Origin of the sequence: Gemmobacter caeruleus (assembly GCF_008271655.1) — a bacterium.
Taxonomy (GTDB): Bacteria; Pseudomonadota; Alphaproteobacteria; order Rhodobacterales; family Rhodobacteraceae; genus Gemmobacter; species Gemmobacter caeruleus.
Map to the genome: position 1 here is coordinate 1 of NZ_VKKX01000006.1, position 48818 is coordinate 48818.

At 66.7% G+C, this 48818-nt stretch carries 57 protein-coding genes and 3 pseudogenes; 13 read left to right on the forward strand and 47 right to left on the reverse strand.

Translation table 11 applies throughout. From position 1 onward, the window contains the following. Positions 1–759, forward strand: a pseudogene (locus FOA17_RS01525) (hypothetical protein); the annotation flags it as partial. A gap of 502 nt (positions 760–1261) precedes the next feature. Here FOA17_RS01525 and FOA17_RS01530 read toward each other — a convergent pair. The 8 genes from FOA17_RS01530 to FOA17_RS01565 all read right to left on the reverse strand — a co-directional run bounded on the left by FOA17_RS01530 (position 1262) and on the right by FOA17_RS01565 (position 6346). After that, the gene (locus FOA17_RS01530) at positions 1262–2272 is read right to left on the reverse strand and encodes a transglutaminase family protein (protein ID WP_238991686.1); all 1011 of its coding nucleotides are present in this window, start codon (positions 2270–2272) and stop codon (positions 1262–1264) included. 76 nt (positions 2273–2348) lie between these two features. Further along, complete coding sequence (locus FOA17_RS01535) at positions 2349–2657, reverse strand: hypothetical protein (protein ID WP_149139747.1); 309 nt, start codon at positions 2655–2657, stop codon at positions 2349–2351. Positions 2658–2712: 55 nt separating this feature from the next. Then, entirely contained in the window at positions 2713–3204 is a 492-nt protein-coding gene (locus tag FOA17_RS01540; protein ID WP_203232248.1) for a hypothetical protein, read from the reverse strand. Positions 3205–3318: 114 nt separating this feature from the next. After that, positions 3319–4155 carry a transglutaminase-like domain-containing protein gene (locus FOA17_RS01545; protein ID WP_203232251.1) on the reverse strand — a complete coding sequence of 279 codons (837 nt, stop codon included), beginning with the start codon at positions 4153–4155 and terminating at the stop codon, positions 3319–3321. A gap of 40 nt (positions 4156–4195) precedes the next feature. Then, a complete protein-coding gene (locus FOA17_RS01550; protein WP_149139748.1) occupies positions 4196–5182 on the reverse strand; it encodes a hypothetical protein in 987 nt (328 codons plus the stop codon). Beyond that, complete coding sequence (locus tag FOA17_RS01555; RefSeq protein WP_238991688.1) at positions 5179–5652, reverse strand: hypothetical protein; 474 nt, start codon at positions 5650–5652, stop codon at positions 5179–5181. Before FOA17_RS01555 ends, FOA17_RS01550 begins: the two co-directional genes overlap by 4 nt. After that, on the reverse strand, positions 5649–6035 hold the full coding sequence (locus tag FOA17_RS01560) for a hypothetical protein (RefSeq protein ID WP_149139749.1): 387 nt from the start codon (positions 6033–6035) through the stop codon (positions 5649–5651). Before FOA17_RS01560 ends, FOA17_RS01555 begins: the two co-directional genes overlap by 4 nt. Continuing rightward, positions 6032–6346 carry a hypothetical protein gene (locus FOA17_RS01565; RefSeq protein ID WP_238991689.1) on the reverse strand — a complete coding sequence of 105 codons (315 nt, stop codon included), beginning with the start codon at positions 6344–6346 and terminating at the stop codon, positions 6032–6034. The genes FOA17_RS01560 and FOA17_RS01565 overlap by 4 nt, the downstream gene beginning before the upstream one ends. Positions 6347–6620: 274 nt before the next feature. On the opposite strand from FOA17_RS01565, the gene FOA17_RS01570 reads away from it, so the two are divergent. The 3 genes from FOA17_RS01570 (at position 6621) to FOA17_RS01580 (ending at position 7862) form a co-directional block, all read left to right on the forward strand. After that, positions 6621–7046, forward strand: a complete 426-nt coding sequence (locus FOA17_RS01570; RefSeq protein ID WP_149139750.1) for a hypothetical protein — start codon at positions 6621–6623, stop codon at positions 7044–7046. Next, the gene (locus FOA17_RS01575; protein ID WP_238991690.1) at positions 7043–7456 is read left to right on the forward strand and encodes a hypothetical protein; all 414 of its coding nucleotides are present in this window, start codon (positions 7043–7045) and stop codon (positions 7454–7456) included. Before FOA17_RS01570 ends, FOA17_RS01575 begins: the two co-directional genes overlap by 4 nt. A gap of 217 nt (positions 7457–7673) precedes the next feature. Continuing rightward, entirely contained in the window at positions 7674–7862 is a 189-nt protein-coding gene (locus FOA17_RS01580; protein WP_149139751.1) for a hypothetical protein, read from the forward strand. 58 nt (positions 7863–7920) lie between these two features. On the opposite strand, the gene FOA17_RS01585 is transcribed toward FOA17_RS01580, so the two are convergent. Continuing rightward, complete coding sequence (locus FOA17_RS01585) at positions 7921–8655, reverse strand: Crp/Fnr family transcriptional regulator (protein ID WP_149139752.1); 735 nt, start codon at positions 8653–8655, stop codon at positions 7921–7923. 149 nt (positions 8656–8804) lie between these two features. On the opposite strand from FOA17_RS01585, the gene FOA17_RS01590 reads away from it, so the two are divergent. The 4 genes from FOA17_RS01590 to FOA17_RS20265 all read left to right on the forward strand — a co-directional run bounded on the left by FOA17_RS01590 (position 8805) and on the right by FOA17_RS20265 (position 11439). Beyond that, positions 8805–9041 carry a hypothetical protein gene (locus FOA17_RS01590; protein WP_149139753.1) on the forward strand — a complete coding sequence of 79 codons (237 nt, stop codon included), beginning with the start codon at positions 8805–8807 and terminating at the stop codon, positions 9039–9041. Positions 9042–9236: 195 nt separating this feature from the next. Beyond that, on the forward strand, positions 9237–9524 hold the full coding sequence (locus tag FOA17_RS01595; RefSeq protein WP_149139754.1) for a co-chaperone GroES: 288 nt from the start codon (positions 9237–9239) through the stop codon (positions 9522–9524). Positions 9525–9568: 44 nt separating this feature from the next. After that, positions 9569–11197, forward strand: a complete 1629-nt coding sequence (gene groL / locus FOA17_RS01600; RefSeq protein WP_149139755.1) for a chaperonin GroEL — start codon at positions 9569–9571, stop codon at positions 11195–11197. 107 nt (positions 11198–11304) lie between these two features. Next, positions 11305–11439 carry a hypothetical protein gene (locus tag FOA17_RS20265; RefSeq protein ID WP_275259719.1) on the forward strand — a complete coding sequence of 45 codons (135 nt, stop codon included), beginning with the start codon at positions 11305–11307 and terminating at the stop codon, positions 11437–11439. Positions 11440–11817: 378 nt separating this feature from the next. On the opposite strand, the pseudogene FOA17_RS01610 reads toward FOA17_RS20265, so the two are convergent. From FOA17_RS01610 to FOA17_RS01675, 16 genes and pseudogenes are all read right to left on the reverse strand, one after another. Next, positions 11818–12006 (reverse strand): annotated as a pseudogene (locus FOA17_RS01610) (D-Ala-D-Ala carboxypeptidase family metallohydrolase); the annotation flags it as partial. A 46-nt stretch (positions 12007–12052) separates the two neighbouring features. Then, positions 12053–13975, reverse strand: coding sequence for a DUF2793 domain-containing protein (locus tag FOA17_RS01615; protein WP_149139756.1), 1923 nt, complete (start codon positions 13973–13975; stop codon positions 12053–12055). A gap of 21 nt (positions 13976–13996) precedes the next feature. Further along, entirely contained in the window at positions 13997–17995 is a 3999-nt protein-coding gene (locus FOA17_RS01620) for a baseplate multidomain protein megatron (protein WP_149139757.1), read from the reverse strand. A gap of 34 nt (positions 17996–18029) precedes the next feature. After that, positions 18030–18464, reverse strand: a complete 435-nt coding sequence (locus FOA17_RS01625; protein WP_149139758.1) for an NlpC/P60 family protein — start codon at positions 18462–18464, stop codon at positions 18030–18032. A gap of 112 nt (positions 18465–18576) precedes the next feature. Continuing rightward, complete coding sequence (locus tag FOA17_RS01630; RefSeq protein ID WP_149139759.1) at positions 18577–19461, reverse strand: DUF2163 domain-containing protein; 885 nt, start codon at positions 19459–19461, stop codon at positions 18577–18579. After that, positions 19458–19553, reverse strand: a complete 96-nt coding sequence (locus tag FOA17_RS20390; protein ID WP_149139760.1) for a DUF3789 domain-containing protein — start codon at positions 19551–19553, stop codon at positions 19458–19460. The genes FOA17_RS01630 and FOA17_RS20390 overlap by 4 nt, the downstream gene beginning before the upstream one ends. Continuing rightward, positions 19546–19776, reverse strand: coding sequence for a hypothetical protein (locus tag FOA17_RS01640; RefSeq protein WP_149139761.1), 231 nt, complete (start codon positions 19774–19776; stop codon positions 19546–19548). Before FOA17_RS01640 ends, FOA17_RS20390 begins: the two co-directional genes overlap by 8 nt. 4 nt (positions 19777–19780) lie before the next feature. After that, on the reverse strand, positions 19781–20437 hold the full coding sequence (locus FOA17_RS01645; RefSeq protein WP_149139762.1) for a lysozyme: 657 nt from the start codon (positions 20435–20437) through the stop codon (positions 19781–19783). Between the two features lie 4 nt (positions 20438–20441). Then, positions 20442–20573 carry a hypothetical protein gene (locus FOA17_RS20270; RefSeq protein WP_275259720.1) on the reverse strand — a complete coding sequence of 44 codons (132 nt, stop codon included), beginning with the start codon at positions 20571–20573 and terminating at the stop codon, positions 20442–20444. Further along, positions 20566–20916, reverse strand: coding sequence for a hypothetical protein (locus FOA17_RS01650; protein ID WP_149139763.1), 351 nt, complete (start codon positions 20914–20916; stop codon positions 20566–20568). The genes FOA17_RS20270 and FOA17_RS01650 overlap by 8 nt, the downstream gene beginning before the upstream one ends. Then, positions 20913–21539, reverse strand: a complete 627-nt coding sequence (locus FOA17_RS01655) for a DUF2460 domain-containing protein (protein ID WP_149139764.1) — start codon at positions 21537–21539, stop codon at positions 20913–20915. The genes FOA17_RS01650 and FOA17_RS01655 overlap by 4 nt, the downstream gene beginning before the upstream one ends. Before the next feature lie 9 nt (positions 21540–21548). Continuing rightward, on the reverse strand, positions 21549–23990 hold the full coding sequence (locus FOA17_RS01660) for a phage tail tape measure C-terminal domain-containing protein (protein ID WP_149139765.1): 2442 nt from the start codon (positions 23988–23990) through the stop codon (positions 21549–21551). Positions 23991–24017: 27 nt separating this feature from the next. Then, positions 24018–24182, reverse strand: coding sequence for a DUF7697 family protein (locus FOA17_RS19835; RefSeq protein WP_203232249.1), 165 nt, complete (start codon positions 24180–24182; stop codon positions 24018–24020). A gap of 62 nt (positions 24183–24244) precedes the next feature. After that, positions 24245–24682, reverse strand: a complete 438-nt coding sequence (locus FOA17_RS01665; RefSeq protein ID WP_149139766.1) for a hypothetical protein — start codon at positions 24680–24682, stop codon at positions 24245–24247. Positions 24683–24693: 11 nt separating this feature from the next. Then, a complete protein-coding gene (locus FOA17_RS01670) occupies positions 24694–25632 on the reverse strand; it encodes a phage tail tube protein (protein ID WP_149139767.1) in 939 nt (312 codons plus the stop codon). 24 nt (positions 25633–25656) lie between these two features. Continuing rightward, the gene (locus FOA17_RS01675) at positions 25657–26076 is read right to left on the reverse strand and encodes an acyl-CoA transferase (protein WP_149139768.1); all 420 of its coding nucleotides are present in this window, start codon (positions 26074–26076) and stop codon (positions 25657–25659) included. 110 nt (positions 26077–26186) lie between these two features. On the opposite strand from FOA17_RS01675, the gene FOA17_RS01680 reads away from it, so the two are divergent. After that, positions 26187–26930 carry a sulfite exporter TauE/SafE family protein gene (locus tag FOA17_RS01680; RefSeq protein WP_149139769.1) on the forward strand — a complete coding sequence of 248 codons (744 nt, stop codon included), beginning with the start codon at positions 26187–26189 and terminating at the stop codon, positions 26928–26930. Here FOA17_RS01680 and FOA17_RS01685 read toward each other — a convergent pair. Genes FOA17_RS01685 through FOA17_RS01695 form a run of 3 tightly spaced genes read right to left on the reverse strand, consistent with a single transcriptional unit; the run spans position 26914 to position 28234 of the window. Then, positions 26914–27591, reverse strand: a complete 678-nt coding sequence (locus FOA17_RS01685) for a DUF6441 family protein (RefSeq protein ID WP_149139770.1) — start codon at positions 27589–27591, stop codon at positions 26914–26916. The genes FOA17_RS01680 and FOA17_RS01685 overlap by 17 nt on opposite strands. Further along, positions 27588–27899, reverse strand: coding sequence for a head-tail joining protein (locus FOA17_RS01690; RefSeq protein WP_149139771.1), 312 nt, complete (start codon positions 27897–27899; stop codon positions 27588–27590). The genes FOA17_RS01685 and FOA17_RS01690 overlap by 4 nt, the downstream gene beginning before the upstream one ends. Next, a complete protein-coding gene (locus tag FOA17_RS01695) occupies positions 27899–28234 on the reverse strand; it encodes a DUF2190 family protein (protein WP_149139794.1) in 336 nt (111 codons plus the stop codon). The genes FOA17_RS01690 and FOA17_RS01695 overlap by 1 nt, the downstream gene beginning before the upstream one ends. A gap of 70 nt (positions 28235–28304) precedes the next feature. On the opposite strand from FOA17_RS01695, the gene FOA17_RS01700 reads away from it, so the two are divergent. Together FOA17_RS01700 and FOA17_RS01705 are read left to right on the forward strand one after the other, a co-directional pair. Next, positions 28305–28544, forward strand: a complete 240-nt coding sequence (locus tag FOA17_RS01700) for a ribbon-helix-helix domain-containing protein (protein WP_149139772.1) — start codon at positions 28305–28307, stop codon at positions 28542–28544. Between the two features lie 6 nt (positions 28545–28550). Continuing rightward, complete coding sequence (locus FOA17_RS01705) at positions 28551–28838, forward strand: type II toxin-antitoxin system RelE/ParE family toxin (RefSeq protein WP_149139773.1); 288 nt, start codon at positions 28551–28553, stop codon at positions 28836–28838. Between the two features lie 2 nt (positions 28839–28840). Here the strand turns inward: FOA17_RS01705 and FOA17_RS01710 are convergent, their stop codons facing one another. Genes FOA17_RS01710 through FOA17_RS01730 form a run of 5 tightly spaced genes read right to left on the reverse strand, consistent with a single transcriptional unit; the run spans position 28841 to position 35160 of the window. Continuing rightward, entirely contained in the window at positions 28841–30874 is a 2034-nt protein-coding gene (locus tag FOA17_RS01710; RefSeq protein ID WP_238991692.1) for a prohead protease/major capsid protein fusion protein, read from the reverse strand. A 4-nt stretch (positions 30875–30878) separates the two neighbouring features. Then, positions 30879–32390: a phage portal protein gene (locus FOA17_RS01715; protein WP_149139774.1), complete on the reverse strand. Its 1512-nt coding sequence runs from the start codon at positions 32388–32390 to the stop codon at positions 30879–30881. Continuing rightward, on the reverse strand, positions 32390–32599 hold the full coding sequence (locus tag FOA17_RS01720) for a phage head-tail joining protein (RefSeq protein WP_149139775.1): 210 nt from the start codon (positions 32597–32599) through the stop codon (positions 32390–32392). The genes FOA17_RS01715 and FOA17_RS01720 overlap by 1 nt, the downstream gene beginning before the upstream one ends. A gap of 1 nt (position 32600) precedes the next feature. Then, complete coding sequence (locus FOA17_RS01725; RefSeq protein ID WP_203232250.1) at positions 32601–34616, reverse strand: phage terminase large subunit family protein; 2016 nt, start codon at positions 34614–34616, stop codon at positions 32601–32603. Then, positions 34564–35160, reverse strand: a complete 597-nt coding sequence (locus FOA17_RS01730) for a hypothetical protein (RefSeq protein WP_149139776.1) — start codon at positions 35158–35160, stop codon at positions 34564–34566. The genes FOA17_RS01725 and FOA17_RS01730 overlap by 53 nt, the downstream gene beginning before the upstream one ends. A 111-nt stretch (positions 35161–35271) precedes the next feature. Here FOA17_RS01730 and FOA17_RS01735 point away from each other — a divergent pair, with 111 nt between their 5' ends. Both FOA17_RS01735 and FOA17_RS01740 read left to right on the forward strand, forming a co-directional pair. Continuing rightward, positions 35272–35496, forward strand: a complete 225-nt coding sequence (locus FOA17_RS01735; RefSeq protein ID WP_149139777.1) for a hypothetical protein — start codon at positions 35272–35274, stop codon at positions 35494–35496. Positions 35497–35586: 90 nt separating this feature from the next. Then, positions 35587–36158, forward strand: a pseudogene (locus tag FOA17_RS01740) (DUF3489 domain-containing protein). Positions 36159–36211: 53 nt separating this feature from the next. On the opposite strand, the gene FOA17_RS01745 reads toward FOA17_RS01740, so the two are convergent. From FOA17_RS01745 to FOA17_RS01810, 14 genes are all read right to left on the reverse strand, one after another. Continuing rightward, positions 36212–36436 carry a DUF7220 family protein gene (locus FOA17_RS01745; protein WP_149139778.1) on the reverse strand — a complete coding sequence of 75 codons (225 nt, stop codon included), beginning with the start codon at positions 36434–36436 and terminating at the stop codon, positions 36212–36214. 12 nt (positions 36437–36448) lie between these two features. Then, entirely contained in the window at positions 36449–37597 is a 1149-nt protein-coding gene (locus FOA17_RS01750) for a DNA cytosine methyltransferase (protein WP_238991693.1), read from the reverse strand. After that, positions 37548–38888: a site-specific DNA-methyltransferase gene (locus FOA17_RS01755; protein ID WP_149139780.1), complete on the reverse strand. Its 1341-nt coding sequence runs from the start codon at positions 38886–38888 to the stop codon at positions 37548–37550. Before FOA17_RS01755 ends, FOA17_RS01750 begins: the two co-directional genes overlap by 50 nt. Positions 38889–39304: 416 nt before the next feature. Further along, entirely contained in the window at positions 39305–39685 is a 381-nt protein-coding gene (locus tag FOA17_RS01760; RefSeq protein ID WP_018303644.1) for a DUF6362 family protein, read from the reverse strand. Then, entirely contained in the window at positions 39678–39878 is a 201-nt protein-coding gene (locus FOA17_RS01765; protein ID WP_149139781.1) for a hypothetical protein, read from the reverse strand. The genes FOA17_RS01760 and FOA17_RS01765 overlap by 8 nt, the downstream gene beginning before the upstream one ends. Continuing rightward, complete coding sequence (locus FOA17_RS01770) at positions 39875–40414, reverse strand: crossover junction endodeoxyribonuclease RuvC (protein WP_238991694.1); 540 nt, start codon at positions 40412–40414, stop codon at positions 39875–39877. The genes FOA17_RS01765 and FOA17_RS01770 overlap by 4 nt, the downstream gene beginning before the upstream one ends. Positions 40415–40754: 340 nt before the next feature. After that, the gene (locus FOA17_RS01775) at positions 40755–43121 is read right to left on the reverse strand and encodes an AAA family ATPase (RefSeq protein WP_149139782.1); all 2367 of its coding nucleotides are present in this window, start codon (positions 43119–43121) and stop codon (positions 40755–40757) included. Next, positions 43073–43840 (reverse strand): hypothetical protein, encoded by a 768-nt coding sequence (locus FOA17_RS01780; protein WP_149139783.1) that lies wholly within the window; start codon positions 43838–43840, stop codon positions 43073–43075. Before FOA17_RS01780 ends, FOA17_RS01775 begins: the two co-directional genes overlap by 49 nt. Further along, the gene (locus tag FOA17_RS20005; protein ID WP_238991695.1) at positions 43840–44250 is read right to left on the reverse strand and encodes a DUF6511 domain-containing protein; all 411 of its coding nucleotides are present in this window, start codon (positions 44248–44250) and stop codon (positions 43840–43842) included. Before FOA17_RS20005 ends, FOA17_RS01780 begins: the two co-directional genes overlap by 1 nt. Before the next feature lie 3 nt (positions 44251–44253). Continuing rightward, positions 44254–45957, reverse strand: a complete 1704-nt coding sequence (locus FOA17_RS01790) for a DEAD/DEAH box helicase (RefSeq protein ID WP_149139799.1) — start codon at positions 45955–45957, stop codon at positions 44254–44256. 14 nt (positions 45958–45971) lie between these two features. Then, entirely contained in the window at positions 45972–46592 is a 621-nt protein-coding gene (locus tag FOA17_RS01795; RefSeq protein WP_149139784.1) for a hypothetical protein, read from the reverse strand. Between the two features lie 19 nt (positions 46593–46611). Next, positions 46612–47487, reverse strand: coding sequence for an ATP-binding protein (locus FOA17_RS01800; RefSeq protein WP_149139785.1), 876 nt, complete (start codon positions 47485–47487; stop codon positions 46612–46614). After that, positions 47487–47975: a hypothetical protein gene (locus FOA17_RS01805; protein ID WP_149139786.1), complete on the reverse strand. Its 489-nt coding sequence runs from the start codon at positions 47973–47975 to the stop codon at positions 47487–47489. The genes FOA17_RS01800 and FOA17_RS01805 overlap by 1 nt, the downstream gene beginning before the upstream one ends. A gap of 10 nt (positions 47976–47985) precedes the next feature. After that, positions 47986–48195: a helix-turn-helix transcriptional regulator gene (locus FOA17_RS01810; protein ID WP_149139787.1), complete on the reverse strand. Its 210-nt coding sequence runs from the start codon at positions 48193–48195 to the stop codon at positions 47986–47988. Positions 48196–48818: the final 623 nt, after the last annotated feature.

Below are 48818 nucleotides of genomic sequence, written 5' to 3' on the forward strand. Positions count from 1 at the left end.
GCCTGGCGCAGGATAGCAAGGATCTGCGCTTCAGTGTATCTGCTTGTCTTCATTCAGAATCTCCTCGTTCATCTTGCCGAGAAAATTCTACTTATGCAGCCCCTTACTTTCGGGGGGGATTACCCCTTCGACCTAGATGAAGATGAGGCACAGCAGGAAGAGTTCCGCCAACTCCTGAAAAGTTTCCAGCGGTTCTACGCCTTCGTGGCACAGGTCGTATCGCTCAACGATGCGTGGTTGGAAAAACTCTACGCCTACACATCATGGTTGTCGCGCCTGCTGCCGTCGCGGGATGTGCCTGCCGATATCACCATCACCGACGACATGCTGAACCTGTCCGCGTTCAAGTTGCAGAAGGGCGAAGAGGGCAGCGCATCGTTGAACCCAGGCGAGACGCGAACACTCGATCCGATCACCGAGTTCGGTGCGAACCCCTACACCGAGGAAGAAGAGAAATCGCTGTCCGAGATCATCGAGTCGTTCAACGAGCGGCATGGCACCCAGTTCTCACGCGAAGACTTCCTGCGCTTCGAACGGGTTACGCGCGATATCATGGACGAAGACATGACCGAGATGGTGCGGAACAACCCGGCAGACGTGGTGTACAGCGCGTTCTCGCAAGCGTTCTTCCAAGGCATGGTGAAGATGTTCCAGCAAGACAATGAGATGCGGAACATCGTTATGACCGACAAGCAGGCACGGGAGCAGGCGACCCGGCATTTCTTCAAACGCGCCCAGCGCCATGCCAGAGGCGCTTGATCTATTCCGTCCGATGAGTTCTTCACGTGAGAGCAAGTCCCCCATAAACCGCAAGCGCTTTTCTTTTGTGGGGTTCTTTGTGGGGTAAGTGCCAAAGTGGCGAAATTATATCAATAAAATCAATGGTGTATGGCGGAGTGGAAGGGCCTGACGTCGAACCTTCTCCAAGTCAAGCCATTGAAAACACTACACACAGCCCTTTGCCAATCGGCCACAGGCGTGGACCTGGCTCGACCGACGACTTGGATGCAGCCGACGACGATGCGCAAGGCAAACGGCTCAGTGAACCTGCTCGCACCAGGCTGGCTCGAGTTTTCGCCGGCCGCGCGGCGGCGCATCGGCTGCGTTCATTCGGGGCGTGTCGGAGGCCGGTTCACTCCGGCACGCCCAAACTTCATCTCGCGTTCTCGTCGTTCGGACGACAAGCTCCACGACCATGACCTGTGGCAGCAGTTCCAAGGCCGTCCCGCTTCGAGAGAGGAGCGTGCGAGTTCCAGCCTGTTCAGATCTCGCGGACATCCACTGTGACATCCAAAGAAAGCAGATCGGTGGGTCTACCGTGGAAACTGCCGGTCACCGGAGCAACCTGCTGGATCCGCCTCGCGACGGCGACCGGAATGAGATTGCTGGAGCCGACCGATCTGTTGGTGGGGTCGAACGGGATCCAGCCCGCTCCGGGAACGAAAACCTCGACCCAAGCGTGCGTGGAACCGGCCTCCGACGATCCGGCCAGGTTCGCGGCGGGGTTGAACAGGTATCCGGACACGAGCCTGGCCCCGAAGCCAAGCGTCCGAACGGCTTCCGCGAACAGCACGGCGAAGTCCCGGCAGGATCCCCATCCCCTGTCGAGCGTCTCCAGCGGCCCCTGCGTGCCCTCCGTCTCCCGGCTCTGGTAGGAAATCTGGGCCGTGATGCCATTGCCGATATCTTTCAGCAGCGAAAGCGTATCCGTTGGACGTGCCATGACAAAGCTCTCGACCCACCGCGACAGCCGGCCGGTTTCGTCCGCATATTGTGGCATGGCCAGGGCGCCGAGATCGGTCGAATCGTCGGGTAAATAAACGAAAGGGTACGAGGCCGCGGCGGCGGCAATCGGGAAAACAGGCCAGACCGGAGCGCGCAGTTCCACACGTGCGCACGACCGGATCGAAAGCATCGTCGTGTTGGTGACGAACTGTGCCGTCGCGACGGCATTGCCGGCAACGTCGTGTGACCAGTCGATGCGAGCTTCCGGACTGATCTCGAGGTCGAAGGACGTCAGGATGAGATCCCGGGTTTCCCGCGGACGGAGCATCAGCCTGTGCGGTCCGAGAGAAACCTCGGTTCCGTATCGATATCGTGTCGTATGAGTAATCGTGACGGTTGGCATGGTGCGACCTATGACGAGCGACCGCCCGAGCGCCGCCGGCCCTGTCCGCTGCCCTCGTGAGTTGCCGATCGCCAGACGGCCGATCCCTTGCAACGGGAACATATCCGTTCGCCGAACCCCTCGCTCCAGAAGGTCGATCTGCATCTCAGGCAGGCCCGCTCGGCGGCGATGTCGGCCATCGCCTTGATTGAGCCGAAAACGCTCTCCGCAGACTTGATCGTCATTTCCGCTCCTCGCGTTTTCTCAATCGTTCCATGTCGCCAAGCGCGCGCTTAATGAGTTTCTGAATGCGTTCATCGCCAGCCTCGGGCGTCGCCGCGTAACGACCGAGCAGGAACCGCCATTCCTTCAGGACTTCGGCCCACGTCCGCGCCGGCTCCGCCAGCATCTGATCTTCGAGGCTTTCGAGGTGAGGTTGCTGCGGGAGTGCAGGTGGTGGCTGGCCGTTCGCAGGGCGCCGTCGCATTTCCGACGCACGCTGTCCGGCAACGGACCTGCGGCCGTCGAGATCGATCGGGTCATAGGTCATTGCGGAATCCCGCCAATCCCACGGCGGACGGCAAACGATCCGCCCGGCACGGCTGTCATTCTCCGATGCCCGGGCACGCACTTCCGGACCGCGGGCCGGAAACATCCGTACTTATCCCGCAGCGGGGCTCTCCCGTCCTGGACGGGTGGTCTTGCGCTGCCTGCCTTTGGTCGGACTGGGGAGAGTAGAGGGCGCGAAGGTCCTGCTCTGCCACGCCGTCGGCCTGCATGACAAGGCGGGTCATCGGATCGGCCAGCATCTCCTCGAGGAAGAAATCCGTCAGCGCCTTGCCGGTCAGCTTATCCTTGGCGACCGCGTGCTCCAGTTCGGCGAGCGGTACGGTGAGCGTTCGGCTGAGCCCGGGATGCGAGGCGCGCGGATGCAGCCGGACGAGCACGGACGAGGTCCAGGTGCCCGGTTCGATCCAGTCCACAGGGCCCAGCAGCTGGGTCTCGATCTCGTATTCGCCCGGCAGAAGGGTCTCGTTGAAGCTCGGAAGCTGGAACGGTCGCAGGAATACGGCAGTCGTCTTGATCGAATTGGTCATCTCGGTTCTCCAGGATGGTGACTTGGGATGCCATGACGGGAACACCGGCAGAGCGGCCGGCCTCGCGAGCCGACGACGAACGAACACACCCGTCCTGCGATGGGACGCTACCGCTTAATCGCGAGACACAGGCGGCGCCTCGGCTGGGTCGTGTCTTGCATCCCAGGTCCACACCTCGAACTGCGTCAGGGTGTTAGGCCCGAATGTCTGGGTCAGAGGCACATCGGCCGCGTCCCGGCCACGGCCAATCAGGATGCGCCCTTTGCGCCGCGTGTTGTTGCGCGGGTCGAAGACCCACCAGCAGCCGCCCAAATAGACCTCCATCCATGCCGCGAAGTCGCCCGGCGGATAGGGTTCGGGTTCGCCGATGTCGCTCAGATAGCCGGTGCAGTAGCGGGCCGGAATGTTCATGCACCGGCAAAACGCAATCGCCAGATGCGTGAAGTCCCGACAGACACCGTGCCGTCCTGCCAGCGTTTGCGACGCCGTGCGCGTCGCGTCGGCCTTCATGTAATCGAACGAGACAGCATTGTGCACGAAGTCGCAGATCGCCTGCACCCTCGCCCAACCCGGCTGTGTGTTCTCGAACAGGCGCCACGCCTCTTCCGACAGAAGATCCGTGTCGCAGTAGCGACTGCCGAGAAGATAGGCCAGCGTCTCGAAGGGCAGATCCTGCACGGCCGCTTGCGTAGCGTTGGGCGCGACCGGATCGGGCAGTCCGCCATCCCGGAAAATCCCGTCCGTGGACACCGTGAAGTCGCCGGCCGGCGCCACCATCCGCGTACACCAGTTTCCGAAACCGTCGCGATAGCTTTCGAGCGGTACACTGGGCGAGGTCACAAGATAATCGGCGCGCTCCAGGTCGCCGAAGCGCGAATAGTGCACGTTCAACATGGCAATGAGTGGCGTCGGTTGGGTTAGCCGGTACTTCAGCCGGCATCCGATCCGCATCCGGATGCCGGCGGCGTCGCCGTGGTCTGATCGGGGCGATTTATCGTCCAAGTGCGCATTCTCCATCAGCAAGTTGAAAGCCGCGATCGCAGCTCCATGTGTTTCCGGATCGATCGAGATGCGCGTTTGCCGGAAGGTCGATCGCGACACAGGCGGTGTCGACGGTCTTAAATCCCCGCTCACAGCGCCATCCCGGCCCGTAGGACGCCGGGTCCAGAAATGCGTTCGCGGGAAGTGCCACAGGATCGCAACGGCCGTCGATTTCAAAGAAGCCTCTTTCGCAGGCCCATTCGTCACCGTAGTCCGCATTCGTGAGATAGCCGTTCTCGGGAACCGCGATTGGAACGCAGTCGCTGGAACTGGCCGTGAACCCGCGTTCGCAGGTCCATCCGGAGCCTGAGGTGTCGTCGGTGAGATAGGCGTTGTCTGGCAGGACGATTTGAACGCAGGCCTCGCGCTCTTGCCGGAAACCGCGTTCGCATTGCCAATCGTCGCCGTAAGACCGGAGGAAGGCGTTGGCGGGCACCGGGATGGGATTGCAGGACTTTCCGCCCACTTCCTCATACCCACGGTCGCACTCCCACCCCGTCCCATAGGAGCGCCCGGTTGGATAGGCATGCTCGGGGATATCAAGCGCGAGGCATTTGTTGCCTTCCACCCGGTAACCGAGATCGCAGACCCAGCCGCTGCCATAGCTGCGCGGCTGAGCGTTCTCGGGCATCGGGCCCGTGCCATCCTGCGCCAAAACTGGGAAGGCCAAGGACGCGATCACACCAGCTATTGCTGCCGTTCTCGCGATCAGCCTCGCGAGGGGATGTCTCATCGCCGCTTGCTCCTTAACGGACCAGATTCCGCAAGTTGCTGCGGGTGTCTTCGATAGCTCAAGCGTGAGCGTTCCGGTCAGCCGTCGGGTGCGTGCAACCGGTGTTAGGGAGGCCTTTGAGTTCGGTCCCGGCGGCATGCCTTCGTTCTCGGCCACCTGGATCGAGAAGTCCTGCGGAACTGTCGGATGAGTGCTACCGGTCATCGGGGCGACAGTTTGTGCAAGGCCGCAGCGGCAAGAGCATGTTCCTTCTGGTGGTAATCGCCGCGGAACTTGCCATCCACCTGCACCTCCCAGATGCCGTTTCTTTCGCGCACCTGAACCCCACCTCGCTGCGCGGGCCGGTCCATAGAAGAACTCTGTCCGCCTTCGCTTCTCGGCGGCACGGGCTGCTTGTCGCTCACTTCTGGCTCCTTCTGATTGGGCGCGCGCGCTTCTCCGAGGAGCATCACGGCGCGAATGAATTCTTCCGCGTAGTCGTCGGTTTCGCGGTAGTCATGTTCGCGCCGGGCCATACTCATCGGCTCGACGAACCGTGCTCTCAAATGATCGATGAACCGCGGCTCCGTGCGGGCCATGTAGGCGATCAGAGCTTGCAGGATTCTTTCGTGCGCGAGCACACGCCGTTCGATGTCGGTGGTCTCGGGGGACGCCATTCGCATGGTGTGGTTCATCCTCCATCAACCGCGGTTCCAGCAGGCACCGGCGACCCATCGACATTGAGGGCTGCCAGGCAAGCTTGCGCGATATCCCGGTTCGGAGCATCGGTTCCGGGAACCGTCGCCCAGCCTGCCGACATGACAGCATCGCGCCGCTGATAGGTCGAGGCGGCCCGGATCGTCTCCATCTTGCCCGCCCGCGCCGGGTCGGAGCGCGCCATGTCGAGGCACACCGGGACCATGGAGGCGACGACATCGTTTCGGGACATCGCCATCGCCCTATCATTCGCGGTGCCGCCGGTCACCCAGCCGCCCCACGTGAAGCCGACCACGCCGACGAAAACCGCACCAACTACGGCGCCGTAGATACCGGGCTTGAGCCATTCGGGAGTGTTCATGTTCTATCCTCCTGCGGGGAAAGCGCCGCATCGCTGTGATCGTTCCTCTTCGTTGCGCCCTGGTCCCGGCTCAGCGCCTCTTTCAGATCACTGTCAGAAATCGCCCGTAACTCTGTCCGTCCCGCATGACCGCCCCTTCCGCGCACCGTCAGGTAGGTCGCCGTCCGGCGATACGCCTCGAAGCTCAGCCCCTGAAGAAGCTCCTCTTCGACGAGAACCTCGTAGTCGCCCGCGGGCAGATCGCCCGGGTATCCCAGCAAGGTGAACGGGTTCGAAAACGTCACCGTCGATCTGGTCGATCGCATGTTCATCTCTGGTCTCCGCGATGCTGGAAGATCCGTCGCTCACCACTGTTGACGGCCCCTTTGAGTGGGGGACGGACCAGTCGAACGATTTAGTGTCTTGTACCTCGGGATCGTCTTACTGGTGCTGACGCATGTTAGTCTTGGGCACCGAACCGGCTGCGACCTTCCCGGGTGGGCAGTCGTCCGCACTGACCTGTGTAAGGGCGGGGAGACCGACCTGCGCGCATCCTTTGGGAAACGGGGGCGATCTGCGTTCCTGCAAACCTTGAAAGGATTGGCAATGGCCGACCCCAGTGTTCTCAACCCGCACCCGCCCGAGTTCGATCGGTTTCTCCAAGCGTCCGTCGGCGAGGACCGGAACGGCTATGCCGTGACCGTGCTCTCCACGCTTGCGCGGCTTGGCCTCGATCCATGGAAGGAAACCGCTGAACTGGTCACCTTAGGGCGCGACGCCGCGCAGCCACGACTGGGAACGCTGCTTGCCCGATTTCGGGACGTTCCTGCGCTCGCAAGCGATCACGGCAGGGTCGCACGAGACCTGAGCCAGCTGCTCCCCGAAGGCACGATTTCAGGCAACCTGAAGCGGTCTGCCGCGACGGTTGCGGGAGGCCGCCCCGGCACAGGCGGAGCGATTTGGGCGGTGCTCGCGATCATCTTTCTGCTGTTTCAGATGTTTACGGTTGGCGGGTCGGGATCAGGCGAATGAACGTTTCCACTCAGACCACCGAGACGATAGGTCATGCGGCGCACAAATCCGGGACGCTATCGCCGCGCGAACAGGGCGTTCTCTGGGACATCGAGGAACACTTCTGGACCAGTGGCGCCGACAACGCGCGGGCAACGACTGCGACCAACGCCGTCATGGTCTTCCCCTATCCGCCCGGCATCCTCCAGGGCGACCAGATCTGGACGCACCTTCGTGAAAGGACCGGCTGGCGCACCGTCGTCATGGCCGAACGGCGCGTGATGCGGTGTCGTGACATCGCCATTCTCACCTATCGCGTCTCGGCAGAGAAACCCGATGTGCCGATCTACAAGGCCCTCTGTGCCTCGACCTACCTCAACGATGACGACAGATGGCTGAGGATTTCCCACCAGCACACTGCGGTGAATTGAGATGCGCATGGGCAACCGACCTGCCACAGGCGCCGGGACTAACCTGCGTCAGTGCAGCGTGGCTCCGATGCTGGTTAGGTGAGACGTGCCCGCCGAATATTTGGTAGGGCATTTTTTTTCCGAGTACCTGAGAAGCGTGTGGGCGTGCCGAACGCCAAAAGGTCGGCATGTCGGCGCGCTTCTTATTTCTCGGAACGTCCATGAAAGGACAATCCCAATGACTCCCGAACAGACCAAGACCGCCGAGAAGATGACCTCCGTGAAGGCCGCATGGGACAAGGCGCCCGCTGGTCCGAAGAAGGATGCGGCGCTGAAGCACTACCAAGCAGCCGAGAAGGCCAACACCGCGAAGAACGACGCCGAGACCAACAAGGAACTCGATGCGGCGACCCACGCCCTCGCGTGACTTTCGTCGTCTGACGTGAACACCGGGGCCGCCTGCCGAGCACGAGAGGGCGGCCCTCTTATTTCAGGAGCGGCCCGGTCTGGTCCAGATATGCCGGATCGAACTCGGCGAGATCCACAAGCCCGCCATAGTCGTGGAACGTCACACGGCCGTCCCGAAAGGTCACCAGTCCACTCTCGCGAAGCTGCCGCAGGACGCGGTTCACGTGGACCGCGCTCAAACCCAGGGTATCGGCGAGGTGATACTGCGTCAGCGGGCATTCGAACCCTTCCTTGCTGCCCATGCCGACCAGCCCAAGTCTCGACCCCAGCTCCAGCAGGAAATGCGCCATTCGGGCGTCCGCATCACGCCGACCGATCCCGACGAGGTGCTCGACCACCATCGCCTCGTCCCGTGACGCCGCCCAGAGGATGGCGGTCGCCAGGCGAGGGGTCTGGGCGAACGCATCGAGAAGATCGCTTGTCAGCACTTCGGCGGCCTCGATGTCCACGATGGGTTCGAAGCTGTGGTCCGAGGTGCGCAAGAGAACGCTCCGCAACCCCAGAAAATCCCCCGGCACCTGGAAATCCACGATCTGCCGCGTTCCGTCGGCCTGCAGCTTGTAGGAACAGACCCAACCCGCGGACAGAATGTAGGCTGCCCGAGCCGTCTGGCCCTGATGCACCATATCGCGCCCCGCGACAAAGGACCGGCGACGCTGGTGCAGTCGTTCAAGCACGGCCAGTTCGACATCAGACAGGGCGACGAAGGCCGAGAGCTTGCGGGTCAGGGGGCTGCGTTCTGTTGATTTCATGGGGCCTCCGGGCGTGTCGTGATCCAAGAGCGGAAATCGGCCGGGACACTGCTCTGGATCAGTCCAGCATAAGGTACTTCCTGCGAAAAGTACGGATGCACCTGAGCCTCACCTTCCTCCGGTTCACGATGCCAAGGAAGGAAACCCGGATGTCGACCGCAAGCGAACATGCAGGCCAAGCCGCCCTTTCGATCTGTGAGGCGCTGCTGCTTGCCATGAACGATCGCGGACTGTTGCCGGAGCACGAGATCGTGGGGGTTCTTCGTGACGCCGCAGCGACCCATGAGAACGCGGTCGGCACCGACCAGGAGACGGAAAACCACCGAGCTGTCGCGAACCTGATCAACGCGATCATCTCCGGCGGTAATTCAGTTCGACGCTTGTGAAGTCTAGCTTCGTCGAACTGCGGGAGAAGTTATGGATATCAATTGATTGGAAGCCAAAAGATATCCTTTGAGACGCTATTGCAGAACCCCTGCTGAGCCATCATCTCAATGGCATTGGCACTCCGGTATGGCGAGTGCCAAAGCACATCCGAACATCGCCATGCTCCCTTGGACATCCGAAGAAGGAGCACTTACGTGTCGTTCACTCCACTCCACGACCGGGTTCTCGTCCGCCGCATCGAAGGTGACGCGAAGACCTCAGGTGGGCTCATCATCCCTGACACCGCAAAAGAGAAGCCGCAGGAGGGTGAGATCGTCGCGGTCGGCGCTGGCGCCAAGGACGAGGATGGCAAGCGCATCGCCATGGACGTCAAGGCTGGCGACCGGATCCTGTTCGGGAAATGGTCGGGCACCGAAATCAAGCTCGACGGCGAAGACCTCATGATCATGAAGGAGAGCGACATTCTCGGCGTCATGGCCTGACCCCGACAGCGACGCCGAAATTTCACTCTCAGGAGCACCCAATCATGTCCGCCAAAGACGTCAGATTCAGTGCCGATGCCCGCGACCGCATGCTGAAAGGCATCAACACGCTGGCCAACGCCGTGAAGATCACCCTTGGTCCCAAGGGTCGAAACGTCATCATCGACAAATCCTGGGGGTCACCGCGCATCACCAAGGACGGCGTGACCGTCGCCAGGGAAATCGAGCTTTCGGACCATTTCGAGAACATGGGCGCGCAGATGGTCAAGGAAGTCGCGCAGCGCACCAATGACGAGGCGGGCGACGGCACCACGACCGCGACGGTTCTCGCCCATGCGATTGTCCGGGAGGGCATGAAGTCGGTCGCGGCCGGCATGAACCCGATGGATCTCAAGCGCGGGATCGACAAGGCCGTCGCCGCGGTCGTGGCCGAGATCAAGACCATGTCCCGACCGGTTGGCGACAGCGACGAGATCGCGAAGGTCGGCGCCATTTCGGCGAACGGAGAGGTCGCCATCGGCCGCCAGATCGCAGATGCGATGGCCAAGGTCGGCAACGAAGGCGTGATCACCGTCGAGGAAAACAAGGGGCTGGAGACCGAAACCGAAGTGGTCGAGGGCATGCAGTTCGATCGCGGTTATCTGAGCCCCTATTTCATCACGAACGCTCAGAAGATGGTCGTCGAGCTGGATGACTGCGTCATCCTGCTGCACGAGAAGAAACTGACCTCGTTGGCATCCATGGTACCGCTGCTGGAGGCTGTGATTCAGGCCGAAAAGCAACTGCTGATCGTGGCCGAGGATATCGAGGGCGAGGCGCTGGCGACACTGGTCGTCAACAAGCTGCGCGGCGGGCTGAAGGTCGCGGCCGTCAAGGCGCCCGGCTTCGGAGACCGCCGCAAGGCGATGATGGAAGACATTGCCGTGCTCACGGGCGGTCAGGTGATTTCCGCAGAAATGGGCACTAAGCTGGAGAACGTCACCATGGACATGCTCGGGTCCGCCAGAAAGGTCACGATCACCAAGGATGACACGATGATTATCGACGGTGCCGGCGACAAAGGTGCTATCGCGGCGCGCGTGACGCAGATCCGGGCGCAGGTCGAGGACACCACCTCGGACTACGACAAGGAGAAGCTGCAGGAACGGCTCGCCAAGCTTGCCGGTGGCATTGCCGTGATCCGGGTCGGCGGGGCAACCGAGATCGAGGTGAAGGAGCGCAAGGACCGCGTCGACGACGCGCTGAACGCCACCCGCGCTGCGGTTCAGGAAGGTGTCGTGCCCGGCGGCGGCGTGGCCCTGGTTCACGCTGGCAAGGTGCTGGCGACGCTGGAGGGTGAGAACAATGATCAGGATGCCGGCATCAAGATCGTCCGCCGCGCGATCCAGGCACCGCTGCGCCAGATCGCCGAAAATGCCGGGGTCGACGGATCGGTTGTGGTTGGAAAGGTGATCGAGAACGACAGCCCAAACTTCGGTTTCGACGCTCAGGCCGAAAAATACGGCGACATGCTGAAGGCCGGTGTCATCGATCCGACGAAAGTCGTTCGGATCGCACTGGAAAACGCCGCGTCCATTGCCGGGCTATTGATCACGACCGAAGCGATGGTCGCGCAAAAGCCCGAGAAGGCCGGTGCCGGCAGCGAAATGCCCGACATGGGCGGAATGATGTGAACGGCGGCGTCCCGCGGGCAGGAGCCCCCGGACACCAATCCACGGTGTTAATGAAAACAAACACCGAGCACTGCTTCAGAAAAAACTCAGAACCAGGAGGAACCGAAATGTCCAAAGGTGACAAGCAACGCGGGAACCGTGAGGCGAAGAAGCCCAAGAGGGTGAAGGAAAAGGTTGTTGCAACAGCCGACTTCACGAAGGGTAAAGCCTTGACCAATCTTGGCGAGCACAAGAAGAAATAGTTAGCGGTCCGAGTGATTGCATATCACTGGAGACGGAGCCAGATGGCAGAGGGATACACGGCGACTTGCTTCGTCGGAAAGCCTCTGGCTCGCCAGAAAACGACGATGAAGAGTTACCGGAGAGAGTGCGCGACATGCGTATTTGATTGAGAAGCCGCAAGTTAGCGAAAGCAACCTCGCGCCCGGTCTCGCATCACAGCATAGTCGCTCAACATCTCCGCGATCGCAGAGCCCTCCGGCAGCAGGGCCTGTTCCTTTGCCGCCCGCGCCAGGAACTCCCGGCCGTACTCGACCACAGGCGGGCACGTCGCGAGCCTGCCGTCCTCAGAACGAACCGTCGCGCAGCCGCTGAGCAAGCTCGTTGCGATCACGAGGGCGACGCGCCGCAGCCTCAAACGCCGTCGGGTCGTGGTTCGTCATCGCAGTGTCGAAAGCGGCGCCCTCCATGTGATTCGAGCGGATCGCGCCGGCGACGGCGCGATTGTGCTTAGGGCTGCGATAGGCCGAACGAACGATAAGCGGCTTGACCAGCCGGTTGCGCAGCGCCTGCGCTTTGTCGAGCGCCGGTCCTTTCACCGCAAGCTTGCTGGCGCCTGTTTTGAAAGATTCGGGATCAGTAGTCCGTCTCCACATACACCCCCGAGCAATCGTAAGCGACCGCCGCCGCCGTCGCGCCGTTGCTCAGGAACAGCCGCGGCGACAGGAATTGCGTCGCGGCGGGCAGGTCCGCGGTGACCTCTTGCTCGAAGACTGCACCGGACACCTCATCAACCACGCGCACCCAGACGGATGACCCGTTCGGCGGCGCGGCGATGAACAGGGTCAGCACCCCGCCCGTGGCGATGGCGAAGCTCGCGCCCATGTCGGTCAGCGTCGGCGCGCCGGTGCCGTCGTTCGTGACGAGCTGCCAGCGGGTGTGGGTTCCGCGCTGGAAGCCGATGCCGATGCAGTTGATGGCTGCGGCGAGCGCCAGCGTCGTCGCCAGCGCGGCCGTGGACCCGTAAAGCCCGAAGAAGCCCATCCCGGTTGCCTGCAGCGTCGTCAGCGAAATCCGCGTCACGAAGGTCCAGCCGCCGAGCCCCGCTGCGTTCCCGCGCCAGCAGGCCCAGCCTGCGGATCGCTGGTCGGCCACCGAGTCTACGACCGCTGCCGAGGTCAGACGCCAGCGGCGCATCGAGGCGGCCAGGTTCGTGGCGGCCAGCGTGGGGTGCGACACGGTGCCGACCGAGGTGACGGGCAGGCCTTCGCTGGTGATCGTCGTGCCGGTCGAAGGCGCCCAGTTGGCGATCCGGTTCACACCGAAATGCGGCTGCAGCGGAAAGTCCCGACCCGAGGGGCGCATGACGTCGATCCACGGCGCCCCGGCCCGGTTGCGGGCATAGACCGAGGCCTTGCCAGCGGGCGGCGGGGATGGCGCAGCGGCCAGTCCAGGCAGGACCGTCGGCTGCGGCAGTTCCACCTGGCCGCTGGTACGGTCGATCCGGACCGCATCCAAGAAGGCCGAGCCATCCGGGCTGACCTTGAAGCTGAAATCGTCGTTGCCAAGAAGCCCGATCAACGCCCGCGCCGAAAACCCGGTCTTGAAGGCGAAGGCGGCGTCGTTCGCCGGGGCCGCCTTGTTGACCGTCGCCTCGATGCCCGCGCCTGCGTTGTTCAGGAGAACGGCCGGTGTGTTCACCGAAACCCGGTTGTAGCTGTCGGCCGTGGCCCCGCCGAGGCCCAGGATCTGCGCGGTCAGGTTCGCCTGGGGCATGCCGACCTGCGTGACGGCATTGGCGAAGGTTACCGTCGGCGTGTTGATGACGGTCGTGCCGCCCGCCCCAGCCGTGGTCGAGCCGATGTTGACAACCGTGGTCGATCCGGCGGCACCACCCGTTCCGAGGTTCACGGTCTTGGTCACGCCCGTGGTCGTGGCGCCGGTGCCCATGCCGTAAGTGGCGGTCGTCGTCGCCGTGCCGATGGTGGCGCTGGCCGCCGAGACGGTGACGGTTCCGGATGCCGTCAGCGTGCCGGAGAAGGTCTTGTTGCCGCTAAAGGTCTGCGTTCCTGCGAGAATCGCCAGTTCGCTGGATGTGTTGGGCAGCGAGAAGCTGCGGGTCGTCCCGGCGCTGATCCCCGCCAGCGAGAAGGTTGCCTTCTTCGTCGGATCGGTGTCGTTCACCAGGCTGAACACGGCGTCCGACACGTCGCGCGGCTCGCCCACCACCTCCCAGGCGCTGCCGGTCCAGACGAGGAACAGCCCCTCGGCCGCGACCCAAGTGAGCCAGCCGGTGCGCGGCACCAGCCGGACCCACGCACCGTCCACCCAGAAAGCAATGTTCAGATCCCATCCAGCCCAGAGGCCGGTCGCGCCCGAGGCCACGAGGTGCCGGTTGCCGTCGGCCGGGCTGGCCGGGGGCGCGGTGCAGGTACGATCGAGGACCGAGAGCTGCACCATGGCATCGAGCAAACGAAGCGCCTCGTTGTGGGTGACATGTTTCTGCGCCTGCGCCGCCAGGAGGTAGGGCAGGCCCAGATGGGTCGTGGTGTCGGACATGGGGGCTCCCGTGTGTTGGGATCAGAATTGCAGCGTGACCGCTGCGGGCGTGCCGCGGCCGAGGCGGTTCGAAAGCTGGAAGATGCAGAGCGCCAGCGTCTGGCCGGGCCCGAGCGGCGCGCCCCAATCGGCGCTCTGCTGGGCGGCCGTATAGAGGACGGCGGTCGTGGTGCCGGTCAGCGTGCGCTTGACGGCAGCCCCGTCGAGGATCTGCACATCGTAGCTTTCCAGGTCCTCGGCCAGCGGCACCTCGACCTGCTCCCAGGCATCGGCCACCATCGCGCGGGATCGCCGCGTCCAGCGGATGGTCAGATCGCCCGGGCTGCGGGCCGTCCGCCATGGCTGTTCGACATGGACCGGCGCGAAGGGCACGAGGCCGCGCCCGGTCGGGTTGAAGCTCAGCGCGGCATAGCTCGCGTCGCTGACAGAACGCGCGGCCGGGCCGACCCGCCAGTTCCACGGCAGGCCGAGGTCAGCTTCGGCGATGGGGAGCGCGGCCAAGGTCGCGTCCAGCACCACGACCCGCGCCCCGGCCGGGGCGGGATTGCCCATGGCCTGCTCCGTTCCGCGCTGGCCGCGCAGCAGGCGGGTCAGGCGGTACCGGCCGGGGGCGATCAGTTCGGCCGCGCCCGCCTGCACGATCTCCCACTGGCCAGCGGCACTCTCGACCGCCAGCGCATTCGCCCCGCCAAACAGCGCGACGTCCGTCACGCTTGCCAGGGTTCCGGACAGAAGATCGACCACCAGCGCGTTGCCCAGATCGAAGCGGGAGGTCGGCCCCGGAAAGAAGTCGAAGGCCAGCGTCCCGATCCGCGCCCGACTGCCGAAGGTGGTCAGGAGGTTGAAGCCATCGGTCGAGGCGCTGCGGAAGACGGCGATCTCGCCGGGCCAGGGGCTGGCATGGGCCGCGATCAGGGGGCGATGGGAGGGCTGGTCTTCTCTGATCTGCGGAATGTCCAGCATCATCACTTCCGGCGTGCCAAAGACGACGGGGCTGGCAAGTGAGGCAGGGCGGGGATCGCCGGGCGGCAGATCGTAGGCGGCACGGTCCTGGCGGACCGCCTCGATCCCACGCGCTTCGGCGTCGGCCATCGAAACGAGACGGAATTCCACCTCCCGGCCGTCATGCGCGAGCCGGATGACATCGGCAGGGTCCAGCGCCAACCGCGAGGGCGGCAGGCGGAAGGTGGCGCTTTCCCGGCCGATCCAGGCTTCCATCAGCGCGCGGCGGCACCGGCGTTCCGCCTCCTCGGGCGGGATCGCCATCGGGAAGGACTCCGACGCGATGCGCGTGGTGTCGACCGTGATGCGGCGGGCTTCGACGAGGGCCGCATCATAATCCTCGTCCGCCCGGGCGACCTGCCACTTCAGCGCCTGCGGCAGTTCGGTCTCCTGTCCGCGAGTCAGTTCGAATGCCTCGCCCTCGCGGGTGGCGACGAGATCGTCGATGGCCAGCGTGGCGACCGAGGCGCGGCCGCGTATGATGAAGCGGATCACGCCTTCGGTCTCGATGGCATCGAACCCGAAGTGGCGGGCCAAAGTGGAAATCGATGCGCGGGGGCTTTCCAGCGCGCCGATCACATACCCTTCGACCGCGCCCCATAGGCCGCTTACGTCGATCAACGCCTCATCGAGCCCAGCGCGCAGGCAGAGGTGGCGCACGAGCGCGGCCAGCGACACCGCGCCCAGCCTGCCGGTCAGCCAGTGGCCAAGGCGCCAATTCGGGCCGTCCGTCCAGACCCCGGTAAGTTCCGGAAAGAACGGATAGGGCCGCGCGTCCCAAGTCCAGGCGGCGCATTCGGGGACATGGACCATCCGGCCGCCGTAGATGGCCGAAACCGGATTGTTGGCCGGGGTTTCCCACCAGAGATAGCTGGCTTCCAGATAGGCACGCTGGATCGCATCATCGCGCCAGCCGCGGGAGAACCAGGGCGTGAAGCTCTCCGACGACTTCGGATCGAAGAAGACGTTCGGCTGGTTTGTGCCCCGGTCGATGGCGGGGCAGCCCAGTTCCGTGAACCAGACGGGCTTTGATTGCGGCACCCATGCGGTCGGCGTGCCGCTCTCGACGCCGCCCGGGCGGTTGAAATGCGGGTTCGACCACCATGCGCGCAGATCCTTGTAGCGGAACACCCAAGGCTTGCCCGCAGCGCCGTCGGTGATCGGGGTGCGGATCTGTGCCGACCGGTCGGCGGCGCTGGCATAGAACCAGTCGAAGCCTTCGCCGCCCGCGATGTTGGCTTGGAGGTAGCCGCGATCATGGATGGCGGGCCAGCCTTGAAGGGCATCGGCATGGTCGAAGCCGTCGCGCCAGTCCGACAGCGGCATGTAGTTGTCGATGCCGATGAAATCGATGTTGGCGTCCGACCAGAGCGGGTCGAGGTGGAAGAACACATCCCCGGTCCCGTCCCCGGGTTGGTGGCCGAAATACTCGGACCAGTCGGAAGCATAGCCCACCTTGGTGCCCGCCCCGATGACGGTCTTCACGTCGGCCGCCAGTACCTTGAAGGCATTGACAGCCGGATAGGCGCTGGCGCTCGACCGGATCGTCGTCAGTCCCCGCATCTCGGTGCCGATCAGGAAGGCATCGACCCCGCCCGCCACGACACAGAGATGGGCGTAATGCAGGATCATCCGGCGCAGGCCCCAATCGCCAGCGGGGCCGGTCCAGTTCACGGTGTCGCCCGTAATGGCGAATTGCGCCGGGGTGGCAGCGCCGAAGAAGCTGGAGACCTGCGTGGCAGCGGCGGCGGTCTTGTCGGCCGTCCCGGCATAGCCTGCCGCCGGGGAACAGGTGATCCGGCCCCGCCACGGGAAACTCGGCTGGCCCAGAGTGGCTGCATTCGCACTGTAGGGGTTCGGCAGCGTGTTCGACGCCGGAACGTCCATCAGCAGGAAGGGATAGAACGTCACCCGCAGCCCCCGCGCCTTCATCTCGCGGATCGCCTGCACCACCGCGAAGTCGGCAGGCGTGCCGCCATAGACCGGACGGTCCTCGGCATCGCGGCTGACGAGATGGGCGGCAGCGCGGGAGACGCCGTTGACCGTCCAGACCTTCGGGCTGGTAACCTTGGCCGCCACCTCGACGCCGGGCTTGATGGTGCAGTTGCCCGCGCGCAGGTCATTGCCGAACCAGGCGACGACGAGGCTGGCGCTCTCCACGGCCGGGGCCATGGCCTGCAGCCGATCCAACGCCACGACGATGTCGGCCTCGTCGGGCAGCGCGTTCAGGTTCTCGGCCGAGGTCGTGCCGCCAGTGGTCTGGCCGAAGACAGTGGTCGTGGCGCCGACCGTCTTGCGCACGGCTTCGGTCGCATAGGTGAACTCGCCCGAGGCCGGGATCATGGTCACCGCTTTGACCAGCCCCTCGGCCGAATCCGGGTCGGCCAGCGGCCGGAAGACCTCGAAGCTGAGCTGCGGCAGGCGGTTGCCATAGGTGGAAAGCGGCAGTTCCTCGAAGATGACGTAGGCGGTGCCGCGATAGGCGGGCGTGTTGGCCGACCCCATCTTCGCCGAAATGAACGGATCGGCCCCCTGGGTCTCGTTCCCCGGATACCAGCGCCAAGTGATCCCCGTCATGTCGAGCGGCTTGCCGTCGGCCCAGATGCGGCCGATGCCGGTGATCGGCCCCTCGCAGAGCGCCACAGCGAAGCTGGCGTAGTAGAGGTATTCCGTCGTCTGGACCCGGCCGCCCCCACCGCCCTTGCCGCCACCCTGCGTCGTGGTCTTCGTCTCCTCGCGGAAATCGGTCGCCCAGATGATGTTGCCGCCGATGCGCATGCGCCCGTAGAGACGTGGGATGATCGCGCCCTCGGTCGCGGAGGTGATCCGCAGGCTGTCGAGCCGCTGGCCCTCGATCTTCTGCGCGGGCGCCAGCGAGGACACGATCCAGCTGTCGACCACCGAGCCGATGGTCGAGCCGATGAAGCCGCCGATGGCGGCCCCAGAAAAGCCGAGGATCGCACCGCCGAAGGCCCCGCCAATGGCGGAGCCGACAGCGCCGAGGACGAGCGTGGCCATTGCGGAAACTCAAGGTTCGAAGGGTTGGGGGGAGTCAGCGTGCCGGAAACAGGAAGGCGAAGGCGATCTTGCGCGCCCAAGTCGGTGTCAGCGGTTCCTCGATCACGCCCAGTCGCTCATAGGCGTGGAGGAAGGTGTCGGGGCCGGTGAGGATCCCGACATGCTTGGCGATGGCGCGCGGCACCATCCGGAACAGGATCAGCGCACCGGGTGGCGCATCGGCTGGAGCGATCTCGGGCATCATCGCCCGCGCGCCGTCCGCCAGCACCTCGCGCGGGCCGGTCTCGCCCCAATCCCGGCTGTAGGGCGGGATGGGGAATGGCTCCGGCCCGACTACCTCGCGCCAGACGCCGCGCGCGAGGCCGAGGCAGTCGCAGCCGACCCCGCGCAAGCTCGCCTGGTCGTGGTAGGGCGTGCCGAGCCATGACCGCGCGACAGCGATGACGATGGCAGGATCGGCGGTCTTCACAGCACCGCCCCCTCATGGCCACCGTCCTTGGTCGCATAGCGCAGCCCGTTCGGCGGGCAGACAGTCCCCCGGACTGTCTGCTTGCCCGCCTCACCCTGACCGGGAATGTGCGTCACAACACAGCTCCCACGTGGCCGCCGTCCTTGGTGGCGTAGCGCAGGACCGCGTCCTGGCCCGGGATGTGCGGGAAGCCTCGGAAGTTGGCGACATTGGCGAACTTCGTGCCGCAGGTGGCGAGGCGCTTGTCGCAGCCTGCGCGGACCACGAAGGCATCCGTCGCCGTGATCGGGCGCACTGGCGCTTCCAGCAGGGTCAGGATCGCCACCCCGTCGACGAGGTCATGGGACAGCACCTCGACCCGCCGCCCGGCATTCGCGCCGGTCGACCATTCGACCAGGCCCGAGGCGAACCACCCCGCCGCGAAGCTGGCGAGGCCGGAGGCCGTGAATGCCCGGTCCCGCAGCACGTCGATCACCGCGCCGCTGCCCTTGAAGGCCGGGGCCTCGAGGTTCACGCCGCAGCGCGGATCGCCCAGCGCGGCATCGCAACTCGCCTGGAACGTGCGCCCGACCGTCTGGCCAAGGACATGGGCCAGCGACCGCACTTCCGCCACGAAGGCCAGCCGCCCGCGCCGGATCTGGCCGATGGCGCCTTGGCGCAGGAGCACGCGTTGCGCCGGGCTGGCCCAGTTCACCCGCCAGACCTCGACCGCCGCATTGTCCCAGCGGCCGTCGAGGATGTCGGTCTCGGTGATCCGGTCCGACGACAGCACGCCTTGGGCATCCTGTGCATCGACCGAGAGGTCAGAGGCGGATCGCACCTCGGACGCCGTCAGACCACTTTCCGGTTCGAACTCGGTGCCGTCGAAGGTGAGGGTCCGGTCATGGTCGGTGAAGCCGAAGGTCACGCCATCGGCCCGGGTGATGCGCCAGCACCAGGCGAGCGTCGTCGTCCCCTCGTCGAGATGCGCCTGCAGCGCGGGCGGGAGCGATTTCATGGCCGGTCTCCCCGCGCCGCTGCCGCGCAGAGGGCGGCGACGAAAACCCCGATCGCTCCGCCCACGACGATGCCCGCGAGAAACTCAATCATCGCCGCGGAACCCGCGTTCGAGGCGGTCCCGCAGGCCGATCAGGCCGAGGCCGAGCGCGATCAGCGCGGCCGGGGAGGCATCACCCGAGCCAGACAGAAGCGTGATCAGCCGGGCGAGATCGGCGAGCGGACCGGCGGCGGGCAGCGCGAGGGAGGCGGCGCCGGTCGCGAAGGCGAGCAGCCCCGCCCACCAGGTGAGCGAGGTCGGACGGATGTAGCGCATGGGATCAGGCCCTCCGGATCAGGGTGGTGAAAAGGCCGACCAGCTGTGCGAGCCAGCCGGGCGGGGTGTCGGGCTGCAGCGGCGCTTTGGGCCCCGGAGCGGTTGGCGGCCGGATCAGGTCCAGCGCCTCGGCCTCAGTCAGGCGGTGAACGGGGCGCGAGAAGTCCACACGGCCCCCGCGGTCCACGGCCCAGACCGGGATCGTCCCGCCGGGATAGCGGCCGTGGCGAAAGAGGTCGCGCTCGGCCTCGCGGCGCGGGATGATCGCGGCCGGCCGCCGCCAGTTCAGAAACGCGTCGGCGGCTGCAACGCGATTGCCCGCGTTGAGGGCCTTCGTCAGCGTGGCCCTGGCGATGGCGCCGGTATTGTAGTGGAACGAGACGAGCGCATCGAACTCGTGCGGCTCGAGTGGCACCTTCACGGCGCGGCGCACCTCGGCCTCGTAGGCGGCGAGGTCGGTGCGAAAGACTCGGAACGACTCGCGGATCCCCGTATCGATATCGCCGGGCATCCCGCGGAGCATCTTCGCCGGATCGGGCGGACCGGCGGCGGCCGTGTGGCCGATGCCGAAGGTCCAGACGGTCTTCACGTCGAGATAGGGTCCGGGCACGATTCCCTCGTGCCGGACGAGGGCCAGAAGGCCCCGGTCTGTCATGTGCATGGGATTACCTGAGGAGCGAGAGGACGAGGATCAGGGCGGCGATGGCTATGCCGACCGCCAAGCGGTGGCGGAATGCCAGACCGGGATCGCCCGGGTCGCAGCGGAGGGCGCGCGCGAGGCGGAGAAGGTCATTCATCGTCGGCCCCTCCTTTCGCGCCGCCGAGCCGGGCGAGGACGAGTTCGATGAAGGCCGGGCCGAAGACGCCCACGAGATAGGCGGCCGAGCCTGCCGCGCCGCCCGCGGGGATCGCCTGCGGCGGCAAGGCGAGCCAGGCGGTGACGAGCGCCATCGACAGGCTGCCCATCCCGGCCGCGATCAGCCCGCCGAGCAGGATGTGGCGCAGCGCATCGCGGAGGCGCATCCGCGTCGTCAACGCATTGGTCGCCCCTCCCAGCGCGCCCCAGGCGGCGAGGATCACCGCCGTCGATGCCGCGAGCTCGCGCAACACCGCCGCCAGAAATCCGGTTTCGTCGTTCATGTGCGGATCTCCAGCAGCGGGATCGAGGTGATCGACCCGAGGCGTTCGAGGTCGAGGGTGACGTCGAGGGCGTCGGTGTCGAAGCGGACGGGCACGTCGAATTCAAAGCCTGCGGTGATGGCGACGCCCAAGGCCGGGGCGGTGGTGAAGGTGACGAGGCCGGTCGCGGTGGTGACCGACCAGCCGGAGGCCTGCGGCGTGCCGTTCAGGGCGATGGTCACTGTTCCGGCGACGGGCTTTGTGATGGCGCGCGTCCAGGACTGCGCGCCGGAGGTGTAGCGTTTGACGAGCTGGAACTGCGTAGCCGACCCGTTGCCGGTGCCGATGGGCTGATCCAGCGGCGAGGGCATGCGCGACGGCAGGCAGGACTTGAAGTCGGCCCAGTCCTTGAAGCGGAAGCCATGCAAGCGGCCGTTCCTCGCCTCGAAGAAGGCCACGACCGCTGCCAGATCGTCGGCGCGGCGGATGCCGTAGGCCACGTCGTAGCGGCGGCGCGAGTTGGCCCAGCTGGCGTTGCGTTCCTCGGCTCCGCTCGCCAGTTCGACGATCTGCGTGCGCCGTTCGGGGCCACCGCGCGCGCCACGGCTGATGTTGTCCGGAAAGCGGACCTCGTGAAATGCCATACTTGGTCCTCACATCCCCCTTCGGCCCAGCGAGACAGCGCGGGCGATGTCACTCGCGACCTGCGTGCGGGATTGCCGAAAGCTCTCGGCGTCACGGGCGTTGATCGTGACGTTTACGGTCGAGGCGCCCGCCTGGCCGTAGCCTGCGGCTTCGCGCCGGGAGAGGACGCGCTCGCCACGTTGCAGGATCGCGGGCACCTCGTCGGGGCGCAGCCCGGCCCAACCGCCGTTGTGCATGCGCGGGGCACCCACAAAGGCCAGCGCCGGGACCATCCGGCCGGGGCCTGGGGCGCCGACCGTGCCGCCCGCATGCAGGATGTTCGCGAAAATCCCACCCGCGCCGCCGAGGGCGCCGGAAAGGGCGTTGGCGATGGGGCCGAGGATGAAGCGGCGGGCCGCCAGCTTCGCCAGATCGGCGATCATTGATGTGACGAGATCGCGGAAATCGAGCTTGCCCGTCTTCACGAAGTCGCCGATGGCGTTCTCGGCGCTCTGGAAAGCCCCGACCAGCGCGCTGCCGATATCCCCACCGATGTCGCGTGCCTTGGCGGCATAGTCGGCGAGGGCCGCCGTGACGGCCTGCCAGCCGGTGAGGGCCTGCTCGGCTCCGGCGGCCGTGTCGGCCCCTGCCTGCCGCCCGGCCGCACCGGCGCGACTTGCCGCCCCGCCGGTCTCGTCCATCTCTTCGCCCAGCGCCCCGGCTGCGGCAGCTGCGTCTGCCAGCGCAGTCTCGGCATCGGCCCCCGTGCCGGTCACGGCATCCTTCAGCGCCTGCCAGCTGGCCAGCGGCCGACCGGCGGCATCGGCGAGCATGCCGGCCGCTTCGCGATAGCCATCGGCCCGGGCGCGGGCATCCTCGGCCATGACGCCAAGCCCGAGGTCGGGCGGTTCGAGGTAGGTGCGTGCCAGCGCGGCGGAGAAGGCATCCGCGGCGGCAGCCCCTGCGGCCGTTGCCGCGCCCTCGAACGGGTTGCCGATCCGCCCCAGTTCCACCGGATCGAGGATGCCGATCCGCACCCCACCTTCGCCGGTGGCCCATTCGGGCAGCAGCGCGAGGGCCGCGTTCAGGGTCTCGATGAAGCTGTTGATGCGCGTGACGACGCCGTTGAGCATCGCCTCGACGCCGGAGATCAGCCCGTTCGCCGCCTGGAAGGCGAAATCGCCGATCGCTCCGGGCAGGCTGCCCCAGATCGCGACGGCGGCGTCATACGCCCCCTGGAAGATCGCCGCCGTCCGGTCGCCGAAGCTGACGACGCCCGCGATGGTGCCCTCCAGCGCCGTGAGACTGGCCGCTTTCAGCCCCTGCCATCCGGCCGCCATCTTCGCGAGGGCCGCATCCAGCGACAGACCGATGCGCGACCATACTTCTTTAGCCAGATCGCCCAGCAGCCGGAACGCCTCGCCCACGCCACCGACACGGGCCACCAGCTGCCAGAACTGATATACCAGTTCGCCAGCGCCGACGATCAGCGCGCCGATGCCGGTCCGGATCAGGGCACCGCGCAGGAACACCAATGCCGTGGCAAGGCCCCTTACCGACAGGGCCGCAGCCGCCATCCCAGCCACCCAGCGCCCCGCCATGACCGCTGCGAAGGTCGCGGCATAGGTGGCCAGCCGCCCGAGGTTGTCGAAGAGCGCCGTGATCGCCTGCCCGATCGGGCCGGTCGCGCGCGCCAAGTCGGCGAGTTTTGTGGCGACAGTCTCCAGCGCCGGGGCGACGGCCACGGTCAGGCGGTTCACGAGGCCGGTCCAGATCAGGCTCAGCCGCGCGATGGCATCACCCGTGCGTTCGATCTGCGCCGCATCCGCCGCGCTGACCGCCACCCCGAAGTCCTGCACGTCGCGGGCGGCGTCGCGCAGCGTGGCACTGTCGATCCGCAGGAAGGCCAGCGCCGCCCGGTCGCCGAAAAGGTCGGAGGCCACTGCCGCCCGCTCGGCCTCGGGCACGAAACCGTTCAGCGCGTCCTGGATCGCGACGATGCGCTGGTCGAGCGGCAGGGCCTGCAGTTCCGCCGCCGTCAGGTTCAGCCGCCGCAGCGCGCCGACCGCCGCGCCCGATCCGCTGGCGGCCTCCGACAGCCGGGTGGTCAGCTTCTTCGTCGCCTGCTCGATCTCGCCCATCGAGACGCCCGCCAGCTCGCCGGCCCAGGTCAGGGTCTGGATGCTCTCGACGGTCGTCCGCATCGACTGCGCGAGTTTGGCCTGCGCGTCGATGTTCGCGAGCCCCGAGCGGATCATCGCCACCCCGGCCGCCGCAGCAGCCGCAGCGACAGCCGCCAGAGCGATCCCGGCCCGGCGCGCGAAGCTGGCGAGGCGCGTGTTGGCCAGTTCCATCTCGGAAGACAGGCGACCGAACCCGCGCGAGCCGGCCTCACCGATGCCTTCCAGTTCGGCGCGCACCTGGCGGCCGCCCACGGCGGCAAGCCTGACGGAGACGCGTCTCTCGGCCATGGGATCGGGACTCCGGGTGGAATGGGGTCAGTCGCGGTTGGCCGCGATCTGCTCGTTGACGCGGCGGACCATCACCGCCTCGAGGGCGGGCAGCAGTTCGGCGATGGCGGGCGGGGGGATTCCGAGGGCCGCGCCCAGCGCCAGCGCCGCGCCCATGTCCCAGCCGATCACCGCGCCCGGGATGACGCGCATCTGCCCGCCAAGGCGCTGCGCCAGGTCCCAGACCTGCGCGCCTTCGAGCGTCAGCGGCCGGTTCAGCCGTGCGGGGCAGTCGGGACAGGGCCCTGCGCAGGCCGCGCAGTAGCCTTCGCCCCCGCCGAAGGACCAGTCGGCAAGGGCGATGAGGCGTTTTTTTCCGCGTCCAGCAGGAGAGCCTTGGCGACGTAAGAAGTCTGGAACGCCTCGAAGGCGGGCCAGATGTCGAGGAGCGCGTCGATGGCCTCGAGGCTTGGCTCGATGGGATTGCCATTGGCATCGCCGATCCCTTCCCACTCGATGATCGCGCGCCGCGCCAGTGCTTTGGCCATGGCGAGCGCGGCTTCCTCGGTCGCGGCCCCCTCAGGCAGATCGGCAATCGCCGGATCGCCCCGCGCGGCCACCATCAGCGCGGTGGTCAGCGGGCGGAGCCGGACACGCACGCCGGGGATGAGGTCGCACCACTGCGGCGCGTTGGTGAGGTCGAGGGTCAGCATGGCGTGCCTTCTCAATAGGTTGCGACGGTGTTGACGAGGACGGCGGTGCACATCCGGGCGGGGCTGGTGGCCTTCGCGGCCTGCCAGTCGAAGGTGGCCTGGATCCCCTGCGGGCCTGGGATCTCGATCCGGGGACGCGGCAGGTAGACTGCGTGCGCCGTGAAGGTGAAGCTGGCTTCGGCACCGAGGCTCCAGGCGAAGACCAGTTCGCAGGGCGTGCCGTCGATGGCCTGCGTGATCAGCGCGGTGTCGGCAAAGCGCACCTCCACCCGACCGGTCAGCGCGGCCATGCCGGGATCGGCCCCCTCGATGCGTCCGTCCGAGCGGATGGTCTCGATCCGGTCGAGGCCGTTGGAGTAGGTCACTTCGGCCGAGATGACGTTGCCAAGCGGCGTGCCGTTCCGGGTGATCGCGCCGTTGAAATGCCCGAACCGCTGCAACGCCAGCGCGGTCGGCGTGCCTGCGGCCGTGGTCGCGGCGACGTTCTCGCCCTGCGCGACAAGCCGGGCAGTCGCGGTCAGCAAACCGGACCGCGCCATCTGCCAGGACAGCTGGTCACAGACACAGCCGGTGTACATCGCATAGCGCGGCACCTCGGGCATGGCCGTCTCGATGGCAATCGACGGCAGCGTCCAGTTGCCGGACTGGAAGGTGTGGGTCTTGGGCGTGGTGCCGGTCGTCGTGGGCTGACCGAAGGCCGCCTTCAGCCAGAGCCCGAAGTTCTCGACATCGATCGGCACCACCACATCGCCATCGGCGGTGACCGCGTCCTTGATCGGGGCCAGCGGGTCGCGCCCCTGGCCCAGAAGTTCCGAGGCGATCAGCGGCTGTTCGGAGCCGAGCGTGGTGCTGGCGAAGGGCACCGTCCGGTAGCCCGTGGCGGGCGCGGTGCCATAGACGGTCTCGAACGCAAGCGCCATCTGCGCCCGCGCCCCATGGGCTCGTGCCATCGTTGTCTCCTGTGGTGAGTGGGATCAGGCCAGCGGATCGGCCGTGGAATAGTGCAAGATAACCGGGATCACCGCCGCCTTCAGGCTGGCGGCACCCTCGACCGGCAGATCGACCGGGCGCGGGGCTTCCGCCTCGACCCAGTCGCAGAGCCCGCCCAGCGTGCGGTCGGCGGCAAGCGCCGCGCCGATGCTGGCGCAGAGAGTATCGAAAGCGGCGTCACGCGCGGCCCCCTGCACGACCGTCTCGATCTCGGCGCGGTGCTGGTAGTGGTAGCGCAGCGGCGACAGCGTCACCTCGGGATCCCCCGGCTCGCCGTCGCGCAGGATCAGGAGGCCAGTGGCAGGGACTCGTTCGGGCAGCGCGTCACCGCGCAGGGCGGTGGCGGGCAACGCCGAAAGCCGCGCGTGCAGCGCGGCGAGGATGGTTTCGCGGGGGGTGGGCATTGCTCGAGCCAATTGCGATAGTTGATCGGAAGGTGCACGAAACTTCGTCCGATTTTCGGGCACGTGCGGCCGTGGCCGTTTCATGATTTGCCGTGGAGGCGCAGAGAGTATTGGACACAGAAGTATTCTGGCTTGCCGGCGTCTTTCTCGTAATTGCTGTGATCTACGCGGCCGTCGGACAGGCAGGAGCGTCCGGCTATATCGCGATCATGGCACTATTCGGCTTCGCGCCGCTGGCCATGAAAACGACCGCGCTCGCCCTGAATCTCATGGTGGCCGCAATCGGCACGGCCTGGTTCATGAAGTCCGGCCGATTGTCATGGCGCAACATCTATCCATTTGCCGTTCTGGGCTTCCCGTTCTCGATGCTTGGTGGGTCGATCCAGTTGGCGGAAGGGGTGTATTACCCTATCGTCGGTGCAATCCTGGTGCTTTCCGCGTTGCAGATGGCACGATCAGCGATGAAAAGACCCGCAGGAAACGTCGCACCTCCCAAGACGCCGCCATTCTTGGCTGCTCTGGCGACAGGGGCGCTGATAGGCTTCGTATCGGGAACGACAGGGACCGGTGGCGGTGTTTTTCTCGCGCCAGTGATTCTTGCGATGAGATGGGGCACGGCGCGTCAGACGGCCGCAACAACAGCGGTCTACAATCTGATGAATTCTGCGGCCGCCCTGATCGGTGCCTACGCCTATTGGGATCAGATCCCCGCATCGCTGCCCTTGTGGCTTGCGGCAGTCGCGGTTGGGGGCACAGTTGGCGCGTTCGTCGGAAGCCGATACCTCTCGGACCGCTGGCTGCGAGGCATCCTGGCCGCGCTGCTGCTGGCATCGGGGGTCAAGTTGCTATTGTAGTCCTGCGCCCCTGAGCGGGTTTTACTTCGTCGCAAAACTTTCCCTCCACCCAGTTCGCCACGATCAGCCCCGGTACGGCATCGTGGGCCCGCTCCGCATCCCGCGCCAGGTCCAGCCGCTTCGGCAGCTTGACCTGCGGCACCAGCAGGAAGATCGGCGCGGTCACGAGGCCACGGCCGGTCTTCGACCATGATGCAACAGCGCGGCCCTTGGTGTTCAGCCGCCCCTCGGCCACCAGCAAACTCGGGCCCCGGCGGCGATAGATGAACCGTAGGCGCAGGCCAGTGCGGCGTTCCCATTCGCCGGGGGTGATCCGGCCGCCGCGCAGGGACTTGCCTGCAGCGGGTGTGGGGATCGCCAGCCAGAAGCCGCTTTTCGAGCGGATCAGCGGGCCCGTGTCGTGGGCGCCGACGATGACCGGGGCGTTGGACCAGACCACGGTCGCCGCGTTCAGGCTGGGTTTGGCCTTGGGGAACTGTTCCGACCGGATGGTGCGGGCAAGCCGGGCCCCGAGCCCCGCGCTGGTGATCTGCAGCCGCCACGCCGCCTTCAGCCCGGTCCCGGCCTCGCGGATTGCAGCCGACACGGCCCGCTCGCCCGCTGTCACCTCCGCCGCCATCATCGCGACGATGTCGGGATCGATGTCGAGCTTCAGTTTCACGCTGGCCTCAGATCGACGGTCCAGACCAGGCGCTCGCGGTCGCGGACGGGTTCGCCCTGGATGAGGAAGGCCTCGCCGTCGATCTCGATGCGATCGCCGGGGCGCGGGGCTTGCACTTCGGCCACGCGCAGGTCGATGCGCGTGGTTTCGGACCAGAGCCGCGCATCGCCGAAGTCGGTGACGGCATCGGCGCGCCGGGCGATTATGCGCACGAGGACCGGCGCGCCGCCATCGGAGATGTAGACGGCGGCGCGACCGATGTTCGGATCGGCGAAGAGCGCGCCGACGGCGGCGGCGAAGGCGCTCATCAGAAGGCCCCGTTCAGCCGCACCCGGCCGATGGTGTCGCCTGCGCCGCCCGCCACCGCGACCACGGCCACGCCAATCAGGGTGTTCGAGGTGGTGGTCTTGGTCGCTTCCTTTGCAGTGTTGTCCCAATAGACCTTGTCGCCTGCGGCCCAGGCTTGCGATGCAACCTTCTTCAGGTCGTAGACGCCGGTGAGCGCGGCCTCGACCGCCTCGCCGACGGCGGCGGTGCCCGCGGCGACGCCGAAGATGGAGCCGATAAGCAGGCCGTCGCCCGAGGTGACGGCATAGGGCGCGGTCAGGGTGATGGTGTTGCCGGGCTGGACGTAGTTTTTCATCGGGGTGTCCCTTTTGTGACAGTTGCGCGTGGTGCGAATTTTTCCTACCTTTGCGGCAGGAGGATCGGACATGGCCGGAAAGATCAGCATTTCCATCACCGACGAGCATGCCGCGCTCTTGCAGGAGGCCGTGGGCAGCGGCGCCTATGCCTCGTCGAGCGAGGTGGTCCGCGAGGCGCTGCGCGAGTGGCGCGCAAGGCGGGTTGTCGGAGCGCTCTGGGACGAAGGGCTCGCCAGCGGACGCGCCGAGCCTGGCACGACCATGGCGGACATCAAGCGCGAGGCGCGCAGCCGCCGCAGCCTGTCCTGACCCTTCATGGCCCGGGTGTTCTTCACGCGGGCGGCCCGCGACGACCTGATCGACATCTGGACGCATATCGCCGGGGACGATCCGGCGGCCGCAGACCGCGTGCTCGACAGGCTCGATGAGGTCGCCAGCCATCTGGCGGACAATCCGCAGATGGGTCCGGCCCGGGACGATATCCGCCCCGGGCTGCGCTATCTGGTGAGCGGCTCCTATCTGCTCTTGTACCGCATCGTCGGCGACGACATCGAGATCGTCCGCGCCGTGCACGGGCGGCGCGACCTCTACGGCCTCATCTGACCTTACGCGCCCGGGTTCTTGTAGAGGCCGCGCCAGTCGATGGCCTTGGCGCCGAAGTCGAGGCGGCACTTGATCTCGACGCCGTCGACGTCGAAGCCGTTACGGGTCTCGATGTAGGCGCCCTGCTGGCCCTCGAGATAGGCGTATTCGATGGTGTCGATCTGGTTGGGGCTCGCGGCCAGATACCAGGAGGTGGCGCTGGCCGCGTCGAGGCGCGGCTCGCTGATGGGCGAGAGGGTGCGGATCGACTGCGGCACCACCTTGGCGCTGTCGGCGGGCACGAGGTTCTGGGCCACCAGCTGCTCGGCCTTCAGTTCGAGGGCCGCGGGGACGATCAGGAAGGCGGGCCGGATGTTCAGCACCGTCTTCTTGTCGAGGCCGGTCTGTAGTGCCATCGCCGCCCGCGCCGCGCCGACGCTGGCGACATCGAGCGCCGCGCCGGTGCCTGCGAGATTCTTGTGCGTGGTGTGGAACAGCGCGTTGCCGTCGGCCATCGCCGGGTTCGCGGTGATGATGCCCCAGACGACGTCCGACTCCAGCTGGGCGATGGAGTTGCCGTACATCGCCGGGATCCGGGTGAAGGCGTCGAGATCGTCGTTGATCAGCACCTGACGGGTGATGGCGACGACCCGGCCATAGGTCTTGACCTTGTAGCTCTCCTTGCTCTCGCCCAGCGTGCCGCGCTTGAACTCACCGCTTTCGCCCACTTCGAGGAGTTGCGGTGCCTCGCCCAACTGGACCCGGTGCATCGACTTGAAGTCCGTGGCGAGCACCTGGCGGCAGAAGAGCGCGAAGGTGCGGGGATAGGCGTCATAGGCCTGCCGGAGGGTCTTGTTGGTCACGGCCGACAGGATCTCGGGGAAGTCCGAGGTCGAGTGCAGGGCCCGCGTCGCCACCTCGTCGCGCGAGAGGCCTCGCGTGTTGACCCCGGCATTGCCGAGGCTTTCGCGGGCCAGTTCCAGCAGTGTCATGCCGCGATACTGGCGCGCGGCATCCTCCAGCGGGAAGAGCGTCGGACTGTAGCGATGCAGCAGCGCGTTCGCCACCGCGTCGCGGCGGGTGATGCGCTCGTCCCGGCCGCCGAGCGGGACGGAGACATGCGGGAAGGTCCGGGTCTCGTCCGATTTCGCGGCGACCTGGTCGAGGATGAGGCGGCGGGATTCGTCCACGCTGACGCCGCGCTTGACCAGATCCTCGGCGAAGCTGCGCTCGAGGTTCAGGCGGCCGGTCAGATCGTAGATCGTGGATACACGATCACGCTCCGCTTCGCGGGCGCGGGTCGCGATGGCCTCGCTGTCGGGCGAAGGTGCCGGTTCCGGCATACGTGCGGTCGGCGGTTCGGGGTTCGCCGGAGCCGCGACGGGCGGCTGGCGGGTCTCGGTCAAGGCGGGGACATCCCCGGCCACATTGGTCGTGCTCTCAGGCATGGATGCCTCCTTTTGCATGCGGTTGTCGACGATCTCGACGGGATAGCTGGCCTGATCGGCCGCGCGGACCTGCGCGCGGGGATCGGCGGGAACGGTCACGAAGCTGACCTCGAGCGGGGTCCAGCGTTCGACGATGCGCTGCTCGACCTCGCCCCTCGCGGCGGGCTCGACCACCTTCACCCGCTCGATGGAATAGCCGACCGAGACGTTGCGGATGATGCCGTCGCTGATCAGCCCGAACATGCGGTCGGCGGCCTGGTCGAGCCCTTCGCGGGGAAAGCGGATGGTGGCCTTGCCTTCCTTGCCCTCGATCCAGGCGCGTTCGACCACGCCCACCTGCGAATGCGAGGACCAGACCGAATGGCTGTCGAGCGCCGGGGCCCCGGCGTTGAGGCGGGTCAGGTCCACCGCCCTGTCGCTGACCTCGAGGATTTCGTCGAAGGGCACGGAGGTGTCCCAGCCGATCCAGCGCCGCCGCCGGACGGCCGCGCCGGTGGTGAATACCACATCAACCGAACGCGCCTCGGAATTCACGGTCGCGGGCAGGATGGGCGCGCGCCGCAGCTGCATTGGCAGGGCGACCGGGGCCGCCATCATCGTGTCGGGCATGGCCCTATTCCTTCTCGGTTTCAGATGAGGGGGCGGCCGGTTCCGTGGCCGGATCGCCCGCCTGCGCGCTGCCGGTCTTGGTGACGCGGCGCGGATCGCTGTCGAGCACGAGGCCGAGACCATCGAGCTTGGCGTTGGTCGCAGCGATCTCGGCCAGCACGGCGTCCGGGTTGTGGCCCTGCCGGGCGATGGCCTGCGCCAGCGTCATCGTGCCGGTCCGGATCGCCAGCAGATCGGCCATCGCATCCTTGTAGGGATCGACGGCATCGAACTTCGGCGGCGACCATTCCACCGGGACATCCGGCGTCGGGATCTGCCCCGCCGCCCATGCGGCCTCGGTGAACCAGCGCCAGACCGGCGCGCAGAGCATCGGGATGAAGAGCTGCCACTGCACGGCGTCGATCATCCGGCGGAACTCGACGAGCCCGGCCCGGATCGAGGAGTAGTTGACCTGGCTGAGATCGCCGGTCAGCAACTCGTAGGGCACCCGGAACCCCGCCGAGATCGTGTGCAGGCTGGCCCTCTTGTATTCGCCATAGCCGCCGGTGGCAGCGGGCTGGTTGAACCGGATGTCCTTGCCGCCGCGCGCATAGGCGATCAGCCCCGGTTCGAACTGCTCGACCCTGTTGCCATCGGCATCGACCACGGCGGGCGCGATGCCCTGCTGCGCCTCGTCGTCGCCGAAGACGATGGCCGTGACGCAGGCCTCGGTCTTCTTGCGCACCAGTTCGGCCACCTCGTAGTCGTCGAGGTCGCGCAAGCTGCGGATTACCGGTGCGCCCCAGGGAACGCCGCGCGCCTGCGTGCGCTGCTTCTCGTAGACATGGGCGATTTCGGTCGCGGGGACCGGTCGCGATCCGAGCCCGCCCTGCAGCGCACCCCAGGCATCGCCGGGATGCGCGGCGTGCAGCCAGTAGGCCCGGCGTTTGCCCATCGGATCGAACTCGATGCCCTGAACGATGCGGGCGGAACTGGCGTCGCTCCGCTTGGCCCCATCAAGTAAATCGGCCTCAAGCACCTGCAATTGCAGCGGCACCGACAAACCATCCGACGACCGCCGCAGCCTGCGCCGCACCAGCACCTCGCCCGCCTCGACCATTTCGCGGCAGATCAATGTCTGCAGCCCGTAGAAATCCAGCTGGCCGTCAGCGTCGCAATCCGCCGTCCAGCGGGTAAACAGGGCGTCTACCTTGCGATCCAACTTGTCGTCGCCACTCGCGGCACGGGGCATGATGCCGCTGCCCACGATGTTGTTCACCAGCACCGCCACGGCCTTGGCCGCATGCGGGTTGTTGCGCACCAGATCGCGCATCCGGTCGCGCAGCAGTGCCCCGGCCACGCCGATCTCGGTGTCTGCCGAGGATCCCGGGGCGCGCCATCCGTCCGTGCGCCGCCCCTTGGACGCCCCGTCATAGCCGCGTGTCAGGGTCTCGAAGGCCTGCCGCGCCAGCACGCGCCGGGCGGCGGCGCGCGGGGCGACTGAGGCAATGGCATGATCCATCCAGTTCGCGGGCATCAGCGATCCCCACGGGAGAAGCCTGCCAACCCGGCCACAGGCAGCGGCCGTGTGGCCCCCGCGATGTCACGTTCGATGGTCCGAATCCGGCCGAGCAGATCTTCGGCCGATCCGTAATCGACCGACTTGCCATCATAGCTGACGCGGGTCGTGCCGCTGGCATAGGCCCGGCGCAGGGCGGCAAGTTCGGTTTCCGTCCAGTCTGCCATCTCAGAACCATCCTCCGCGCCGGCCAAGCCAGTCCGACTGCCGTTTTCCCTGGGGTGCGGTTTGCGGTCGATTGACCCGCCCCGCGCCATCCATTTCCGTTGGCGCGGCCCCGAGTTGATCCTCGAGATCGCGCCATTTCTCGTCGGTCCAGCGATCCGCGCCCGCGATCCAGGCGGCGGCGCGGGCATAGACCCGGCAGTCCAGCGCCTCGTTGCGTTCGCGCAGCTTCTGCCATTCCAGCCGGGCGAAGCCGCGTTTGGTCCGCACCGTCACCAGTTGCTCAGCCACAAACTGCTTCAGCCATTCATTCTCGACCCAATGCGGCAGATGCACCGATCCCGGCGGGAACGCCGCCCCCTCAGCCATGTCTTCCTCGGTCAGGCGCTCCAGCCGCAGGAAGCGATAGGTCTCGGCCTTGAAGGTCGACACCGCCACAGTCCAGAGACGCGCCCCGCGCCGCAGACGTTTGCCGCCCTCGGTCGCATCGACAAATGTCGGCCCCGATACCGGGCTCGAACGGTTGAACCCCTCGACGCCCTTGACCGGCGAGACCTGCGCGAAGCCCTGCGCCCGCGACCAGGAATAGACCGCCGGGGCCTCGTAGCCGGTGTCGATGGCGAGCCGAGCGATGCGCAGCTGCGCGCCGCGTTCGTGCGGCCAGCTTCTGTCTAGCAGCGCGGTCAGTTCCGACCATGCGTCGTGCCGATCCGGCCCGCCCTCGATCACGACGTGATCGACCAGCCAGCTTTCCAGCCCACGCCCCCAGGCCCAGACGTCGACCTCGATCCGGTCCTTCTGCACATCGGCCCCGGCGGTCAGGAACAGCCCGCCCGCGGGCACGGTGCCGGGTGACCAGCGCTCGCGCCGGTCGTAGAGCCGCTGCCAGTCGGGCGCTTCCCCGGTCTCGACCCAGGTCTCGCCAAGGATCGTGTTGCGGAACGCCTTGATCGCCTCGTCCGACCCTTGGGCCGCGTCCCATGCCCGCACGATCCGCTCCCAGCTCAGCCAACCGATCGGCGAATAGAGCGCCGAGAGGTGATACCCGACCGTGGTCGGATCGGCGGCCGTGGCGGTCGCGCGCCATTCGCCGCCCTCAAGCATCGCCGTCTTGTGGTGTTCCGCGATGGGCGTGTCGCAGCCCTCGCAATGATACTCCGCCGTCTCCGGGCGGCCCTTCTGCCAGCGCAGCCGGTCGAACTTCAGCCACTGCATCACCCCGCAATGCGGGCACGGCACGAAGAACCGCCGCTGGTCGGACGCCTCGAACTCGCGCTCGATCCGGCTCAGCCCCCGGATCGTTGGCGTCGAGACCAGCAGCACCTTGCGCCGGTGGGCGAAGGTCAGCGACCGGGCTTCGGCCAGCGTGACCGGATCGCCTTCCTCGTCGGCCGACGCCGGATAGGCGTCGACCTCGTCGAGGAAGATGTACCGCGCCGGAGTGGACCGGAGCCCCACCGCCGAGTTCGCGCCCGTCATGATCAGGATGCCGCCCGCGAATTCCTTCGACAGCATCGTGTTGCCCGCATCACGGGATCGCGCCGGTTTGACCCGCTCCCGCAGTTCCGGGCTCTCGTCGATCAGCGGGTCGATCCGCTGGCGCGAGTTGCGCTTGGCCAGTTCCACCGTCGGCTGGACCGCCAGCATCGGCCCCGGCGCCTGGTGGATGGCGAAGCCGATCCAGTTGTTGCCGGCCTCGGTCGCCCCGACCTGCGCGGCTTTCATGAACACGATCCGCTGCGTGGGATCGCCCGGCGACAGCCGGTCCATGATCTCGCGCATGTAGGGCGTGCGCACCGTGCGGTATCGCCCGGGTTCGGCCGATGCGCGGCCCGACAGCATCCGATGCCGGTCCGCCCATTCCGAGACGGTCAGGTCCGGGTCGGGTCGCAGCCCGTTGTCCCAGGCGCGCAGGATCTCGCCCGCGCCGTCGAAGTCCGTCAGGCCGCCGGAATCATCGTTGTCATCACCGGAAGTCGGGCCGGACCTCGGCGAGTTCGTCGAGGTTGGCGCGTACATGTTTCTCCAGCACCTTCTGCATCGCGGCTGGCTCCACGGTGATCTGCTGGCCCGTCGCGTCGCGGCACGAGGCCGAGAGCTCGGCCGCCATCAGCGCCGACGCGCGCGCGGGCCACGTCACCCATGCGTCCCGTTCCTCCCGCGCCAGCCGGAAAACCAGCGCCAGCGCGCGGGCCCGCTCGATCAACTCCCCCTTCAGCTTCTGCAGACGGATGCGCCGCTCCTGCGCCTTCAGCACCTCGTTCGCGGTCTTCGCCTGCAGGAAGGTCGTGCCGCCACCGACCGCCGGGACTGCCAGACCCTGTTCGCGGAGCGTGTCTCCGACCGCTGCCACCGCCGCCTCGGGGACGGGCTTCATCTTGGGCGCGGGCGGCTTTCTCGTCTTCGATGGGTCCGTCGTCTCGGCACGTCTGGCGTCGCTGGCCGCCGCGTTGATGCTGCCGTCGGGATAGAGGACCAGGCGCTCGGCGGTCTTCGCTTTCTGGATCGCGCCCCGCGACAGCCCGACATGCGCGGCGTACTGGCGCTCGCTCATGCCCTGCATCGATAGCTCCGATTATCATTCAGAATCATGTGCTTATCGAGTTGATAAGCGGCGCGGACAGAGCGAACTTCCCTTCAACGAAGCGATGCAACTCACCAAGGAGCCACCCCGATGACCCGCCGCGCGACCGACAACACGAAAGCCCTCGACGCCTTCATCGCCGCCAAGTCCGAGATCGACGCGATGCTGGAGCGGCTCGCCGCCCTCAGCGCCGACCACTTCGAGACCAGCCCCGACGCGATCAACTGGGGCCATGTCGGCACCCTGAACCACTACCGCGCCAAGCTGCGCGAGATCACCGACATGGCCTTCAGGGAAGGCGAACACGCCGAGTGAGACGACCCGCTCCCGGTCCCGCCCGCCGACTGGCGGGCTCGACCTCGTAGAAGGGCCCGCATCCCGCGCGCCCCGATACGGGAGACGACGATGACCCAGCTTTCCGACACCCAAGCCCTGATCCTGAGCGCCGCCGCCCAGCGACCCGAGCATATTGCCCTGCCGCTGCCCGAGAGCCTGCGGGGTGGCGCCGCCGCCAAGGTGGTCGGCGCGATGCTCTCCAATGGGCTCCTGCAGGAGGTCGACGCAGACCTGCGGAAGGGCGAACCAATGTGGCGTGAGACCGGCAACGGCCATGGGACCACGCTGGTCGCCACCGATGCAGGGCTCGCCGCTATCGGCATCGAGCCCGAGGACGCGAACACCGCGCCCGTGGGCGCGACGGACGCGCCGACCGACGAGCCCGTGCCCGACACCGCCAGCGAACCAGAGCCGCGCCCAAGGCGCGCACCCCGCGCGAGGGCACCAAGCAGGCCAAGCTGATCGCCATGCTGCGCGCACCGGACGGCGCGACCATCGAGGAAATCATGGCCGCGACCGGATGGCTTGGTCACACGGTGCGCGGCGCGATGGCCGGGTCGCTGAAGAAGAAGCTCGGGCTCGAGGTGACCTCCGACAAGGTCGAGGGGCGCGGGCGCGTCTACAAACTCCCCGCCGCCTGACGCGCCGGACCCCGACAAGCTGATGGCCGCCGTCCCTCCGGGGCGGCGGTCGATCATCTGGCGCTCCGCATCCAGATCGCCTCGAACACCCGCCGCAGGACGTAGGACCGCGCGATGCTCACCACCGTGAACACCGCGCCCATCTTCAGGTTCTGCGCCAGCGTCGTGTGCAGCCCGAAGACCGGGAAGATCAGGATCTGCGTGACGACAGCGACGCCATAGCCGACGATCACGTTGGCCACGGACTCGACCAGCGACATGAGGCGGCTCTGCTTCATGCTGGCACCCCGTCATCCATCGGCCAACAGTTCAGCTGCCAGAGTTCGCAGCGCATGCGCAGCAACCAGGGGGACCACGCCGTTGCCACAGAGGCGAAGCCGGTCCACCCGGTGGGCCAGCCCATCAGCGCCTCGACGAACAGCGGGTTCAAGGTCCGGCGCGCATCGGAGGTATCGCGCCCAGCCATCGGCGTCGTGAGGACCTGGCGGCCAAGCAGGCCGTTCACCGGCGTGTTCGCAAGGCTCGTCGCCCCGTCCTTGTGGTCGCGGGCCGTCGGCGTCATCCACAGTCCCGCCGAATGGGTCAGGTCGGCTGAGCGGCGGTTGCCAGCACTCGGCTTGCAGCCATCGTTCGCCATCGGCGTCGGCCAGAGCGCTGCCGTCGTCGCGAGGTTCATCCCGTGCTGACCGGCTTCCTGCGACGGAGTCGGCTTCGTCTGCCGGTTCTCGTTGGCACTGGCCCTCGGCGTCGGCCAAAGCCGCATCATCTCCGTCCGGTTGCCGCCACTCGAGCGGGTGCCAGAGCAGGCGCGCGGGGTCGGCCAGATCATCCCCCTCGCGGATCGCGAGGATGAACAGCCGCTCGCGCTTGTGGGGCGCGCCGACTTCCGCCGCCGTGAAGAGGCCTGCCGCAAGGCGGTAGCCCATGCCGACCAGTCCTGCGGCGACTTCGGGGAAGCCGAGGCGGAGATGATGGGCGACATTCTCGAGGAAGACGAAGGGCGGCTCAACCTCGCCGATGATGCGGGCGACATGCGGCCAGAGGTGGCGCGGGTCGTCGGCGCCCCGGCGCTTGCCCGCGACGGAGAACGGCTGGCACGGATAGCCCGCAGTAACGATATCCACCGCGCCACGCCACGGGCGGCCGTCGAAGGTTCCAACGTCGTCCCAGACAACAGCCTGATCCAGGGACGCATCTTCCATCCGCGCCACGAGAGCTGCTGCGGCGAAGGTTTCCCGTTCGACATGGCCCACAGCACGATATCCGGGGATGGCGATGGCGAGCCCGAGGTCGAGACCGCCCGCGCCGGAGCACAGGGAGAGGCCGAAGAGGCATGCGTCTCCGGCCCCGGAAGCGTCTCCGGAGGAAGGTACAGCCAAGTCATGCATGTCACGCGGCGGGTTCGGGTTGGGGTTCGTGTCTGGCCCGGGTTTCTCCAAGCCGCTCGACCGTCACTTGCGCGAAAGTCCGGCCGTCTCCGTCGAGGATTGCGTCGCGGCCGGTCTCGGCCTGCCAGCGTTCCACGGCGACATCGACATAGGCCGGACTGATTTCCATTGCGAAGACGCGACGGCCATTGGCCTCGCCCGCCATGATCTGCGAGCCCGAGCCTGAGAACGGCTCGTAGCAGAGGCCGCCTCGGGCAACGTGCTGGCGCATCGGGATCCCGAAGGCGTCGAGCGGCTTCGGCGTCGGATGGTCGGGCCGGTCGTCCTTTGCGAAGCTGGGCAGCGCCCATGTCGATGGCAGCGTTTCCTCGGCCACCTTCGGCGGGCGGTTCGGGCGGCGCCAGCCCATGAAGCAAGGCTCGTGCTTCCAGAGGTAATGCGACCGGGTCAGAACCCCGCGGTCCTTCACCCAGATGATCTGTTGATGGACGAAGGCACCCGCCTTTTCCCAGCAGGCTTCCAGCATCGCCTGGCGGCGCGAGGCGTGCCAGCAGTACCAGGCCGCGTCTTCGGCGATGGCCTCGGCGACCGCCGCAGCGATGAAGCCGTCGTAGAGTTCCGCACCCTGCGAGCTGTCATCCCAGGTCGTGCCGTAGGACGCAGACCAGTCCTTGTTGCGGGTAGGATGGTTCGAGCCGTCGTAATCCACCAGATACGGCGGGTCGGTGGCGAACAGGATCGCCCGCTCGCCATTCATCAGACGGCGCACATGGGAGGCGCTGGTGCTGTCACCGCAGAGCAGGCGGTGGTCGCCGAGTATCCACAGGTCACCAGTGCGCGAGGCCGGATTGCGCGGCGGTTCGGGGATGGTCACCGGCGGCACGGAGCCCCCGGCGCCACCTTCTTCACCGTCGTCTTCCGCGACGTAGGCCAGCAGCTTGTCGAGTTCGCCGTCCGAGAAGCCGACCAGCGACAGGTCGAAATCCTCGGCCAGCAGATCGTTCAGTTCCGCCGACAGCAGCGCCTCGTCCCAAGTGCCGAGTTCCGTCAGTTTGTTGTCCGCGATCCGGTAGGCCCGGCGCTGCGCCTCGGTCAGGTGCCCGAGCACGATGACCGGCGCCTCGGTCAGCCCGAGCTGCGTGGCGGCCAGCACGCGTCCGTGGCCCGCGATGAGCTCGCCGTCCTCGGCCACGAGGCAAGGCACGGTCCAGCCGAACTCGGCCATGCTGGCGGCGATCTTTGCGACCTGGTCCGCGCCATGCGTTTTCGCATTGCGGGCGTAGGGCTGGAGCTTGGCCAGCGGCCACATCTCGACCGCGTCCGGGGCGAAGGTCAGCGTCATGGTCGGGTGGTTTCCGATGTTCAGGTGGATGCCGATGGCTTCCGGACTCCGGATGCCGGGCTGGACTCCCAGCGGGGTCCAGTGGCTACCAGCGGTGTCCGGTCGAAAGGCCAGCGTTTATTGGTGTTTGCGTGGGGTCAGGTGGATCCGGCTTCCGGGTGGCTTCCCAAAAATCCGGCCCTGACGCTGGCGATGTCCCGCGCTTCGCCCGCCAGCATACGAATGTCGCCAGGAAGGAACCGCAAACTCCCTCGGGGTGAACCCCGGCCGGACCCTCGCTGGATACCGGGGTCCTGAAGGCCCCCGTCGACGCAAAGGGGAGAGCAAGCCTTCCAGCGCACTCTCCCCATCTTGCCTTCGGAATAGCATGGATCTGTTGCAGATGTCGAAGGGAAAAGTGTTGCAACACATTGGAGTCACTGCGCATTCAGCCGCGCAGCGATCTTGGTCAGCGCCAGCTGCCAGCGACGCCAGGCGGTCGTGCGGTCGCACCCCAGCTCGCCGCTGATCTGCTTCCACGGCACGCGGGCGGCACGAGACCAGACGAGCTTGCGCTCCGCCTCCTCGATCCAGAGCACCCAGTCGAAGGTCTGCTCGAGCCGGGTGATCGCGGCGGCTGAGGGCCAGACCCGCATCGGCTGCGGCTCCATGGCCGCGATCTCGCGGCTCGTCCGCACGATGTCGGGCCAGGTGTTGAAGTAGCCCTGCGCCTTCACCGGTGGCAGCTTGCGCAGTGTGCGGAACGCCTCCTCGAAATGATCGGCGACGCAGTCGGCGGTCCATTCGCGATCAGCCATGGCGCGCCTCCTTGGCGGAAGGACGCGGGCCGTAGAGCTTCTCGCCCAGCTGGCGGACCAGTTCACGCTCCGGCCAGGTGAGGCGGTCGTCAACGGCGGAGACCGCGAGGACGCCCTGTTCGTGCCAGCCCTCGCGCTTGACCTGCTCGGGATCCCGGCGCCGACCGCCGTAGCCATGGGGATGCCATCTCATGCGACACCCCCGTTCGTCTCGATGGCCCAAAGCAGGATGGCGATGGCGTCGGCCTCGTTGTCGTCGGCGGGGCTGAAACCGCGGGCGCGGACGGCGGCGATCATCGCAGCCTTGTCGGCGTTGCCCTTGCCAGCGGCGTGACGCTTGATCGTGCCGACCGGGACGCCCTCGTAGGGCACGCCGCGCAGCTCGGCCCATGCGGTAAGCGTGGCCATGAGCCCGCCGTAGATGTGGCTCGCATCGGTGCCCGCGTGGCGGCGGACTTCCTCGAACCAGATCGCGGCGACGGGCCCGGACAGCCGGTCGATCTCGGTCATCCAGTTGGTGAAGCGCAGGTAGCGCATGCCGCCGCCGTCGAAGCGCCCCGGGCGCAGCGAGACGGTGCCGCTGGTGATCAGACCGTCGTGGCCGCGGATCGCCCAGCCGGTCGAGGTGCCGAGGTCGAGTGCGAGGATGCAGCGGTTGCGGGGGGCGCCGAGCGGCAGCGATTCAAACCTTGCGCCGTCGCAATTCGGGATCAGAGTCGGCTGAGCCATGATGGGTCTCCTTTGCCGGTGGCCTGTGGTGGTGGAAGACGACGGCGGTCTGGTGCTTGGCGGTACGGGGCCGCCGTCGTCGGATCGGAAAGCACAAGGGAGCGTCACGGCGGCGCGCGCGGCTGGCCCGGACGTATGGGAGGAGTGGCCAACCCTGTGGGGTGGCCCTCCCATACGTAGTATGGGGGTTTGACACCTAACTGTTCCAGGGAGGGCAAGTGGCTGAAATCATTGCGGAATAAGACTTCATGAAGTCTTCGGGCATGAGTCAGGGACCTAACTCTTATTTGCCCGTAACCCGTTGATTTCGTTGAGTGCACAGTTGGCGCTGTCATATGAGTCAGGCCTCACTCATATGAGTGAGGTCGTCCTCCAGCCCCTCCGGGTAGACCCAGACGGCGGGGTTTTCGACCTGCAGGCAAAGCCCGGATTGGGGGCATTTGAAGTGGCTGGGCAGGACCGGACGGGCGGTCGTGGTGACCTCGCCGGTGTTCGGATCGACCTCCTCGACGGGCGCGCCGAACTGCATCCCCTCGACGCAGAGGTAGCCGAACCGTGACCGTGTGACGGGGAAGCCGAACCCCGAGGGGTCGCGCAGGAACTTCACGAAGCCCTTGGTCGCCAGCACGCTTAGGCGCTCGCGAATGGTGTGCTTGCTGCCCAGACCGCCACGGTTCTCGAAGGTCTCGGCGAACTGCATCGCGGTGTAGAGGCGCTCGCCCGCCGCCTCATCCAGCAGCATGCCGAGGATGACGTCGTGCTTGCGCAGCCGTTCGGCATCGAGTTTGGCGCCGACCTCCTTGCGCACCAGGCGCTCGTTCAGCGGGTTCAGTTCGACCCATTCGCCCTTCACCTTGTCGATGAGCTTGCCCGGCAGCGCGGGGCCGTTCCGCAGTTCGATTTCCAGCCTGCGGACGGTGCTGTCCTCGTCGGGCCGGTGCATGAGCAGCCCCGAGGTGTAGAAGCCCCGCAGCGCGCTGGCGCCGGAGAGCGCGAGAAAGGGATCGTCCTTTACCTGATGCTTGGTGGCCTTGCGGGTGTGGTGAGCGAGGATGACGCCCGCGTCCGGATTGACGGCATCGCGGAGAAGCTCCACCCGGTCCTTCAGGAAGAACATCATCGCGGAGTTGTCGTTCTCGCCACCCCCCTCGGGCCCGCCGTCGAAGAGGTTGCGGATCGGGTCGATGACGATGATGTCGGGCGACGCGTCGGGAGATGCGGCCCGGATCGCCTCGGCTACGCGGGCGACGCCTTCCGCGTCGAGCAGCAGCTTCAGCTTCGGCGTGGCGATGAAGGTGTCGCGCGCGGCGGCGATCACGGCGGCGGGCAGCGCGATCTGCTGCATGCGCTCGCGCAGATAGTGATACTGGATCTCGGCTTGAAGGTAGAACACGCGCAGCGGCCGGGGCGGCGTGAAGCCGAGGAAGGGCACGCCCGCCGCCATGTGCACGAGCCAGGAAATGAGGAAATCGCTCTTGCCGACCTTCGGCGCGCCGCCCAGCACGAGGAGCCCGCCCGGGGTCAGCACGCGCGGTCCGATGATATCCTCCGGCATCGGACTAGTGTCGTCGAGGAGCGCGCCGAGGCTGAATGTCGGCAGCGGGCTGGCCGGGGCACCCGCGTGGGCCGCGCGCAGGAGCGGCGGGCCGTTGCGCTTCACATGCAGCGCCCAGAGCCGCTCGGACTCGGCCTGCAGCCGATCGAGCGGCCAGGACGGGCGCAGCATGGCGGCGTTGTAGCCGCAGATCGCCTCCCAGCCCGCGAACGGGTCGAGGCGGCCCTCGTGCACCAGGCGCACGTAATGGCCGATGGCGGCACTGGCCCCCTGGAAACGGGACCAGTCGTCGACCGCGCCTTCGCGCACTGGCGTGGTGAGCACCGCGTCGATGCCGGGCTTCAATGCTGGTGCGGCGACGTCGCTGGCGAAGCCCACGCCGGGCAGCGGCGGCATGTCGGCGACCTTTTCCGCGAAATCCGCAAGATCCACTTCGACCGAGCGATGTTCGCGGATCTGCACGAGGCGCTGGTGGCCGTGCTTGTGATAGACGGTGCCGGGCACCCGGATCGGCTGGTGCGCCGAGCGGAAATGCGTGTCGCCGCCGACCTTCACGGCGATCTCGCCGCGCAGGCGGCAGAGGGTGGCGAGATCCTCGCTCTCGGCGGGCTCGGTCAGTTTCCACCAGACATGGAGCTTCGCGGCACCCTCCGCCGTCCGCCCGCCGCTCTCGATGATCAGCGTGGGCACGCCGAGGTGGCGGGTGACATGGTCCAGCTTCGCCGGGATATCGCCCGCGTCGAGATCGACGACGATGGCCTGCATCTGCAGCACATCGGCGGCGCGGGCCTGGCCCTGTTCTTCGACCGTGCCGGGGATGACATAGACAGCGGCGCCCTCGCGGTTCGCCCATGCGGCGAAGGTCGCGAGTTTCCCTGGCGCGCTGCCGTCGGCCGGGATCCAGATGTTGTGCGGTTTGCCGTCCCGGCCCTGACCCTTGTCGACGAAGCCGCGGAGCGGGATCAGCCCCTCGCACCAGCTGAGCACGGTGTCGAGGAAGACGGCGATCTGCTCGGGGTCGGGGTCGCAGCCGAACGGGTTCTCGGACGGCGGCCCATCGTTGAAGTCCATCCACGGGTTGAAATGCAGGATGCCGTCGTCGCTCACCGCTCCAGCCTCCAGCAGCGCTCGGCCCACGAGCAGAAGCGGCATTCGAAGAAGTCCGGCGTCGTGGCGATGCGCGGCAGCAATTCGCCCGCGTCGGTCGCCTGAAGGATCCGCACGCCCCGGTCGGACATGCGCTGCGCGAGATCGGCGTCGAAAGGTACCAGTTCGTGGTGCATCTCGGCCGTGTCCTTGTTGATCGCGGTGAAGAGCGCGGGCGCGGCCGAGATGCCGGGTACCGTCCCTTCCATGTAGGCCTGGTAGACCGCGATCTGGGCGGCGTAGACCGGCTTGGACTTGGTCACGCCGTCCTTCACGCAAGCGCGCCAGTTCTTCGCGTTCATGGTCTTGCATTCCCAGAGGGCGGGAACGGCGAGACCGAAGCCTTCGGGGCCCGCGGCGATGATGCCGTCGACATGACCGCGGATGCGCCCGCCCGCGACCGAGAACCCGAACTGGCCGCCATCGGGCCGGTTGCCCTTGCGGGTGTAGAGGTCGAAGCCCGCGCCGCGCAGCCAGGCGACCGCCAGATCCTCGAGCGCATGGCCGATGGCGAAGATGCGCAGCGACTGGCCGCTGAAGTCCTGGCCCTCGTCCTTCGGGGTCGCCGTAAACTCGAACTGCAGGGCCCGCTCGCAAACATGGCCGAGGCGCGAGCCGCCGAGATAGTCGCGGGGCGGCCGCGTGGCCTGATCGGCGGTGAGCGCCTGATCGACGGCGGCATTTACCCGCTCGGCGAAGCTGGGGCGATGGTTGTAGTCCAGCATCAGAACGGCACCTCCGGGGTCTGCGCCCGGGCGATGTCGGACATGGCCTCGCGGAAGCCCTCGACGGCTTCCTCGATCAGCGCGCGCACCTGTGCCTCTGTCAGGTCGGCGAGCGTGGTGGCCCAGCCGATCTCGTCCATCAGCAGCGCCACGCGCTTCATGGTGGCGGTGATCGCGGCGCGCTCTTCCTCGGTCAGGTCAACCATGGCGAAACGCTCCTTGGCCAAGCGCGTCCAGAAGGACTGGCAGGGCATCGAGCAGAACCAGACCGATGGCCGGGGCCGCTTCGAGCGGTGCGGATCGAACCAGCCAAAGCCACGCGTGGGTTGCTGGCAGACAGCACAGAGCGTCCCACGCGGATGCCAAAGCCGCCGCCGGTCCTCGACCATGATGGGGGTGATGGAGGCCATGGGTCATGCCGCCCTCCGTTCGGGCCGGGCGGCCGTGTCGATCAGCTGGCGGATGGCGCGCTTGTTGAAGCCGAAGGTCATCAGCGCGGAGGCGCGATAGCGCGTCAGGCCGAAGTCATGGCGGCACTCGGGCGGCAGGTACTGCAGCTGCTTTTCGGTCGGCGGCTGGCGCAGCCAGGAACGGGTCTTGAAGGCGCTCTCGTCGGTCTCGTGCGTGTTCAGCCAGTCGTCGGCCTGCGCGAGGCAGACGGTCCGTTCGCCCACGCCCAGCAGATGCGGGCGTTCGCCCTTCGCCCCGCCGATGGCGTACCAGACTCCGTTCAGCCAGAAGATGCCGCCCCAGGCCGCGAAGCCCGTGGCCATAAGCGCGTCGTCCGTGCCGTAGAGGTCGACCCAGGCGAAGCTGGACCGCTTCAGCAGGTCGATCTCGGTCATCATGAAGTCCGAGAGCGGCGCGGCGGTCCCGCCTTCGCCCGCATCCAGATCCTCGCGGGGGAACGCCTCACCGCAGAGCGGGCATTCGGTGGCGGCCAGCGGAATATCGGCGCCGCAGCCGGGGCAGGATTTTGTCGGGGCGTCACCAGCCTCGGTCTTGCCGTCGAGATCGACATCCTGTTCCAGCGTGCCGTGGATCAGGCTTGAGGTGCCGAAATCCAGCACGATGCAGTCGGTCTTGACGATGCCGGGGTGTTCCTCGGGATCGACGGTGCGCAGCCCGCGCCCGACCATCTGGATCATCGTGGACTTGTAGGAACTGGGGCGCAGCAGCACGACGCAGGAGGTGGGCGGGTGGTCCCATCCCTCGGTCAGCACCGCCACGTTGACGACGACGTGAATGTCGCCCGCCGCGTAGTCGGCGAGGATCGCCTTGCGGGTCTCGGCCGCCAGATCGCCGTGGATCAAGGCGGCGGAAACGCCCGCCGCCCTGAACGCGTCGGTGACGTGTTCGGCGTGCGCGACGGTGGAGCAGAACACCACCGTCTGCCGGTCGCCCGCCTTTTCCTTCCAGTGCCGGATCACCTCGTCGGTAACGGGGGCGCGGTCCATGATGCCCGCCACCTCCGCCATGTCGAAATCCGACATGGTCTTGCGGACCGAGCGCAGCTCGTCCTGCACGCCCACGTCGATGACGAAGGTGCGCGGCGGCACCAGGTGGCCCGAGGCGATCAGCTCGCTCAGCCGCACCTGATCGGCGACATTGTCGAAGACCTCGCGCAGCCCCTTCCTGTCGCCCCGGTTCGGGGTGGCCGTGACCCCGAAGATACGGGCGTCGGGATTGGCCTCGCGCACACGGTCGATGATGCGGCGATAGCTGTCGGCCACGGCATGGTGCGCCTCATCCACGACCAGCAGGTCGAGACGCGGCATGTCGGCCAGGTTCGAGGCGCGCGCCAGCGTCGGCACCATGGCGAAGGCAACCTGGCCGCCCCAGGACTTCTCCGTGGCGTCGATCACCGAGGTGGCGACGCCCGGCACCACGCGCTGGAACTTGGCGCGGTTCTGCGCCGTCAGCTCGTCGCGATGGGCGAGCACGCAGGCCTTGGCCCCCGAATTCTTAGACATGGCGCCGATCATCTCGCCGGTGACCGCCGAGAGCATGATGGTCTTGCCAGCACCCGTGGGCGCCACGCCCAGCGTGTTGCCGCGGGAGGCGAGCGCAGCCACGCTGCGCTCGACGAAGGTCTTCTGGCGGGGGCGCAGGAGCATCGCCGGTCTCCCCCTTACTGCGCCCAACTCGGCCGACCGGCGGCGCCAGGGGCGGACGCGGGCTGGCTGGGCTGGGAGGCCGTTGTGGGTTGCTGCGGGACGTGACCCTGCGCTGGAGCATTGCCGAACTGCAGGCCCGCCTTACCCATGACCGCGGCATAGTCGCTGTGGTCCGGCGTGACGGCCGCCCTGATCTCGTTCTTGTCGTCGCCGTTGGCATCCGTGCCGACATCGATCCGGGCGACGAACTCGATCCCGTCGAGATCGGCGAAACCGCCGATCCGCCGTGCGGCCTGAGCCTGCGGGGTCTGATCCTTGTCCGAAATCCCGCGCGCCGAGTTCAACATGCCGCGGATGAGGCCGCGCCCCATGTTGCCCCAGTCCGGGCCCTTGGGGCTGTAAAGCCCGATGAGCGTGAAGATCTTGCGACGGGCATACTGCCCCTCGGTCACGGTGAACTCGCCGTTCAGGTAGACAGCACCCGTCGAGCCGCGCGTGGCGTAGCCGCCAGTCCAGCCCTGCGAGGCGTCGTCGAAGCCGCCGGGGCGGATGGTCAGGCGCACCTTGGCCAGCGTGCCCTTGGGGATCAGGTTGGTGTTCGACTGCGCGTCGTTGAAATCGTTCCAGGAACCCATGGGGAACCTCCTTCTCTGATCAGGATTGCGGGTTGGGTTGATCGGCCGGCGCCGGATCGGCGGGCGGCGGGGTGTAGGTCAGCCGGGCGGAGGCCGGGCTCACGGGCGTCCGGATCTTCGCCATCAGACGGCCGAGATGCGGCTCCTCGATCCGGTCCAGACGCCCCGAGCGGTCCTTGGCCGGAAAGCCCCAGGGGTTGATCGTCTGGCAGACGAAGGCCCGGTAGGGCTCGCCGCCCTCGGACTTCAGTTCCGCCATGGTGATCACCTCGTCGACGATCCCCGGCAGTTCGAGCCCGGTCTTGGAACCGTCGATCTGCGGCTGGAAAACCTTGCGGTTGAAGTCGTCCAGCCTCTCGTCGAGGATCCCGACGAACCACACGTTCTTCGCCCGCGTGTGCTGGAGATGCGTCAGCCAGGCGATCATCTCCCGGCCGTGGAGGCCGTAGGCGCCGCGCACATCCGGCTTCCCGGTCTTTTCCGAAAATGCCTCGGGCTGCCCCTTGCACCAGCCGAAGCACAACCGCCCCGCCACGGTGATCGAGTCCACGAAGATCGTGTCGTAGCGGTCGAGTGCGGCGGGATCGCCGAACTTCTGGCAGACGGCGGCATGATGCGCCGGGCTATAGGGTTGCTCGTCGCGCAGCGCCGGGTTGGGCCCGCCGATGAACACCGCGAAGTCCCGGCATTCGGTCCAGGTCCGCGGCCGGATGCTGTCGCCCGCCCAGCCCTCGATGGCGAGATCGCCCGCCTCGAGATCCATGAACAGCGTGCGGTCCGGATCGAGGGTCCAGAGCAACGAGGTCTTCCCGATGCCGGATTTCCCGAAGATGCAGCCCTTGACGCCGCGCTGTTCGGCAAGCCGCTGATCTGCGCTTATGATGGGGAGGGGCATCAGTGTTCCTCCCCGACATGATGAATTAGGCGAAACTTCTGCTTTCCGGTCCGGACGGTGCGCGCGTCTTCAAAGACGGAGCGGATATGGGTCGGCCAAGCGGAATACTTGCGCTCAGACACATCGAAGGAGACGTCGACGTATTGTGCCGGATCGTCGCCGGCTTCACGGATGCGCTCGACCAAGGCAGCAAGACGGACCTGATCCCAATCGACGCGCTTGGGCAAATCTGCGACGATCGTCACGGTGCTATCGTGGAACCGGATCGTGCCGGTGTTCTTGCCCTCGACACGGCGCATGTCTTGCGCCCGATCACCGAATTTCAGAGCGACGGCCCCATCGATCCAGTCGCAGAGGGTCTTGGCATTCCGCAACTGCTCTTCAGCCTCCAGGCGGAGGCGAGCGATTTCCTCGCTGGGCAGCGTGGCAATTGCTCCCAACTGCATGCTGCGCAGATCACTGAGGGTGATACGGTTCGGGATGGTCATGACCGCCACCTCACGCAAACTTCATGGCGGGCTTGTCGGCCGTGCTCGCGCGCATCTGCGCACGTTCGAAGGCTTCGACATCCTCGAGCCGATAGACGACCCGACCTCCAAGTTTGACAAAACGCGGACCCTCGCCGGTCCAGCGCCACCGCTCGAGGGTGCGATGCGAGATGTTCCAGCGATCGGCGAGGTCGATCTGGTTCAGATGCCTGAGTGACATGCTGGCCTCCGTTGAATTGCTTTGCGTTACATCCAGCGGCGCCGAAGCACTTGGACATACGAGCATTTTCAACGGGTTAGAGATTTTCCGATATGATCAAGGATGATTTTTCTTGTGACGCCGGCACACGAAAAAGCCCCGATAAATCGGGGCTAGATGAAGGCTTCTGTGACGTGAGGCCTCGTCGTTCGTGACGTCGCCGGTTCTAGGGGGTACCGGCTACTGGGCTGACTGCCAGGATATCTGCGACGGCGATTTCGCGGCAACAGGGGTTGAGTCGGTATCCGGCGCGTTCCCTGGTCTGTATGAACGTGTCCTGATCCATGGGAATCCCCATAGTCACATTCAGTGACTCGATGGCCTCCCGCAGCCGCCTCAGCTGTTGACGCATCGACTGCTCGGAAATGCTGAGTTGATCCGCCAGGTCCGGCGCTGGCAAGAACGGCACCTCCGTTTGGCGCTTCTTGGCAGATCTGAAAGCTTCGATCAGCGCAGCGGTAATCCCCCCCGAAAGTAAGGGGCTGCATAAGTAGAATTTTCTCGGCAAGATGAACGAGGAGATTCTGAATGAAGACAAGCAGATACACTGAAGCGCAGATCCTTGCTATCCTGCGCCAGGCCGA

Bases quoted from the DNA above. Each gene is read 5' to 3' on its own strand.
- FOA17_RS01630 (WP_149139759.1), bottom strand. From the start codon at position 19,461: ATGAAATCGCTCCCGCCCGCGCTGCAGGCGCATCTCGACGAGGGGACG.
- FOA17_RS01795 (WP_149139784.1), bottom strand. From the start codon at position 46,592: ATGGGTTCCTGGAACGATTTCAACGACGCGCAGTCGAACACCAACCTG.
- FOA17_RS01545 (WP_203232251.1), bottom strand. From the start codon at position 4,155: ATGCGGATCGGATGCCGGCTGAAGTACCGGCTAACCCAACCGACGCCA.
- FOA17_RS01670 (WP_149139767.1), bottom strand. From the start codon at position 25,632: ATGGCACGAGCCCATGGGGCGCGGGCGCAGATGGCGCTTGCGTTCGAG.
- FOA17_RS01555 (WP_238991688.1), bottom strand. From the start codon at position 5,652: ATGAACCACACCATGCGAATGGCGTCCCCCGAGACCACCGACATCGAA.
- FOA17_RS01535 (WP_149139747.1), bottom strand. From the start codon at position 2,657: ATGACCTATGACCCGATCGATCTCGACGGCCGCAGGTCCGTTGCCGGA.
- FOA17_RS01775 (WP_149139782.1), bottom strand. From the start codon at position 43,121: ATGCCGCTTCTGCTCGTGGGCCGAGCGCTGCTGGAGGCTGGAGCGGTG.
- FOA17_RS01690 (WP_149139771.1), bottom strand. From the start codon at position 27,899: ATGAGCGCCTTCGCCGCCGCCGTCGGCGCGCTCTTCGCCGATCCGAAC.
- FOA17_RS01540 (WP_203232248.1), bottom strand. From the start codon at position 3,204: ATGACCAATTCGATCAAGACGACTGCCGTATTCCTGCGACCGTTCCAG.
- FOA17_RS01640 (WP_149139761.1), bottom strand. From the start codon at position 19,776: ATGCGCTACATCCGTCCGACCTCGCTCACCTGGTGGGCGGGGCTGCTC.
- FOA17_RS20270 (WP_275259720.1), bottom strand. From the start codon at position 20,573: ATGAATGACCTTCTCCGCCTCGCGCGCGCCCTCCGCTGCGACCCGGGC.
- FOA17_RS01735 (WP_149139777.1), top strand. From the start codon at position 35,272: ATGACCCGCCGCGCGACCGACAACACGAAAGCCCTCGACGCCTTCATC.
- FOA17_RS01675 (WP_149139768.1), bottom strand. From the start codon at position 26,076: ATGCCCACCCCCCGCGAAACCATCCTCGCCGCGCTGCACGCGCGGCTT.
- FOA17_RS01575 (WP_238991690.1), top strand. From the start codon at position 7,043: ATGAACGTTTCCACTCAGACCACCGAGACGATAGGTCATGCGGCGCAC.
- FOA17_RS01800 (WP_149139785.1), bottom strand. From the start codon at position 47,487: ATGCCCCTCCCCATCATAAGCGCAGATCAGCGGCTTGCCGAACAGCGC.
- FOA17_RS01550 (WP_149139748.1), bottom strand. From the start codon at position 5,182: ATGACCGGTAGCACTCATCCGACAGTTCCGCAGGACTTCTCGATCCAG.
- FOA17_RS01700 (WP_149139772.1), top strand. From the start codon at position 28,305: ATGGCCGGAAAGATCAGCATTTCCATCACCGACGAGCATGCCGCGCTC.
- FOA17_RS01585 (WP_149139752.1), bottom strand. From the start codon at position 8,655: ATGAAATCAACAGAACGCAGCCCCCTGACCCGCAAGCTCTCGGCCTTC.
- FOA17_RS01745 (WP_149139778.1), bottom strand. From the start codon at position 36,436: ATGAAGCAGAGCCGCCTCATGTCGCTGGTCGAGTCCGTGGCCAACGTG.
- FOA17_RS20390 (WP_149139760.1), bottom strand. From the start codon at position 19,553: ATGATTGAGTTTCTCGCGGGCATCGTCGTGGGCGGAGCGATCGGGGTT.
- FOA17_RS01530 (WP_238991686.1), bottom strand. From the start codon at position 2,272: ATGCAGATCGACCTTCTGGAGCGAGGGGTTCGGCGAACGGATATGTTC.
- FOA17_RS01790 (WP_149139799.1), bottom strand. From the start codon at position 45,957: ATGCTCCTGCGCCCCCGCCAGAAGACCTTCGTCGAGCGCAGCGTGGCT.
- FOA17_RS01615 (WP_149139756.1), bottom strand. From the start codon at position 13,975: ATGTCCGACACCACGACCCATCTGGGCCTGCCCTACCTCCTGGCGGCG.
- FOA17_RS01655 (WP_149139764.1), bottom strand. From the start codon at position 21,539: ATGGCATTTCACGAGGTCCGCTTTCCGGACAACATCAGCCGTGGCGCG.
- FOA17_RS01695 (WP_149139794.1), bottom strand. From the start codon at position 28,234: ATGAAAAACTACGTCCAGCCCGGCAACACCATCACCCTGACCGCGCCC.
- FOA17_RS19835 (WP_203232249.1), bottom strand. From the start codon at position 24,182: ATGCGCGTCATCCCGGGCGCGGTGATCGGCTGGGACATGGGCGCGGCG.
- FOA17_RS01780 (WP_149139783.1), bottom strand. From the start codon at position 43,840: ATGCTGGACTACAACCATCGCCCCAGCTTCGCCGAGCGGGTAAATGCC.
- FOA17_RS01705 (WP_149139773.1), top strand. From the start codon at position 28,551: ATGGCCCGGGTGTTCTTCACGCGGGCGGCCCGCGACGACCTGATCGAC.
- FOA17_RS01650 (WP_149139763.1), bottom strand. From the start codon at position 20,916: ATGAACGACGAAACCGGATTTCTGGCGGCGGTGTTGCGCGAGCTCGCG.
- FOA17_RS20265 (WP_275259719.1), top strand. From the start codon at position 11,305: ATGTCCAAAGGTGACAAGCAACGCGGGAACCGTGAGGCGAAGAAGCCC.
- FOA17_RS01590 (WP_149139753.1), top strand. From the start codon at position 8,805: ATGTCGACCGCAAGCGAACATGCAGGCCAAGCCGCCCTTTCGATCTGT.
- FOA17_RS01715 (WP_149139774.1), bottom strand. From the start codon at position 32,390: ATGCCCGCGAACTGGATGGATCATGCCATTGCCTCAGTCGCCCCGCGC.
- FOA17_RS01570 (WP_149139750.1), top strand. From the start codon at position 6,621: ATGGCCGACCCCAGTGTTCTCAACCCGCACCCGCCCGAGTTCGATCGG.
- FOA17_RS01660 (WP_149139765.1), bottom strand. From the start codon at position 23,990: ATGGCCGAGAGACGCGTCTCCGTCAGGCTTGCCGCCGTGGGCGGCCGC.
- FOA17_RS01645 (WP_149139762.1), bottom strand. From the start codon at position 20,437: ATGCACATGACAGACCGGGGCCTTCTGGCCCTCGTCCGGCACGAGGGA.
- FOA17_RS01725 (WP_203232250.1), bottom strand. From the start codon at position 34,616: ATGTACGCGCCAACCTCGACGAACTCGCCGAGGTCCGGCCCGACTTCC.
- FOA17_RS01720 (WP_149139775.1), bottom strand. From the start codon at position 32,599: ATGGCAGACTGGACGGAAACCGAACTTGCCGCCCTGCGCCGGGCCTAT.
- FOA17_RS01620 (WP_149139757.1), bottom strand. From the start codon at position 17,995: ATGGCCACGCTCGTCCTCGGCGCTGTCGGCTCCGCCATTGGCGGGGCC.
- groL (WP_149139755.1), top strand. From the start codon at position 9,569: ATGTCCGCCAAAGACGTCAGATTCAGTGCCGATGCCCGCGACCGCATG.
- FOA17_RS01805 (WP_149139786.1), bottom strand. From the start codon at position 47,975: ATGACCATCCCGAACCGTATCACCCTCAGTGATCTGCGCAGCATGCAG.
- FOA17_RS01665 (WP_149139766.1), bottom strand. From the start codon at position 24,682: ATGCTGACCCTCGACCTCACCAACGCGCCGCAGTGGTGCGACCTCATC.
- FOA17_RS01755 (WP_149139780.1), bottom strand. From the start codon at position 38,888: ATGACGCTGACCTTCGCCCCGGACGCGGTCGAGATGTGGCCGCTGGCC.
- FOA17_RS01560 (WP_149139749.1), bottom strand. From the start codon at position 6,035: ATGAACACTCCCGAATGGCTCAAGCCCGGTATCTACGGCGCCGTAGTT.
- FOA17_RS01580 (WP_149139751.1), top strand. From the start codon at position 7,674: ATGACTCCCGAACAGACCAAGACCGCCGAGAAGATGACCTCCGTGAAG.
- FOA17_RS01770 (WP_238991694.1), bottom strand. From the start codon at position 40,414: ATGGCTCAGCCGACTCTGATCCCGAATTGCGACGGCGCAAGGTTTGAA.
- FOA17_RS01565 (WP_238991689.1), bottom strand. From the start codon at position 6,346: ATGAACATGCGATCGACCAGATCGACGGTGACGTTTTCGAACCCGTTC.
- FOA17_RS01760 (WP_018303644.1), bottom strand. From the start codon at position 39,685: ATGGCTGATCGCGAATGGACCGCCGACTGCGTCGCCGATCATTTCGAG.
- FOA17_RS01730 (WP_149139776.1), bottom strand. From the start codon at position 35,160: ATGCAGGGCATGAGCGAGCGCCAGTACGCCGCGCATGTCGGGCTGTCG.
- FOA17_RS01710 (WP_238991692.1), bottom strand. From the start codon at position 30,874: ATGCCCGACACGATGATGGCGGCCCCGGTCGCCCTGCCAATGCAGCTG.
- FOA17_RS01765 (WP_149139781.1), bottom strand. From the start codon at position 39,878: ATGAGATGGCATCCCCATGGCTACGGCGGTCGGCGCCGGGATCCCGAG.
- FOA17_RS20005 (WP_238991695.1), bottom strand. From the start codon at position 44,250: ATGGCCTCCATCACCCCCATCATGGTCGAGGACCGGCGGCGGCTTTGG.
- FOA17_RS01810 (WP_149139787.1), bottom strand. From the start codon at position 48,195: ATGTCACTCAGGCATCTGAACCAGATCGACCTCGCCGATCGCTGGAAC.